This is a genomic window from Desulfosporosinus sp. BICA1-9 (assembly GCF_000802135.1).
The window spans coordinates 1-40,743 of the sequence record NZ_JUEE01000179.1; the positions used below are offsets into that span (position 1 = coordinate 1).

A 40,743-nucleotide genomic window follows, 5' to 3' on the forward strand; every position below is an offset into this window, starting at 1 on the left:
AGAAATGTAGAAATGTAGAAATGTAGAAATGTAGAAATGTAGAAATGTAGAAATGTAGAAATGTAGAAATGTAGAAATGTAGAAATGTAGAAATGTAGAAATGTTAGAGTGAATAATTTGGGTGATTCTGGAATGTTAATAATTTTGGAGGAGAACCAATGAATGATCTTCAGTCCAAAACGGGCATAGGGTCAAAGAAGATATTTTTGGCAATAATCGTATCCATTACGGCTTCGGCTTCGGCCTTCGACAGGCTATTCATAAGCATTGAATGAGCAGATTGAACAGAACTCCTTCATCAATCTGGAACTTGCTGCAAACTGTGTTAAAGTGTATAGTTTGGAGATAAGGGTGAAGGTGATGAGGTCATCCTGGGTGAGGGGGAGTAGCAGAGACATGGAATTGACAAAAGAGCAACGAGAAAGATACGCGAGACACATTATCTTAAAAGAAGTAGGCCCTCAAGGGCAATTAGAATTGTTAAACTCAAAGGTACTTATAATTGGTACGGGGGGGCTCGGTTCACCGGTTGCTTTGTATCTTGCGGCTGCGGGGATAGGAACAATCGGGTTAGTCGATCCAGATATTGTTGAATTATCCAATCTACAGCGTCAAATCATCCACTCTAATAAAGATATTGGAAGACCTAAAGTCAGATCGGGAAAAGAAACCATCGAAGAGTTGAACTTGGACGTGGATGTTGTCACATATCAAGAATGGGTTAGTTCAGCAAATATAACGGATATTATTAGGGATAGAGACTATGATTTCGTGATCGATGCCACGGATAATTTCTCAGCAAAATTTCTAATCAACGATGCCTGTGTACTTTTACAAAAGCCTTTTTCTCATGGGGGAATCATGCAATTTAGCGGACAGACGATGACCTATGTTCCGGGCCGAGGCCCTTGCTACCGATGTGTATTCTTAAATCCCCCCCCAACTAAAGCATTACCTACTAGTGAAGAGAAAGGCGTACTAGGTGTTATTCCAGGGATCATCGGTAGTATTCAGGCAACAGAGGCTATCAAATATCTACTGGGGATCGGAGAACTCTTAACTGGAAAATTGTTAGTATTTGATGCTTTGGATATGGACTTTAGAAAAATAGAGATCACAACTCGGACAAATTGCCAAGTATGTGGGCAGATGCCGATTCTAAAAAATCTAGTCGATTATGAACCCCATGTTTGATGGAGAAAAGATGATTTCATCGATATGAGAATCTAGTTGTTGTAATTCGTTTTTCAAAACTAGGGCAGTATAAAACTCGTAAAAATGTTATAATTAAGTGCAATTGAAAGTAAAGATTCAATTGCACTTTTTTTAAACTAATCAATGGAGAACATAAGCCCCAATATCAAAGGAATATTATAGATTTTAATGGAGAGTACGGGGTAGACTCCCACGAAAAGCAGGAGTCTCATGATGGGCTGAAGATTTGTTAAATGTTAGGTAATGTTAGGTAAATGATAGAACTGCTAGGATGGGGGTAAAGTGTTGTTTAGAGCTTTCAGTGATGTTTGGAAACTGGAAGATGTAATGATTAAACCAGTGACAACGATCGAATCTGCTGCGAAGTGGCAGGAAATATATGTTAAAATGAAACCTAAACCGGTTGCGTTACTTCAATCGGATAATGCTGAAGCCTGGCAGGTGATATTTCCCTTGAAGGCGGGTCAGGGCCTCGAAGGGACGCTGGTGGGTTTTTCGTTCCCACTTTCAGGGACCTTCCAGGAGTTGATGGACGCTATAAAACTCCATCCGGGGGAAACCGCGGTCCTTCTGGATCAAGGCAAAGTTCCCCAAGGGGTTATAGATCCGTCTATGTTGCCCACTGTAATGTGGGAGGAAATCAGGCGATTGAGCAGTTCAATGTCGATTCTTATGGATACGGTCAATGATGCCGTCACGGTCATCGATCAAACCAATACGGTCATCGGTTGGAATAAAAAAGCGGAAGATCTTTATGGGATTGCTGGGAAAACTATTGTTGGGAAAGATATCCAGAATTTCTTTTCCAGTCTGGTCGTTACCCATGTCATTAATACAGATTTGCCGAAAAAGAAAATGATTCGTGAAAATTATCATCAACCACTTCCCGGAACTCATGTTTTGATCAATGCCTCGTCAATTACCAACGGGGATGAGGTTATAGGCAGCGTCTGTGCAGAAAAAGACATTACGGAAATCGTTCTTTTGCACAATGAACTGTCCAAAGCGAGTTCTGAAGTGCGACAGCTTAAGAAGGAGATCACCAAGATACATCGGCCAGATAGCGCCTTTAGAAAGATTGCCGGACATAGCAAAGGACTTCTGAAAACCGTCAGTCTAGCTCGACGGGTGGCTAATACAAATGCCGCCGTGATGATTCGTGGTGAGAGTGGCACCGGAAAAGAGCTGTTTGCAGAGGCTATTCATGAGGAGAGTTCTCGACATAACCATCCCTTTGTGGTTATTAACTGTGGGGCTATTCCGGTATCCCTTTTTGAAAGCGAGTTATTTGGCTACCAGCCTGGCGCCTTTACCGGGGCCGACCGTCAAGGGAGACAAGGTAAATTTGAAGCCGCTCACAAAGGAACGGTCTTTCTGGATGAAATAGGGGAAATGCCGCTTGAGATGCAGGTAAAGCTTCTCCGAGTCCTCCAGAATAAGTGTTTTTATAGGGTTGGGGGCAATGACCTAGTGGAAGTGGATGTGCGTGTCATAGCTGCTACTCATCGGGACTTAGAACAAATGATTCGCGAAGGTACTTTTCGGAAAGACCTCTATTACCGGATAAATGTCGTAGGCATAGAGATTCCCCCCCTACGCCAGCGTAAAGAGGATATCCTAGATCTGGTTTATCTTTTTATTCGCGAATTTTGTTTGCAACAGGGTCGTGAGCTTGTTCAGATTTCTCCGGAGGTGATGCCATCCCTGCTCAATTATCTCTGGCCGGGAAATGTTCGAGAATTGAGAAATGTGGTGGAACGCATGGTCATTCTCGCTGAGGAGGATTTGATCATGGAGGATCATTTACCAGAAACTATTGGCTTTCAGAAATATATCCATGCGATCTCTGATCCGGATTCTACTCTCACCGACATTACGGATCGTGCAGAACGGGAAATTATCCTCCAAGCCCTGGAAGATTGTAGTGGGGACAAATCTAAAACAGCCAGAAAATTAGGAGTACCGCGCAGCACTTTATACTATAAAATCAAGAAACTCAATTTGTACTAACTCCCCTTTTTATTGAATCCTAGGGAGTTTCTTCAACTCGTTTTTTTGTCAACTTTAGCGGTATACACAAATTGCTGTTCTGGTGAGAGTTTTGCCAGTGCCGTTTTTTCCTGTACGTCAATTCTCGCTGGCCCAGCACCTTATATATCAGGAGGTTATCTATTATGAAGTTTCTCAAAAAGGGACTTATGTTGTTATTATTAACAATAATATTTAATGTTGCTTCCGGACTTCTCGGACTCATAACTGATAACAGCCTAATTGAAGTTTTATTTTCTGCCTCTTTCATTTTAGCTTGGTTTTTCTATGGGTGGCATATCAAGTTAGGATTGGTAAATGGAGTTTTAGTAGGTATAATTGGATCGATAGGTGGCATATTCTTTAGTTTTATTTACATGTCAGGACGGTTTGGAATGTTACCACCGACCTTGGCTTTATGGGGGTATCCATTTTTTTATCTCATTAAGTTCAACAGTTTATATTTTGCAAAACTAATTTTCTATTCCTCAGTAATTGTTTCAGTGTTAGCTGTAGCAATAGGAAGTGAAGTTGGAAGGGTTAGATCCATTAAGAATTAACGGGTGAGGTTCTGTTTGGATAGTAAATAATTAACATTGTAATGAAGAAAATAATATAAGTGTCAAGTATTTAGACATGTGTCGGATAATTGAACAGATTAATAGTTGCCTTTTGACTAATACAGTGACTAATATGAAAAAAATTCTAACTCCCTTTGGGGAGTTTTTTTCGTTACTCATTAGATACAGCTTCTAGTTGGCTAAGTTTAATAGCTTTTGTAAAACGAAATTTCATTAATAAATCTTGCGCATACCCTAAATTTTCCCACTTATTCAACAATCAAACAGGAGATCTTTTCTTTTGACAAGGGCTATTGATTTTTTTGTAGTCACAGCAGTCTTAATAGAAAATTTGGAATGGAAATTGCAACGCTAGTTCTTGGATAGGGCTTTATGGATTACCAACTATGCTGGATAAGAGATAAGATACTTACATAACTGGGGAGAGTGAGTTTTTAATGCGAATCACCGAGCATCCAATTTTAGAATTTCAACGTGGGGAAGAGGTTTCCTTTTCCTTCGACGGGCAGGAACTTAAGGGCTATGAAGGAGAGACCATTGCAGCGGCTTTGCATGCTGTAGGGGTTAGAGTTTTGGGCCACAGCCAAACCATGCACCGTCCGCGAGGTCTGTTTTGTGCCATCGGAAATTGTTCTTCCTGCCTAATGGTTGTTGACGGCGAGCCCAATGTCAGAATCTGTGTGGAAAAACTGAAGTCCGGCATGAGGGTAGAAACTCAGCAAGGAAAGGGGTGCCTAAGGTGAAAGAGATAGAGATCCTCATCATAGGTGGCGGACCAGCCGGTCTGAGTGCCGCCTCCGCGGCTGCTGATTTAGGTGCCAGCGTGCTGCTTTTAGAGCGGGACGATAAACCCGGCGGTCAATTGGTCAAGCAGACCCATAAATTCTTCGGTTCAAAAAAGCAGTATGCTGGTGACCGTGGTTACCAGATTGGCAATTTGCTTATTGAGCAATGTGCAAACAACCCTAAGGTTGAAGTCTGGACCGAGACAACCGCTCTGGGGATTTATGAAGACGGTGTGGTCACCGCTGAAGGACAAGGTAAACACCTTAAAATCAATCCGGAGAAAATTATAGTAGCCACAGGCGCTTCCGAAAAAATGATTGCTTTTCCTAATAATGATTTGCCCGGTATTTATGGGGCAGGAGCTGTTCAAACCCTGATGAATGTGCATGGTATTGTCCCCGGACAACGGGTGCTCATGATCGGTGCCGGCAATATTGGCCTAATAGTCTCTTACCAATTAATGCAGGCAGGGGTAGAAGTCGCTGGGATTATTGAAGCTTCGCCAACCATTGGCGGTTATCTGGTGCATGCTGCCAAGATTCGACGGGCTGGAGTCCCTATTTTAACCTCTCATACTATTACCGAAGCTTACGGTCAGGATAGCGTTGAAGGGGCCATTATCTGTAAGCTCGACGAGAAGTGGCAGCCGATTCCTGGGACTGAACAAGATCTTAAAGTGGATGTCATCTGTCTAGCCGTAGGTTTAAGCCCCCTCACCGAGCTCTGTTTCCAAGCGGACTGCCAGATGAAGTATGTTCCGGAGCTTTCCGGACATGTGCCGATTAGAAATAAATATTTGGAAACGACTCGTCTGGGACTTTATGTCGCAGGGGACGTGAGTGGAGTTGAAGAAGCCAGCTCAGCTATGGTAGAAGGTCGTTTAGCAGGTATTTGCGCTGCCTACAGTCTGGGGCATGGCAAGGATGTGGCGCCGAAGCTTCAAGCGGATGCCTTGGCAGAGTTAAGTGAACTTCGCGCCGGGCCTGCAGGACAAAAGACAGTGAAGGGGATTATGAAACTAATGGACAAGGGGGGAGCGGCATGCTAAACAAGACTGGAGTTCCGACAGCTGAGGACATAAAAACTGTTTCTCCTTCCGAAGAACGACTTATAAAAGGTCCCGTAGCCATCATTGAATGCTTCCAGGAGATTCCGTGCAATCCTTGTACGGAAGCCTGCAAGCAAGGGGCAATTCAGCCCATGGAGGATATAAATAACCTGCCAAAACTAGACTTTAATAACTGTAACGGCTGTGGTGTCTGCCTTAGTCGCTGCCCAGGGCTGGCCATCTTCATCGTGGACGCTTCCTACAGCGATAAAGAAGCCATTGTTAGGATTCCTTATGAATATGCTCCAGTTCCTCAAGTTGGTGAAAAAGTGGTTGGTTTAAATAGGGCTGGTGAAGAACTCGGCAGCTTTGAAGTCCATAAAGTTCAGTCGGGTGGTCAGAAAAATAAGACCTATACTATTTGGTTGGTCGTACCCAAAGATTTGGTTATGGATGTACGAGGTATTCGCTTGGGAGGGGTTAGACATGCAGCTAAAGAAACCATCGTCTGCCGATGTGAGGATATCACCCTAGACGAAGTTAAATCACTAATCAGCCAAGGTTACCGTACCATTGATGAGATTAAACGTGTTATCCGTGCAGGAATGGGTCCTTGCCAGGGCCGTACCTGCCGGATGTTGATTGCCCAGGAACTAGCCAAGGTTTACGGAATTCCTGTAGGAGATGTTTTGATGCCTACCTTCCGTGCACCGGTGAAGCCAGTGAAACTGGGAACCTTTGCGGGGGGTGAGTGAATTGCAAAAAGTAGCTAATGTTGTGATTATCGGGGGCGGGATTATAGGCTGCGCAGTGGCCTATGAACTGGCCGTCCGTGGGGTAAAGGATATTGTGGTCATTGAAAAGCAGTATCTTTCTTCTGGAGCAACAGGTCGGTGTGGTGCAGGAGTTCGCCAACAGTGGGGAACCGAAACCAACGCTATTCTTGCCCGGGACAGTGTGAAACGTTTTGAGGGTATGAACGAAGAACTTGAATATGATATGGATATTGAATTTAAGCAAGGCGGCTACCTGATGGTTTCCCATACGCAAGCCGAATGGAACCAGTATAAAAAGAATGTTGCCGTCCAGCATAGTCTAGGAATTCCGACGAAAATGATTACTCCTCAAGAAGCTCAAGAGATTGTGCCCCATCTAAACCTTAATGGACTAATCGGTGCTACGTTCTGTCATTCGGACGGACATGCCAATCCATTTCATGTGGTGGATGCCTACTATAAAGCAGCCAGTCGGCTGGGAGTTAAATTTGAAACCTATACTTCCGTAACTGGCATAAAAAGGGAAAAAGGTATAGTTACCTCAGTTCAGACTTCTAAAGGGGATATCGCTGCCTCCCTCGTGATAAATGCCAGCGGTTATGCGGCGGGTACAATCTGCAATATGGTCGGTTTTGAACTGCCCCTCTATCCCCAACGCCACCAGGCTTTAGTGACCGAACCGGTTGAACCTTGCCAGGGACCCATGGTTATCTCTCTCCATCATCGTTTATACTGTCAGCAGACCCCACACGGCAGTTTTATAATGGGTGTAGGGGATCCCAATGAACCTAAAGATTTTAACATTAATTCCAGCTGGGAGTTTTTAGAGGATGTTGCTCGTCAGGCAACGACTGTTTTGCCTCTCTTAAAGAACCTACGTGTCGTCCGACAGTGGTCTGGTCTTTATGATATGAGCCCGGATGCTAATCCGATTTTGGATGAGGTTCCAGAGGCCAAAGGGATGTGGGTGGCGGCCGGTTTTAGTGGTCATGGTTTCATGGTTGCACCCCAGACGGCAGTTCTTTTGGTTCAGAAGATTCTCGGGCAAGAGTGTTTTATGCCCATTGAACGATTTGGTTTGGACCGCTTCCGAGCGGGAAACTTGGTACTTGAATCTGCAGTGGTCTAATCATTAAATTGAATCACCGAGCGAAGTGAGTTCGCTAGTCATACGGAGGTGGAAAACTTGAAACTTTTAACAAAGAATGAATCCTTATGCATAGGCTGTGGAGAATGCGAGGAAGTCTGTTCTAAAACCTACTTTAAAGAAACGAATCGAGAAAAATCCTGTATTCAAGTCGAGGATAAGAAGATCACGGTGTGTAACCAATGTGGTGAATGTATGGATATTTGTTCCGTAGCGGCAATTTCTCGAGATAAATATGGCGTCGTGCGAATCAATAAAAAAGTCTGTGTCGGTTGCTTTATGTGTGTCGGTTTCTGCCCGGAGCTTGCCATGAAAATGCAAGGGGATCTGTTGGAACCTTTTAAATGTATTGCTTGTGGCCAGTGTGCTAAAATCTGCCCAACCCATGCGATTTATAGTTCGGAAGAAGCTTAGGGGGAAATAATATGGATCTAGAAAACAATCAAGCGGGCCATAAATTACTAAAAGAATATAACTATGATTTAGGTGCTATCGACAAAGGGTATACCGACCGCACTCTTTATATCAATGTCGGTAACCATGAAATCAAAGAAAAGCCCGTTACCCCTTTGATGAAAGACAAGTTCATTGGCGGTAAGGGCTTTGGGCTCTATTACTTGTGGCAGGCAGTGACTGAATCCACGAAGTGGAATGACCCGGAAAACGAAATCATTATTTCAAGTGGACCGATTGGCGGAATTACTCAATATCCTGGTTCCGGAAAATCACTGGTTGTGACATTATCCCCATTGACCAATATGCCCATCGACAGCAATGCTGGTGGATATTTTGGTCCCTTCCTTAAATTTGTCGGTTTCGATGCCCTCGAACTTCAGGGCAAAGCAGACAAGGATGTCATCATTTTCATTGACGGCAAAAAGGGAACGATCACCCTTGAAGAAGCAGCACCAGGTGGGAACTTGGACACCCATATTCTGGGTGAACAGCTGACTGAAAAGTATGCCGAGAACGAAGAAGACAAACGGAATATCGCCGTGATCTCTACCGGGACGGCTGCCGAGCATACGAATATTGGGCTTTTAAACTTTACCTTCTATGATGTGCGCCGGAAAGGTATCCGTTTAAAGCAAGCCGGCAGAGGCGGCATTGGGACAGTTTTTAGAGACAAACATATCAAGGCCGTGGTTATAAAATGCCCAGGGGTAAAGGGCAACCTAAACCATCCCGTTGACCAGCTTACCTTAAATAAAACGGGTATCAAGCTGCATAAAGAAATTCACGATCTGGATAACTCTCAAAACCGCATGCGTAAAATTGGCACAGCGAATATAATTGAAGTCATGGACCAGTATGATCTTTTGCCGACTCACAATTATAAATTTGGTGCTCACAAGGATACCTTCAAAATATCCTCTGATGTTTTCATCTCCAAAGTAACCCAGAATTCCCCGGATGGCTGCTGGCATGGATGCAGTATGGCCTGTGCTAAAGCCGCTGACCAATTTGAACTGAAAACGGGCCCTTATAAAGGTCAAAAGGTTACCATCGACGGTCCTGAATATGAAAACGCTGCTGGTCTGGGTTCAAACTGTGGTATCTTCGATCCGGATGCCATATTGGAGTTGAACTTTTACTGTGACACCTATGGCATTGATACGATCTCCTATGCTACTCTGACGGCCTTTGTTATGGAATGCTACGAAAACGGAATTCTGAATAAAGAACGAACTGGGGGTTTAGAACTTACCTTTGGCAATACAGAGGCATCCTTTGAACTTATTCACCAGATGTCTAAGGGAGTGGGCTTTGGCAAGATTGCTGGCATGGGAATCCGTAAAATGAAGGCCTTCTTTGCCAAGGAATATGGAGCGGATCCGCAGTTCCTCTTTGACATAGGTATGGAACAAAAGGGCCTCGAATTTTCCGAGTATTTGCCCAAGGAATCTTTAGCGCAACAAGGAGGATACGGCCTGACTAACAAAGGCCCACAGCACGATGAAGCCTGGTTGATCTTCATGGATATGGTAAATAACCAGATTCCAACCTTCGAAGATAAGGCAGAAGCCCTCCACTATTACCCCATGTTTAGAACTTGGTTCGGTTTAAACGGTCTCTGCAAACTGCCCTGGAATGATATTGCACCCGCTGATAACAAGTTAACTGACGAGCCCGCAAAGATACCAGAGCATGTTCAAAATTATGTCGACATATATAACGCGGTTACCGGTAATGCTATTGACAAATATGAACTCATCCGTCAATCTGAGAGGGTCTACAATTTCCAGAGAATTTTCAACATCCGGATGGGTTACGGCAAACGGGTTCATGACAAACTTCCTTACAGAGCTATGGGGCCTGTGACTGTGGAGGAATATGAGTCCAGGCATGAGCGTTATGATAAGCAACTCAACGAGCTTCTGAACTACGATACAACAGGCAAATCGACTGCAGAAAAGATTAAGGTCATGAGAGCGTATCGCGAAAGCCAATATGAAAAGCTCACAGACGCAGTCTACAAACGTCGGGGTTGGACAATGGACGGAGTACCGACGGTCGAAAGACTTCGGGATTTAGGAATGGATTTACCAGAACTCCTAGAAGTCGTTAATAAACATGTGTAGGTGATAACTTGATTAAGTTAAATAACAGGGATTGCGAATGGCAGGAAGAGCTTACGGTGCAAGAACTTTTAAAGCTTAAGACTTATACCTATCCACGGATTATTGTCTATATCAATTCCAAGATTATTTCCCCAGAGGATTATGCTTCGACGATTATCCAGGACGGAGACGAAGTGAAGGCCATCCACCTTATGGCAGGTGGATAGGGAAATGCTTACTTCAGGTGGAGCTAGAGTTTTAACTCCATCTGAAGTTTAGCTTAACTATATTCAAGAATTTAGCCATATCTATTGCTCGACGGCCATGACTCGAACAAGGATGTTAGTAGTTTGAGCGCTGGCCAAGGATGGCCGAGTGTCCCTGTAGCCAAGACTCGAACAAGGACGTTCGAGATTAGAGCACCGCCATGGATGGCAAGGTGCCGTGATGGCGAGAAGGGACCATCGCCATGAATGGCGAGAGCCCTGGCAGCCTAGTCTCCTTGTTTGTAGTGATAACTATTGGATTAACACATTTTGACCTCAATGGCTTTGAAGCTTATTGAGGTCTTTTTGATTACATAGATTCTAATTTCTGGTATAATGAACTAAACTATTTTGCTGATCTTCTGCAGTGACAGATTTAAGAAGACTTGGCGATACCATTTTTCCTTGAACTATGAAAAGCGCAAATGTTAAGGTATAGAGGAAGATGATTTAATTCATTGAGAGTTTTGCTAAAGAACGAGAAAGCAGATATATTATAATAAACGATTGATGGGAGGGTTTTGTGGTGTTTCACCAAGAATTAATTGAAATTGGGCGTAGAGCCAAGCATGCGGCTCGCCTATTGGCTTTTGCTAGTACAGAATCTAAAAATAACGCTCTGCTTGCGATGTCAGAAGCCCTTATAGATAATGAACAAGAGATTCTCAAAGCTAACAGCCTAGATGTTCAAGCAGCAGAAGAGAAAGGCCTTAAGAAAAGTCTTGTCAATCGTTTAAGGCTGACCTCGGCGAGCATTGCGCAAATTAGTCAATCCCTTAAAGACGTGGTTGCTTTAAGAGATCCCGTGGGAGAAGGAGAAGTATGGACCCGTCCAAATGGACTTTGTATCCAGCAGACTCGTGTACCTCTAGGGGTTGTGGCGATGATCTATGAAGCAAGACCTAATGTGACAGTCGATGCGGCTGCCTTGTGTTTGAAATCAGGTAATGTTGTGATCCTGAGGGGGGGATCTGAGGCCTTAGAAAGTAATAAAGTCTTGGCTAGAGTAATTGCAGAAGCTGCTGAAAAGAGTGGCTTGCCGTCCGGAAGTATTCAACTTATTACAGAAACAAATCGGGAATGGGTTCAGCAACTAATGCGTATGAACGATTATGTGGATGTCATTATTCCCAGAGGGGGAGCTGGGCTGATTCAAACCGTGGTGCAGAATGCCACCGTGCCGGTGATTGAAACAGGAACAGGAATGTGCCACGCTTTTATTGATCGAGATGCGGATTACGCAAAGGCCATTCCTATCATCATTAATGCCAAGACACAAAATCCTGGGGTCTGTAATGCCTTGGAAACTATGCTCGTCGATGAAGGGATTGCCGAAGACTTTCTTCCATTGATCGGAGAAGAGCTAAGAAAGCACTATGTTGAACTAAAGGGATGCCCAAAAACCTGCGAAATCTTGCCTTATGCCGTTCCTGCCGCCCCGGAAGATTGGGTGTCAGAACATCTTGACCTTATTTTAAGTGTTAAAGTTGTACCTGACCTTGATGGTGCACTAGATCATATATATCAATACAGTACCAAGCATTCCGAAACCATCCTCACCGAAAACTATTCAAGGGCACAACGGTTTTTGAGAGAAATTGATGCAGCCGCGGTTTATGTGAATGCTTCTACTCGTTTCACAGACGGAGGGCGTTTCGGCTTTGGAGCAGAAATTGGGATTAGTACTCAGAAGTTACATGCCCGAGGGCCAATGGGTCTAAAGGAATTGACCACGATTAAGTATATGGTTTATGGAGATGGACAAATAGTAAAATGACAGATTTTAGGCCGCCATTTGACATGAATAAAGATTGGAAAAAGAATATAATCCTGTTTTTGGCTAGCCAGACCATATCGCTCTTTGGATCATCACTGGTTCAGTATGCGATTATGTGGCATATTACGTTAACGACACAGTCGGGTGTCATGATGACCATTGCCATCATTTGCGGTTTTCTTCCTACCTTACTTCTTTCTCCGTTTGCGGGAGTATGGGCTGACCGTTATAATCGAAAAACCCTTATTATTCTTTCTGATTCTATGATTGCATTAGCAACACTAGTCTTAGCCATATTTTTTCTGATGGGATACGGTTCACTATGGTTGCTCTTTGGGGCGTTTGCCATACGAGCGCTTGGGGCAGCAATTCAAATACCGGCGGTAGGAGCCTTCCTTCCGCAAATTGTACCAGAGGATAAACTTACTAAGGTGAACGCAACAAATGGAAGTATTCAAGCTATGGTTATGCTGGTGTCCCCCATGCTTAGCGGTGCACTGCTAACCATGGCTACTATCGAGACGATTTTCTTTATAGATGTTATTACAGCAGCTATAGCGGTTTCAGTACTATTTTTGTTTTTGCATGTTCCTGTTCATGCGAAAGCTCAAACAAAGCAAACAACGAGCTATTTCAGCGATATGCGTGAAGGTTTTAACTACATAAGAAATCATTCGTATATCAAGAGGTTTTTTCTGTTTTGCGCAGTCTTCTTTTTCTTAGCAGCACCTGCTGCCTTTTTAACGCCCCTACAGGTTGCACGTAGTTTTGGTAACGATGTATGGCGTTTAACGGCCATAGAAATTACCTTTTCAATCGGCATGATGGTAGGCGGCGTCATCATGGCTTCTTGGGGCGGTTTTAAAAATAGAATTCACTCGATGACATTGTCTATGCTTGTTATTGGATCATGTACCTTTGCCCTTGGGGGATCCCAGAGGACTTAATATACTCGCGAATGGTAGTGAATGTTGACTGCCACTTCACGATCGTAAAATACTGGAAGGACTTGTATCGCTTGAAAAGTGGTACAGGTCCTTTGTTATTTCCATAAGGGAAGGGTCCAGTCACAGTTACCAATCGATTGTCCAAAGGAATTTCTAATTAAATTTTAAGAATATTTTAAGGTTTGGACCTACTTTATTTTAAGGACTAAACCCTATAATGCAGTTATGACACTTATCTGCTATAGTATTAGGTGGTCTAATTTTTGATCTGGTTTTTTATGTAAACATGGAGGGATTACGCACATGGCTAAAGGAACCATACTTGTGGTTGATGATGAAAAAGAGATCAGAGATCTAATTGATATTTATCTTAAAAACGAAGGATATCAGGTCTTAAAAGCTTCGGATGGTAGAATGGCCCTGGACCTATTGGAGAAGGAGCAGGTCGACCTGATTGTTTTGGACATCATGAAAAATGAACTTATTACAAATTTCTCTCATGATTTAAGGACCCCTTTAACCTCGATTTTGGGTTATCTAGCCCTGATTAAAGACCGGAAATTTGAAACAGACGAGCAATTTAACGATTACGTCAATATAGTTTATAGCAAATCAGAAAAATTGGGAGGGTTAATCGAAGACTTGTTCGAGTACACCAAGCTGACCAATAAAGGAGTTAAGTTTACGAGAGAAACAGTATCCTTGAACGAGTTACTTGAACAGTTGTTGGAAGAGCATACACTCAGCTTTGAGGAAAATAATCTGGTCATTATCAAGGAAATTCCCCAGGAGAAGGTCTTTGTTGAGATCGATATTGATCAAACAGTCCGTGTTTTTGAGAACCTGCTGCTTAATGCCGTAAAGTATAGCTATAAACCCGGTGAAATTATGGTAAAAATCTTAAGAGAAAATGACGATGTCCTCGTGATTATTCAGAATAAGGGTAAACACATTCCCCAGGCTGAGCTAGCACGATTATTTGATAGGTTTTACCGCGTTGAACAATCTCGGACAGCAGATAAAGGAGGTTCTGGCTTGGGATTGGCAATCGCCAAAGGGATCGTAGAATTGCAAGGTGGTCAGATATGGGCTGAATGTAGTGGGGAAGTTATCCGCTTTATCGTTAAGCTGACTTGAATAAGCCAGCTGATGATCAGCAATAGTTGACCGAGGAAATGCGAATTATTCTATCGTCAGAAAAACGCTCTAACTTCCGTCTATATTGAAGTAGGGAATAATAGCATCACTCAATTTAATGTAGAAGGAGAATTTCATGATCAGAACAACTAAAAGTAAGACCTTGAAATGGATGGCAGCTACACTCGCTTTGTCACTTGTTATGGGGTGTTCCCCCTCAAATTCTCAGAGTGCCAACCCTCCCACGCCAACGGATTCAACATCTCAAACAGCTCCATCGTCTACTGAACCTCAAACCACAGATGTGACGAAAGAGTTATTGTTGAATATGAAGCTATTAGCGGAGCAAGGGAAAGTTATTAACAGTACATTCCCCGTGAAGACAACCGTTCTAGAAGATGTGAAGAGTCAATGGGGGGAGCCGGATAAAACCGAATGGGTCGCAGCTGCCAAAGGAAATTATGCAACCTACTCGAAGCAGGTTATGGTATTTGGCTTTAACAAAGGATCTCAAATTTTTGAGGCTCGATCCTTTGATAAGCAATTACAGAAACTTTCTCTTGCTAAAACCAAAGAAGTATATGGCACTCCGGCTTATGATGTAAAAGTCAATGGCGAAGAAATCATTGGTTATACGGCAGGTCAAGAGTTTAAAATCGAGTTTGTATTCCCACTACCGACCAATAGTAATTCCGATCCTATGATGGATCATTATCTCGTTCTATATCCTAGAGGCACAGTTAACAGTATGGCAGATGATCCAGGTCGGCAATGGTAAGTAGCTTATATGGAGGCATTAACTATGAAACTAATTAAACTAGTTGCTATTTCGTTATTTGGGTTATTAGTGGTTTCCGGATGCAGTCCAGGTAAACCTCAAAATCCAGTGGATACTCAAAATACCAAGCAAGCAGACATTCATGGAACTATCATTAAATTGACGAAGAACGGAGTAGGAGAGATACTTGGAAGTATTTTAGTCGAAGGGGAAAAAGGTTCTAAGCCTTATGACCAGGCATCAATTAAAGTAACCCAAAAGACTAAAATCAGTGAAAAATCGGCTGGCAAGATTGTAAATTCCAACTTTGATGCTTTGCAGGAAAACCTGAGAGTAGAAGTGCGTTTTATTGGACCAGTTGCTGAATCATATCCGGTCCAGGCAACTGCCGATGAGATAACCGTGTTGAAAGATGAACAGGTGGATGTTCGTCCGAGCATAGGAGGAATCCATCTGGGTGACAGTCAAAGTCAGGTAGACGAGATAATGGGGAGAGTCTTTAAAGAGGAACCTTTTGATGAACCTGGTCATTTTCCAGAGCCTTGGAATAGAAGAACCTATGATAAAGGGATTACTGTGATAATCGGAAAAGACTCCGGTCAGGTTCTCGAACTTGAAACCAGCTCGGCACAATTTCATACAAATAGGGGAGTTAAGACGGGTGATATTGCCAAAGAAGTGTTTGATAACTACGGTTCAAGCTATAAACAGTTTGAAAGTCGACACGAAGATGGCAGCCTAATAGGCTTTTACGAACTGGGAGATGGGCAGATCATTATTTTTGACTTGGACAAAGATGATAATTCACTGTTAAACGAAGATGTAAAAATAGATTCCAAAATAGAACTGATTCGAATAACAAAGGCCAGCTTTTTAGACTAGGAAACAGCCTCATCTCACTTCTGAAGTGAGATGAGGCTGTTTATTCCTAAGTAAACCGTTTATCTAACGGTTAACTCCACTAAAACCCCCACTTTTTAGGTGGGAGATAAGTGGATAAGTTCAACTAGACTTCAGAAGGAGTTAAAACTCCACCTGAAGTAAGTTTCCAATCTGCTTAGATACCTTTACCTCGGGTCATACCCGATCACTGTCCAAATTCCGCTTTGGTCCTGACGGATTAACCGCTTAACGTAAACAGTTTTGACTGGACCCTCGGAGATTTGAATTATGGCGTCTGTTCCTGTGTTAGCCGAGACGGTGAGCGAGCCGTAATCAATCGGTGGGTCACCAGTGATCCCATTAGGTGAGATTTGCAGTATGGCAAAGGTAAAGGCCACTTGCATGGGGTCGATTTGCCAGGGACTACTTCCAGCGTCAACCTGTTGTTGGTTTCGCTTGACTATATCCATGTCAATCTCGACTTTAACAGAAGGTTGATCAGGTAGATCTTGGTTACCCTGAGGGATAACCAGATTATTCACCAATTGTTTTGCAAATTCCTCAGATCTTTGTCCCTGCACTTGGATTTCCAAACCATTTTGCTGCCACCGGAGGCTATTCGGTAAAACTTCTAACGGACCTCCCGCTGCCTGTCCAAGGGCAGCCAGAGGAGAGCGGACGAAGGGGGCGGTTTGTTTGGATTCAGTTACAATCGTATCCTCAAAATCAAAGATGATTCGGTTAGGGGAGGCAAAGAGTCGCTGAGGTTTTTCGCTGAGTTCGAGCGGAGTAAAGCCACTTAGCGCAATTGCTTCAGATAGGGTATCTACAGGTTTGTCTGGATTTTGATCGACTATCCGATACTCTTTAGGCGGGGTGTAGCTGAAGGTTGTGTCTGGAATTTTGACGTTCGTTTCAAGAGTCACAAACGTATAGGTCGTTTGGATTGACTTTTGCATTGCGGTCTGAAGCTGGACCGGCATATGAGTTTCTGGATCGATCCATAGATAATAGGGTAAACCGCCAGGGGGAGTAATCTCTAGGCGAGTAGCAGTGCGACCTACGATGGAGTCTTGCCCAACAATTCTATGGGAGTACTGCTGGGCTTTTGTTGCTTCTTTCTGTAAGTCGAAATCACGCGGATCTAGGTAAATGGGGAGTAAAGTGATTTCCTTACTTTTCGAATCGCTCCTCCAACGGAGTTCACCGTTATTAACCGTTACCATTCCCTCTTCGCTGCTGGTAGCGTATTTATTATTTTCAGACCAAATCTCGATTCGTTGGATGATTTGATTTTCACCCAAGGCATTTGTACTGACCTTTTCTAGGATTCCGTGATAATTCTGAAGTTGTTTGACCGACTGTTCCATGGCTAAGACAAGATCTTTATTCCTATTAGACCAAGGAGAAATCAAGAAAACAATGACTAAGATACTTGCGACGAGTGCACTCCATGGTAAAAATCCCCTCCGAGGATTAGACCTTTGTTGAAGATTTTGGTGTAATTCATGGGAGAATTCTTCGCGGAGTTCTGGAACTGGACGAAGGCTTTTGATTTTTCTAGTCAGGGATTGAAGTTCGGCTACATCTTGATGGGTGCTTTCGTTAGGCTGCTGTTCTAGATTTAGAGTATTGATAAAATCGTCTAACTCTTGCTCCGGAGACTTTTGAGCAAAGTTGTCATTTGTTTTCATTATCAATTTATCCTCCGTTCTTTTCTGTGACATGAAATAAATCTCTTAAAGCTTGGAGAGCTCTATACTGTAAACCACGAATGGCATCTTCACTACGTTCCATTCGTTCCGCGGTTTCCTTGCGCGAATACCCTTCAATAATGCGGAGTTCTAAAACCTGTTTATACTGTTCAGGGAGTTGGTTCATTAGCTCTTGTACCAAGGATCGAGTGACCCAATCTTCTTCGCTGGCAGAAACATCTTCGGATAGGGTGTGATCCTCCATCTGGCTACCGGATTTTTGCCAGTGGCGATATCGATCGTAAATAAGATTACGAGCGACCTTTTTAAGATAGGGATAGGGTGGAAAACTCTTTGAGTCTTTCCTCAGACAACGGAAATAAGTTTCTTGAGTAATGTCTTCGGCCTCTTCTCGATTCTGGAGAAGCGCGTATGTGAAACTGTACAGTTTCGAAACCGTTTGTTGGTACCACTTTTCCATGTATTGCTCATTAGATGGGCTTATCTTCGTGGCCACTTCTTCACCTCCTCATGAACTAAAAACGAAAAAGAAACTAAAACGTCACGCTTAAAGAAATTCTTTCTAGAGGATTTACTTTAATAAGGAAAAAATGTATACTATAAAACATTGACCGCTAAATAGTTTAGAACTAAACTATTTAAGCATAAAGGAGTAGGACATGGCAGATCGTCGAGAGTTGTTGGAGTTATTCTATAATATCTTGAGAAGAATGAAGAAAGAGTGGAATAAAGAACTCCAGCATGGAATTAACCATTCCCAATATCTGATTTTAAAAACCCTTAAACATTCTGGTCCTCAAAAAGCCAACGAACTGGCTGAGGCGATTCAAATGACACCAGGTGCGATTACGGGAGCCTCAGATAAACTGGTCTCTGAAGGCTATGCCGAGCGCAAAGGAGCAATGAAAGACCGCCGAGTCGTTTATTTGGAAATCACTGATCAAGGTGAACATATCTTGGAATCTATGATTGAGAATCAAAAGAAAGCAACGGAGAGGTTTTTTGAAGGGTTATCGGATGAAGATATCAGTCATCTCATTCGGATTTACCATCAAATTTCGAATAACCTGGATCAGCAAGCTCCCTGAGTCAACAGGCTAGCTGTTATAAGAACCTAGAAAAAGATAAGATTTAAGGGATAGAAAGAGGCAAAAATTACGGAGGAGAAGAATTCAATGGAAGAGTTATCTTATCAGCGCAAAGTCACGATTATGATTGCAATTGTGGTAGCAATGTTCTTTTCTTCGATTAATCAAACAATCGTTGGCGTGGCCTTGCCTCGCATTATCGCCAAACTCGGTGGCATGGATTATTACACTTGGATTATCTCGATCTACCTATTAACCTCGACGATCTCTACGATACTGGTCGGAAAACTCTCAGACATCTATGGTCGAAAGCCATTTATTTTATCAGGAATAGTAATTTTCATGATCGGAGCTTTTTTCTCCGGCACCTCTACTGATATTATTCAACTGATTATTTACCGCGGAATTCAAGGGGTAGGGGCTGGAATTATCATGGCTACAGCCTTTACTGCCATCGGAGATTTATTCTCCCCCCGGGAAAGAGGACGATGGTCAGGACTTATGAGTGCTGTTTTCGGAATATCCAGTATCCTTGGACCAGTCTTGGCGGCTATATCGTCGATCATATGGACTGGCACTGGGTATTTTGGTTTTTCCTTCCCCTCGGGTTTCTTGCCTTTTTCATGATACTATTTCTGTTTCCTAAAGTGCAGCGACGAGAAACAGAGTCAATCGATTATCTAGGTTCCTTATTTCTAACCCTGACCATAGTCCCCCTGCTTCTCGCATTCTCCTGGGCAGGAACAAAGTATGCTTGGGGATCGTCTCAAATCTTAGGATTATTTCTATTCACAGTTATATCTTTAGCTCTTTTTATCTATACAGAGACCAAGGTGAAAACTCCAGTCCTTCCTCTATACTTATTTAAGAATAGAGTGGTAGTTCTATCTAATAGTATTGGTTTTCTTATGTTTGCAGGAATGATGGGTGCTCTAATGTATATGCCGTTTTATATACAAGGAGTTATGGGCGTTTCGGCAACCTATGCTGGCTATGTCGCAATGCCGATGTCTTTAAGTATGTTTACAGTGAGTGCCTATGCAGGACGTCGGATGACTAAGACGGGTAAATACAAAAATATGGCTCTCCTCGGAACCGCCATTATGGTCTTGGGCATGCTGCTCATGACTGTCATGAACAGCATCCCAGTGGCTGCGCTCAGTATGTTTATATTCGGTTTTGGTCTCGGACTGGGGATGCCTGTCTTCATGATCGCAGTCCAAAATTCGGTCGATTCAAAGGATCTGGGAGTGGGTACAGCTTCCGTGCAATTATTCCGTAACCTTGGCGGAACGATTGGTATTGCTGTGATGGGAACCATTCTATCCTCAAGCATTGCACGCAAAATGACAGGAGTTGCCGCTATTGGTGATAGTATCAATTCGTCAGCTTTAGATCCAGCGATGGCTGATAAGCTAGCCCAATTCCAAAATCCCCAGATTCTTCTTGACGGCCCAAACTTCTTGAGATTCAAAATATCTTGCCAGCTCCGATACAGTCAGTATTTACACAACTCATTGAAGGGTTACGGGAGGCTTTAGCTGCTTCCTTAGCTAATGTCTTTTTAGCCGGAGCCATCGTCTTGGTTGTGGCGTTCATACTGACCTTCTTCCTTAAGGAAGTGCCGCTTCGCACCTCGGTTAATTACGTAAGGAATGAGAGCGAGAGAGAGCGGAAAGATCATGCTATACCAATGAAATCCCTTAACATCAAAGCAAAGTCAGAGCTTTAATTCTCTGCATTTTCAGAGTGAGATTATAGCCTCAGCTCTAGGAATATTTACGAAAGTAAGAAGAATTAAAAAGAGGTATAATACTAAAAGAAAAGTTGTATGGGGGAAGTGTGATGGATAGATTCATACTCATTCTACTTGGAATCGTGGTACTCTTTTCATTTATAACATACCTACTATCGCGGGTATCAATAGGTGGTAAGCCAGTCAAATATTCACCAGCTTTACTTTGCTTCTTGGCTGGGTTATATTATCTTTACCTAGCGAAGACGGTGCAGGTTGGATTTGCGGATCTAGCTAATGCGATTTTCTCAATGATGTTTTTCACAGGCTTTGTAGCAGGATTAGGGATGGCTTTAATCTTAGATTTTGTAGTGCCTCGATTTAAATCTTAGTATACGCGAAATTGTAGTTAAGACACTTAGCAGGGTCCGTTACCGGGTGGTGACGGACTTTTCTGTATCTCTTGAGATTAATCACAGACATCCTTAAATTGTGCTCATTATGATCAACCCCACAGTATTGACCTACAAATGATAGTTGAGGTAGTTACCTCTTCTAGTATTTGCTTTTTCAGGGCACGATAAATCTTGAGAGATATTGTCAAGGTGAGGCACAGTTAAAGGAGTATATGCTAAATGAAAAATCAAAACAGTAAGCTTTCTATCGGAATAGCTGTCTTGTTTGAGATAATTCTAATACTTACAGCTATCGTTAGTATTGCAACAAGTCAATGGAAGAATGTAGCTTTGACATTACTTGCTATGGCATGTCTCATTCTTCCTTTTCTAATTACTCGTATTGCAAATATAAAAAATCTAGTACTTCCTTCAAGCTTTCAAACCATAATGTTAATATTTATCTTTCTTGCTCAATACTTGGGCGAAATTAAGAAATTCTATTTATACCTTTGGTGGTGGGATTTATTTCTTCACGCAATATTCGGGAGCTTTGCGGTTATCATTGCCTTATATTTAATTAAAGGGACTATCCGAAAGGAACCAGAAACTAGTGAACAGAGGTTTATACTTTTTAATCTAGTATTTGCATTTAGCTTTTCAGTTTCCTTAGGTACTTTATGGGAGATGTTCGAGTTTATAGGGGATTACTTCTTTAAAGCAAATATGGTTAAGGGTGGACTTGAAGACACCTCCAGCGATCTTCTTATAAAGATTTTGGCAGCCTTTATTACTTCGGTAATATGCTATTATCGCAGTTTGAAAAAACATTAAAAAAATACCTATTTACATTGACGTAGCGTAAAGGTGTATAGTTATTTTTGTCAGGAGGTGAAACACATGGAATACACAGTGCAAAAGTTAGCTCAGATGGCAGGGGTCAGCAGCCGAACTCTGAGATATTATGATGAAATAGGAATTCTTAAGCCGGCAAGAATTAACTCGTCAGGGTATCGAATTTATGGGCAAGCTGAGGTTGATCGGTTGCAACAGATTCTTTTTTATCGAGAGCTTGATGTGAGCTTAGAAAGCATTAAAGATATTGTAACCGCGCCATCGTTTAACGGAGTACAGGCACTGAGAGAACACCGTGAGAAGCTTCTTGATAAACGAGAGCAATTGGAGACGTTGATTTCCAATGTAGAAAAGACCATTGTGCTTACCGAAGGGAGAATTAATATGAAGGATAAAGAAAAGTTTGAAGGCTTTAAACAAAAGCTTGTAGATGACAATGAGGCTAAGTACGGCAAAGAGATCCGTGAAAAATATGGGAATGAGACGGTTAATAAGTCGAATCAAAAAGTTAAAGGAATGTCGCAAGAGCAATATGATGAGGTGACGAAGCTTGCTGCAGAGGTTATCGAAACCCTTCATGCTGCGTTTAAAACAGGGGATCCTGCTGGTGAATTAGCCCAAAAAACAGCTGAACTCCATCGCCAGTGGTTGTGTTTTTATTGGGATAGCTACTCGAAAGAAGCACACGCTGGACTAGCTCAGATGTATGTCGACGATCCGAGATTTACGGCATATTATGATGAAAAACAACCAGGTGCCGCAGAATTTTTAAGAGATGCCGTCCACATTTATACGGGATTTAATAAATAGGTTGTAGGTAAGAGGCCGCGAACGCGGCCTCTTTTTACTTTTAGAATAGAGTCTTCCTACTCCTTGACTAAGGTCCGATATAGTTCAATTGTCTGATTTGCTACACATACATTATGCTATGCCTGACAGTGGCACGGAATTCGTATCGTTAAACAAAGGGCAGGTCGTTCATTTTCTAGGCAAAATAGTTGCATAAAGTATGCTGTTAGGATTATGATTCTTTTGTTGATAAATGAGCCATCATCAGAGGAGGCTGGGAGAAAATGAGAACGAGTGGATTTACAATAACAGAAGGAAAGAATGCCGATTTGTCAAAAATAATAAGTCTTTATAATGAACTCAATACTACCCTTGAAAAAGGTGTAAATTATCCCTCGTGGAAAAAGCATGTTTACCCTAATGAGGAAACAGCTATTGAAGGAATTACCACTAATACGCTCTATGTCATTAAGGATAATGACCGTGTTATCGGTTCAATTATCCTTAATCACTGCCAATACGAGGCCTACAAAAAGCTGCAGTGGACTGTAAATGCTGAGAATAATGAGATAATTGTCGTACATACCCTCGCTGTACATCCGGACTATTTCGGGTGTGGGATTGCAATGATGCTTATGAAGTTTGCGGTAGATTTGACATACAAGAAAAGAATGAAAGCTATTCGGCTTGATGTATCGGTGAACAATCACCCTGCTATTAAACTATATGAAAAGTGCGGATTTACTTTAGTAGGTGAAGTAGACCTCGGGCTGAATATTCCAGGGTTGGAGCTCTTTAAATGTTATGAGAAGGCGATACTGCCATTCGAATTTGAGGTGGAGTCTGATTGATTAAAAGATTAGAATCGATGATACCTCGTATGGAAGTATTAAAACAGCGGCAAGGGAAGAATCATTTTAATGGGACGTTATTGTCCTTGATGCAGAAGGCCCATCGACGATTGAGAAGATCGTCAATGGGCCAGTAGATTATGGCTTTCTGGACAGAAAGCAGACCACGGGGATAGGTGTATTGTCTTTGAAATTACATAATTAAGCAGCTTTATTAACATACTTATTATATTAAGGTCAAAGAGGTTCTAGGTAGAAACTGAGTTTTGCCATAGCGTTTATATTCTAAGAGCAGAAAAGGAGGAAGAACTTTGAACCATAAGCAGAATAAAATATCTAAACAAGTCGCTGAAACGAACTCGACTCATGCTCGTAAAGATTCTCCCATCTCCAATACAACAGAGAAAGAACGAGACTCAATAATTCCAACCAAGGATAAAAGTCCAGATGATCTAGAAATTCTCGATTAATGGCTGATTTGAGGTTATTACGAATGATAAAGCCTAATATAATCCGACTATAAGGTACAAGACAAGGCTAGAAGCGTATTATCGCTTCTAGCCTTGTCTTGTACATGTATTATTTAATTAGGATTGGCATTTCCTTTGAACAAATTATGGGTTTATCTTTAGAAGATTTGTAATTAGTTTCCTAAAGAATACAGGTAAGTTATAATAAATACAGTATCAACTGCTCGCTGGGCTTAGAAGACAACTAAAATAAGGTGGTATGAAAAATACAATGAAAATAGTTGCGATTGGAGATTCAATTACTGAAGGGTATCCCTTTAGTAAGCAGGAGTCTTGGGTGGAACATTTAGCTCAAGAACTGAAATGCCATGTGATAAACCAAGGGATTTGCGGGGATTTCACAAGCGGCATGTGTGCGCGTTTCCGCCGGGATGTACTTGAGTATGCTCCGACCCATGTTATTATTCTTGGTGGTGCTAATGATGCTTACGAAAGGATCCCCCTGGAAAGTGTAAGCTCGAATTTTAAGGTAATGGAGAAATATTGTAGGCACAACGGGATGATCCCTATTTTAGGGTTACCTACTCCGTCCTTATTACCAGAAGAAGAACAATTCCTGACTGAATACCGGAATTGGTTGAACAGCTATGCGGTTGAAAAAGGCATTAGTTTAATAGATTTTTATTCTCCATTTCTAAACAGGATAAAGGTCGGTCAGAGTGCGCAACTATTCGTTGATGACGTCCATCCTAGTATCGAGGGTTATGCTTTGATGGGAGAAATAGCGGTCCGAAGGTTGAAAGGCTTATGATTGTTTAGTCCAGGGCGTTTACTCTTTCGAGTCCTTAAATGCTCGCCAAGATGTCGCGTATTCTTCAAAGGTTTTTTGAACAGTTTCACCGATTTGTCGATAAGCTTCGTCATTTAAGTTGGCAAGAGAAGTCCTGATGGACCACTTTGGCCCGCCAAATCCGCTGCCGTTAAGAAGCACAATCGAAGATTCCTCTGCTAAACGAAAAAGGAAATCAGTAGGCTCATAGTTAGCTTCTAAATAGTCACAGAACTCATTGCCGTACTTAATTTTGGCCCACACCAATAAATCGATTTGACTGTAATACGCCGCGTCAAACCGATCTGTGCGCAACTCTAGTCCAAAGCCCTCGTATAATAATTTTTGTCGGTGTTGACAAATCCCCTGAGTTAATTTCTTGTAACGATTCTCCCGATCCAGTAAGGCAAAGAGGGCAAATAGTCCCATTTGAACTTGCTGAGGCGTAGATAGACCCGCTGTATGATTCAGGGCAACCTGGCGACTGTCCGCCACCATTCGGTCGATAAATCGAAGTCGTTCCGGGTATAAAGTTATTATTCCATAACGCTCAGCTAAGGCATCCGCTTTGTCACGTGGCAGATCCCTTACCAATTGGTCAAAGATATTGTCTTGATGAACGGCGATGACTCCCAGTCGCCAACCTGTAGCCCCAAAATACTTGGAGAAGGAGTAAACTCCAAGTGTATTATATGGTAATTCAGCCATTAGAGAACGGAAATTATCAACAAAGGTACCATAGACATCATCCGTAATAATCATTAGGTTTGGATTTTGCTTCTTAACCACCTCTATGATACGGTTTTTTGATTCGTTTCGTATGGCTACTGAGGGTGGATTGCTTGGGTTAACAACATATAAAGCTTTTATACTGGAATTAGCAAGTTTATCGAGCTCGGAATTGGTATATTGCCAAGTGTGAACCCCTCTCTCGTCCATTTCCAGAGCATTAATTCGAAGAATTTCAAAATTATAACGCGTTAAATGGGGAATCTCAAGATAGGGGGTAAAAGTAGGGACCATTAGTGCAATTTTGTCACCCATCGAAAGTAACTTATTGGCAATTAGCGAGTCAAAAATATAACACATGGCGGCGGTCCCGCCTTCAACAGCGAACAGGTCGTATTTGCCGGGTGGAGATTGGTTATTACACATTTCTTGAATAAGATAATCATGCACAACCTGTTCAAGGTGAACCAGCATGCGATCTGGTACCGGGTAGTTATCGCCGAGAATGCCATCCACGAGCTCATGTATCCAGGCATTTGGGTTAAATCCCCAAGTGATTGAGCCATAATCAAGGACGTCTTTGAGAAAATCGACTCCTGGTGCATCGTGATGCTCTTCTAGATATTCTTTCAAACGTTCCGCAAGGCCTTCGGTTTTAGGCATGCCAGCAAGGTCTTTATCTTGCCAAACGTTACGAGTTTCATCTATAGCAAATTGCCCTAAAGTAAAGAACCCTTCTCGGGGTGTTGCTGCTGTCCAGTTCGGATTGCCTCTGCCAGCATTGAGCATTGACCAGATGCTTGTATCTCCATGTTTATTGGCGAGGCTAATTAATTTGTCCTTCAGTTCAAAAGGGCTAAGTTGCTCATAACGACGTACCGTTTCTCTGGGTAGGGTATGGTTGCTTTTAATAATTATCAATCCTTTCAGCCAGGAATTTGGTGTTAAAATATTATGGTCTAGAAACCAAACGTATTCAGTGTCTATAGACTGACAAATCTAAAGATATTTAAAGGTATCAATAGTACTCTGTACTTTACTCGGCTCATTTATACCCGATGAGGGCAATGCTGCGACCCGTTGAAGATTATTTAACTCAAAATGATACACTCTGGAAAGGAAGCAGATTATGGATATGGATGTTGTAACAAAAACCTTGAAATACACGCTTGAGGTATAGGGCGATGTATATTTCGTGCAGTGCAATACAAAAAATCTTAGAGATTCCTGATGAGGGAGAAGCAGTCGTCGCAGGGTATTGGAGCCAGGAACTAGGTTTATGCTCACAGCCCACTATTTTAACATGGAAGGAAGGCAAGGTTAACTCAATTGAGCCATTGAATCTTTTAGAGAGTTATCCTAATAGTATACTGCGTTGGGATTCCTATTTTCTCTTGCCTGGATGGATAGATGCCCATGTGCATTTAGCGTTAGACAGCCTTGATTTTTATCAGTGCTTGGAGAATTGGGCACAGCCTTGCTTGATCGAGGAAAATATGCAAGGATTTTTGAGGCACTATCTAGAAAGGGGAATTGTGGCTATTCGAGATGGCGGCGATTTACCTGGCTTTTCATGGCTCGCCAAAAACAGGGTCAATGAAGGAGTTTGGCCAGGACCTAAGGTCATTTCAGTGCATGAGGCTGTGAACCGAGTAGGAATGTATGGTCGTTTTCTTGGTCGTGGCTTTAAGGATATTTTAGAGTGGCAGGCAAAGGAGAGGGACTTCTTCGACCAAGGCCTAGACCAACTTAAAGTAGTTGTGACTGGACTGATCCGCTTTGATGATTATCAGAAGGTGGGTCCAACTCAGTGGTCGGTTGCGGATTTAAAAGAGTTGGTAAATGCAGCACATAGACTTGGAACACCTGTCATGGCACATGCCAGTGGGGATGAGGGAATTTCGATGGCTATCACAGCTGGGGTCGATTCCATCGAACACGGATATTATATGACGACCAGACAACTTGAGCGGATGAGAGAAAAAGGAATTGCTTGGGTCCCAACGGTTGCACCGATCGGAAATCTCTTAAAATATCCAAATGATCGTTACTCTGCCCATGAAATCAACACTTTGAAAAGGATTCAGGAGGCACAACTTACTAAAATTCAAGAGGCCTATCATTTAAACGTCCGATTAGGTGTTGGCACAGATGCCGGTGCTTATAAAGTACCTCACGCTGAGAGCCTGTATGATGAGATAGACTGGATGATTCAAGCAGGAATCCCGAAGCTCGAAGTCTACCGTATGGCGACTCATGAAAATGCCCGGATTCTCGGCAGTCCTGAATTAGGGAGGTTAGACGTTGGAACCCCCATGAGTCTACTTCAACTTGCGAATGACTTAGGGTAGCGAACCAAGGGGTCAATTTCACTGTTTCATGTGTTTTACCGCTTATTTCTTCTTTTTGAAGCGCGTGTTATGATTGTGGAGTATAAATGCTAAATGCTAAAAGATTAAAGATTAAAGATTAAGAGCAATAGGAGAGAGGGGAATTTATGGAGACTTTTACCGCTGGGCTAGGGTTACAAGAAATACTGATGCTAGGTTTAGGAATCGCTGCTGTGGGCTTTATTCTAAAAAAGTTATTTAAATTGGCGATTACTATAGCGATTATTATTGCCCTTGTTTATTATGGATTACCGATACTTCAGACAATAATGACTATGTAATAGGATTAGTCTGTAGGGCAAGCAACGCTCCGGTTCTAACGTTGTGACCACGTAATAATCTATAACTAGAATGGAAGACTACCAATTATTGAACCAAGTAATTGGAGAGTGTGAAGGAGGGTCTAATTTATATGCATTCTATGATAGTGCCAATGGGGCAACATCAGTTACCTAAGCTTGCTTATGCGTATAATGCTCTTGAGCCTGTGATCAGTTCTAGATTATTACAAATTCACCATGACCTACATCATAAGGCTTATGTGGAAGGTTTGAACAAAGCTGAACTTAAACTGAGCGAGGCAAGGCGAAAACGGGATTTTTCCTTAATCAAACATTGGGAAAGGGAACTCGCTTTTCACGGGTCAGGGCATATTTTACATAGTATTTATTGGACTTCAATGGCTCCCTTGGGAAACAGGTGGGAGACCCCCGGGGCGCAAACGATCAAACATATCATGAGCTATTTTGATAGTCTGGCTATTTTTGGGGAACAGTTTACAGAAGCCGCAATCAATGTTGAAGCATCCGGATGGGCCTTGCTTGTATGGCAACCGGCCTGGGGAAGATTAGAAATTCTAACCATTGAAAAGCATCAGGATTTATTTCAAGCGGGTGGTATTCCCATACTTGTCCTGGATGTCTGGGAGCATGCTTATTACCTAGATTACCAGAACAAACGCAAAGATTACGTAACAGCTTGGTGGCAATTAGTGAACTGGCAAGACGTTGAAAGGCGGCTAATGCTGGCCATGCAGGCCCAGATGCCTTTGAGCTAGGCCCTTAATCAATCATAACAAAGAAGCCCTGGAAGCCAGTAATCTACTGTTGGCTTCTAGGGCTTCTTGAGGTTAGACAAAATGGCGATGATTTTGCATAATCAGATTTACTGCTTCATTCAAGAAGAGTTTAGCGGCCGTACAGGCTTTGTAGGGCTCGGAGAAGGTGGATAACCGGGGCTCAAGAGAGTCAGGATTGCCCATTCATAACGACTTTAACCTCTTTCAAAGTAGATGGTTTGAGCATAGCATTTAGGCAAGGAACTTGTCCGAGGTTAGATTAAATATTCTGGTTAAAGTACTTAAGAAGATTGAAATAAGTTCTATCAAGAAAGGAAAAAGAGAGTTAATAGAGAATCTAGATTAAGGAAGAATTATGTGCGAGGTCCAACTCTCTAGTTTATTACTTTTGAATTAATATCCTACAGGAAGGGGAAATGTATATGTCACAACTAGATAATCCACTGGAAATCTACAAGTTACTCCCAAAATCAAATTGCAAAGAGTGTGAGGTGGCAACCTGCCTGGCGTTTGCTGCTGCGGTGATAAAGGGGCAAAAACGTCTCGCTGAGTGCCCTCATCTGGAAAGCAGGATCATTGAGGAACTTGATGGGAAAATTATTAAACAAATGACTCCAGAAGAGCAACTGAAGCAAGTACTCGAACCGTTGAAAAGAGAGATTGTCACAGTAGATTTCTCTGCATCTGTAGAACGATTGGGGGCTAGGCTTTCTGGAGATGATTTGACCATTAAGTGCCTTGGAAAGGACTTCACGGTCAGTTCGGAGGGAACTATTATAACGGAATGCCATAACAATGTCTGGGTAATGGTTCCCCTACTCAATTATATTATTGATAGTGCAGGAAAAGAGCTTTCCGGAAAATGGGTTTCTTTCAGGGAACTTAGTAATGAGACCGTATGGGATGCCTTTTTTGAACAAAGGTTTGAAAAACCTTTAAAACAACTTACAGATACCCATCCGGATCTTATTGAGGACATGATTTATATTTTTAACGGCAAGCCTGTGGAAACAACTTTCACCTCTGATATTTCCCTTGTATTGCACCCTCTGCCAAAGCTACCAATTCTTATTTGTTATACCAAGCCAGAAGAGGATCTAGAATCCAAACTCAATGTTTTTTTTGATACGACAGCGGAAGATAATCTTAATATTGATTCAATCTATAGACTTTGCGTTGGGCTCTTGGTGATGTTTCAAAAGATCACCTCCAGACATTAAGCTCCGAAGTGAGTAATTATGGCACTTATTTAAACACCATAGATTATCATTTATCACTACCATACTGGGTAAGGGTAAGGGTAAGGGTATGAGGTAAGAAGAATGAACTTTGCACTATAAACCAGAATAGAAAGTATAGAGTATATAGTAGAGTATAAGGAAATGGAGGAAGACCATGAATCTCATTGGGAATCTCATTTGGCTATTATTTGGAGGGATCATTGCCTCGATTATTTGGCTTTTAGCAGGGTTAATCCTGTGTGTAACAATAATTGGCATACCTTTTGGTGTTCAATGTTTTAAGATTTCGAAGTTTGTCTTGTGGCCTTTTGGAAAAGAAATAGAACTCGGACATTTCGGGGCAGGAGGATTAATTTTTAACATTATCTGGCTCGTTGTATTCGGGTGGGAGTTTGCTATTGCTCATCTCGTTATCGGTGCTATTTTTTGTCTAACAATTATAGGTATACCCTTTGGACTTCAGCATTTTAAATTTGCTACACTTGGGCTCATCCCTTTTGGAGCGAAAATACGCTAGATCACCTTAGCAGTGTTTATATATGCAGGAAAAAACAGAAAAATTAAAGTAGGCAATGAACTCGTCACTGGGCAATTTCCCTAACGCAAAATTATTAAGTATAGAGTACACCTTGAATATGACATGCTATAATGAAGAACAATAGAGATGATCCGCAGTAAGGGGGGAAATAGATGATTAAACTCCTAAGTTGGGTACTGGTTTTCTGTATAGCTTTGTACTTTTTTGGAATAATGGGTATGGCTTTTATTTCTCCTTCATTGATTCCAATTATTGTAATTGTAGCTATCGTTCTAGGTGTGATAAGCGCTGGACTGTTGTTAATACTACTAATCAAGGAGAGAATTAAAGATAAGGAGGGCGAAAAAAATGATCTTAATAAATATTGACTATCTACCGGGTTATGAAATAACTGAGTCCTTGGGATTAGTTAAAGGAAGTACCATCAGAGCGAAGCATGTGGGAAAAGACATATTAGCTGCTTTTAGACAAATTGTCGGTGGAGAATTAAAAGAATACAGTAAAATGCTCGACGAATCCCGACAAATATCTACCGGCAAAATGGTATCGGAGGCCGAAAATCTGGGAGCTCATGCCATTATTAATATTCGCTTTGCAACCTCAAATGTAATGCAGGGGGCAGCAGAAATACTTGTTTACGGGACTGCCGTTAAGGTAAAGAAAAATTTGTAGGCTTAAAATTTCAAGAAGATTGATGTCAAGGCGAAATATGAAGTCATCCAATCCAATAAGAGTCTACAGGTACAAATCTGCCTGAGGGATCTTATTTTTGGTATCTAATTTGGTGTAAACCAATTGCTGCAGTGAAGTAAATTAGAACAAACTTAGCTATGGTCTTTTTCACACTAGAAGATATACTAAATACGAGGAGGGATATAATGATGATTCGTGAACTTATTGCTAAAAACCGAACCTATCGTCGATTTTATCAGGACGTAGAGGTAAGCCAGGAGACCTTAAGAGAACTCATTGATCTAGCAAGACTTTCTTCAACGGGTGGGAACCTCCAGTCTCTAAAGTTCGTTTTATCCCAGACACTCGAAACAAATAAGCGGATTTTCAAAACACTAAAATGGGCTGGTTACTATAAAGATTGGGATGGACCAGAAGAAGGAGAGAGGCCAAGTGCCTATGTGGTCGTGCTTCATGATCAGAGTATTAGCAAAGGTTTCTTTTGGGATCATGGGATTGCCGTTCAGAGCATCTTGTTAGGTGCCACAGAAAAAGGGTTAGGAGGATGCCAATTCAATTCCATTGATCGTGTCGCCCTAGCCCAAGAACTACACTTACCTGAGCATTTTGCCATCGCGACGGTGATTGCTTTAGGGAAACCTAAAGAAGTGGTGGTCATAGAGGAAGTGAATGAATCTGGAGACATTAAGTATTGGAGAGATCAGCAAGGAATTCATCATGTGCCGAAGCGTGCTCTGGACGACTTAATTTTTAAGGTAGAAGCATAACATATGCTTAAGCGCCCCGAAAGCTTTTGCCAATGGGGGTGCTTACGCTAAATAATTGACTACATCAACCACATCCGACCATAAGTGTGGTTCTTCGAATAAACGCCAACAGTTAACCCACAGAAGGAGGAAAAATGCTGACATTTTATTGTTTTCCCCAGTGAACGACTTGCCGTAAAGCAGAAGCGGGTCTTCTGCAACAGAATGTGGAGTTTGAATATCGGAACATTGTGAAAAGCCCTCTCTCGGTTGAAGAACTTACTGACTTAGCTAATCTTGGGGGGATTCCCGTTCAGAGTCTGCTCAACAAAAAGAGCAAAACATATAAGGAACTTGGAAAAGAACTTGAGGAGTATAACGAATCGGCTGTAGCAAGTTTTCTCTCGTCAAATCCAAAAGCAATTATCCGTCCCCTAGTTGTAAGGAACAGCGAGCTAATTATCGGTTTCAAAGCAGAAGTAAAGTAATACTATAGTTTCTCGTATCCGCCCTTTAAATTTCGCGATCTAGAATAACTTGTAGCAGGCTACAAGAATTAAGATGAATTAATAACGATATAATTACCCAAGAGCCCTGAAGGGCTCTATTGTTGTTTTCTATATGAATTTAGTGGTTCTCTAGACAAGAAGATAAGATAAATTAAACACAAAAGCAGGTTAATCTGGAAAAGTGTAGAAATACCGAAAGGGATAGAACTTGACCATAAAACGAAAGGAATGGCGTTAATCCATGCATCAAGGACACAGAAACAGATTGAAAAATAGATTTCTTGAAGAAGGATTAGATGGTTTCGAAGATCATCAAATTTTAGAACTTCTGTTGTTTTATGCCATACCAAGAAAGGATACTAACGAACTCGCTCATTCTTTGATTAATAAATATGGTTCTTTGTCTGGAGTTTTGGAAGCTGACCCTAAGGATCTGGCTAAGACTCCGGGTTTGGGAGAAAACTCTGCTATTTTGTTAGCTTTTATGCCTTCTTTGGCTCGAATTTATCTGAAAGATCGTTGGGGAACAAGACCTACCCTCAATAGCACCGCCAAAGCAGGGGAGTATGTCTTAACACTCTGTGCGGGAAGAACCTATGAAGTTTTTTATGTGATCTGTCTGGATGCCCGACATAACGTGATATATCCGGCGCTTGTCCATGAGGGGACAATTGACCAAGCATCAGTTTACCCAAGGGTCATTGTGGAAACGGCCTTGCGACATAAAGCTCACAGTGTCATTCTTGCACATAACCATCCTGGAGGGAATCCAACTCCTTCGCCGCAAGATATTGAAGTGACGAAAAGAATTCAAGTTGCTTTAGAACAAATTTCTATATCCGTGCTGGACCACATTATTGCTGCAGGAGAAGCCTATGTTAGTTGTGCGGAAAAGGGATTACTATAGTGGAGCATTGCCGTCTTGCCCATAAACTAGAGCGATATTCGTGCTAAGCGAAGTTTTAGGCTTGTTATAGTAGGAGGCGCACTTTTGGATAAATTAGCCCTAAAAAATTATGCCGTCAATGCGCAAAAGAAGCTGACCGAGCAAGTCAGGCAAAAGGCATTTCAAATAGGCATTACAGCACAGAGTTTTACAGAATTCAAGCAAGAAATGAGTCATATCATCCTTAGCGATATTCCTCAAGAAAAAGCCCTTAAGCTACAACGGGATAAGCTGATCAAGGAAATTGAGCAAAAAGGCTATGACCAGGTCATCGCTGAGATTGCCTACACATGGTTTAACCGTTTTATTGCCTTGCGTTTCATGGAGGTCAACGACTACCTGCCCAAAGGAGGGCGGGTCTTGCCCTCTATCGATCCAAATAGTGTGGAACCGGATGTTATTATTCACCAATGCAATGAGTTAAATGAGTTTTTGCCCTTTATGTTTGAGACGATATCAGATTATACCGAACTGATCTTTCCCAACAATCTATTAAAGGATGGGTCTGTCATCCGAGAGTTAGTGACTGCCATCCCTGAGGAAGATTGGAAAGAAGTCGAGGTAATCAGTTGGCTACATCAGTATTACATTTCTGAGAAGAAGGATAAAGTCTTTGCCGATCTGAAGAATAATAAGAAAATTACCAAGGAAAATATCCCGGCAGCTACTCAACTGTTTACGCCGAAATGGATTGTCCAATACATGGTGGAGAACTCCTTGGGCAGACTGTGGCTGGAATCCCACCCCAATCAGGATCTGAAAGGTCAGTGGAAGTATTACATTGAGGAAGCTGCCCAAGAACCCGAGGTGCAACGAGAACTCGAAACACTAATAAATCCTGACCTTAATCCATTAGATATTAAAGTCTTAGACCCTTGCTGTGGATCAGGGCATATTCTTGTCTATGCCTTTGAGTTACTGTATGAAATCTATACGAGTTACGGATATATGGAAGCGGATGTTCCCAAGTTGATTCTGGAAAATAACCTTTATGGTTTAGATATCGATGACCGTGCCGCTCAATTGGCATCCTTTGCCGTCATGATGAAGGCAAGGAGTAAGAACCGAGGGATATTTAAAGAAAATATTAAGCTGAATATCTGTGCCATTCAAGAGAGTAACTGGATGGGAGATGAGGTAAGAAAGATTCTGGTAGATAGGGAGGCAATGAAACTTGAGCAGAATCGTCAGCAAGATCTTATTTCCTATTTAGTTAATACTTTTAGGGATGCTAAGGAATTTGGCTCAATTTTAGATGTACGGGAACTAGAGTTGGAGTTTCTGGATCAAAGATTGGATAAAATAAAAAACAGTGTGGCAAGGGATTCATTGGAGGTAGCCTATCGGGACATTATCCTGGAAAAGCTGCCTGGGATTCTGCTCCAGGTGAAGATCATGGGTTCTAAGTATCACGTGGTATGTACTAATCCGCCTTATATGGGAAGAAAGGGAATGAACCCCAGGCTGTCGGATTATATAGATAAGAACTTTGCTAATAGTAAAAGCGATTTGTTCGCGGTATTTATTGAAAAGTGTCTTGAGGATTGCATGAAAAATGGCTATATCTCAATGGTTACTCAACATTCTTGGATGTTTCTATCCAGTATGGAGAAGTTGCGAGAAAAAATTTTTTCTAATCTTTTAATAAGTTCAATGAATCATCTTGGTCCCAGAGCGTTTGAAGAGATTGGTGGACAAGTAGTTCAAGCTACGGCCTTTGTGTTAAGAAATTGCTTAGTCCAAAATGCGATAGGGACCTATGTGCGCCTTGTTGACTACAATTCAGCAGAAGCCAAGGAAAATAAGTTTCATGATCGTGCAAATTGGTTTAGGGCAGATAAGAGGGTCTTTAAAAAAATACCTGGTTCTCCAATTGCTTATTGGGCAAGCCCTAGAATCCTAGCAATATTTGAGCACGGAATACCACTTGACCATTTTGCTGAAGTGAAAAGAGGTATGACAACATCTGATAATAATCGGTTTCTCAGATATTGGCATGAAGTAGCGATTACCACAATATTTAAACAGGCTCATAATGAATTAGAAGCTTTAGAATCTAGAGCTAAGTGGTTTCCATATAGCAAAGGTGGTGGTTACAGAAAATGGTATGGATATCTTGACCATGTAATAAACTGGGAGGATTCTGGTAAGGAAGTTATTGCGTATGCCAAAACAATCAATAAATCATATACGAGAACTATAGTAAATATGAGTTACTATTATCTGCCGTCTGTAGGTTTTTCATATATTACGAGCGGACCATTTAGCATGAGATGGATTCCAGAAGGTTGTTTGTACGACTCAGGTGGTCCAGGGGTTTTCGCAGATGAAGATAAACGATTATTTATCTTAGGATGTCTGAATTCAAAACCTGCCAGAACTATCTTTAAGTTATTAAACCCAACAATCAACCTTCAGATAGCAGATGTTGTTCGTCTTCCACTTCCGAACTCCATAGAAAATATTTATAAGGACCCTAACTATAATAGAAGTGTGAGAGAATTGATTCGGCTTGCAAAGAATGACTGGGATTCTTTCGAAACTTCTTGGGACTTTATTAGTCATCCCTTTGTAAGGCACAAATTTAACACTCTTGAAGAAAGTTATAATCAATGGTCAGCATTCTCGGAAGAAAATTTCAATTCATTAAAAACCAAAGAAGAAGAGATCAACAATATATTCATTCAGGCATATGGCTTACAAGACGAACTTACTCCTGAAATTGAAGAAACTGAGGTAACCATTAACAAAGCCGACCAAGAGCGGGACATTAAATCCTATATCTCCTATGCCGTAGGTTGTATACTGGGCAGATATTCTCTCGATGAGGAAGGGTTAGTCTTCGCCGGTGGAAAGTTCGATCCACAAAGATACAAAGTCTTTAAGGCAGAAGACGATGGTATTCTTCCTGTCTTAGGTGATCCCTATTTTGAGGATGATATTGTGACTCGATTTGTGAAGTTCGTAGAAGTCACCTTTGGCAGGAATACCATGGCTGCAAATCTCGACTACATTGCCGAATCTATAGGCAGAAAGGTCAATGAGACTAGCAAAGATTGTATACGCCGCTATTTTCTCAAGGAATTCTACAAGAATCATGTTCAAATCTATAAGAAAAGGCCGATTTACTGGTTATTCACATCTGGCAAGGAACAAGGCTTTAACGCCCTAGTTTATATGCACCGCTATGACAGAAATACGGTATCTCGGGTACGTACGGATTATCTACACCCCCTGCAAAATAAACTTGAAGCAGAGTGTCTGCGCTTAAAACAAGTGCTGGTGTCTGAAGACTCTCCACCTGAAAAGGCCAAAACGACAAAACGCTTGAAAGCCCTAACCAAACAGATGGATGAGCTAAAGAAATATGATGAAGTGATTCATAATCTCGCCGACCAGCAGATTGAAATTGATCTGGATGATGGAGTTGTCGTCAATTACGCCAAGTTGGCAAAAGTGCTCACGAAGATCTAATCTCAATAAATAAGTATGGAAACAGTAAGTGTTATAATGAATCTAGATCATATAACTGCTCGTATAGAAAAATTTCAAGCGCAATGCCCAGAATGGGGCCAAAACTAAACTAAGGAGATAAGTTGAATGAACGATAAAACACTCAAATTTGAAAATCACATAAGGATAGTAGAGCTTAATCCGAAGAATTCATTAATCAAAGCAGGATTTAAAGAAAACATGATACTGTGTGACATTGGAGCTGGGACGGGGGTATTTACTTTTCCAGCTACAGAAATAAGCAAGAATGATATCTATGCACTTGAAATATCTGATAGTATGATAGAATTACTTAAGAGTAGAATGGCTGAGCGCAATATTAAAAACCTGAAAATCAAGAAGGTCGAGTCTACTATACTATACTTCCCTTAGATGATCATAGCTGTGATATGGCGATCATGATAACCGTACTTCATGAAATCGAAAATAAAGAATTAATGCTTGATGAGATAAAACGAATTCTAAAACCAAAGGGTAAGCTTATGATAATTGAGTTTCATAAGAGAAAAACACCCATGGGGCCACCCGTTGACCATAGGATTTCTGAAGAGTATGTAGAAGAAATAGGAAATAGCAAAGGATTAATAACCTTCGATAAATTTTCGTTAGGGGAGAATTACTATAGCGTAGTTTTTGAGCTTGCCCCGAATTAAACCACGCTTAGGCTTGATCAAGGATACTATCTTTTGCTTAGATCCTGAGCTTTGACCTCGCAAAAGGTTATAAAACTAAAATCATAAGGATGAGTGATGTATGAGCCAGACCATTAAGGTTCCGACTACTCATGACCTATTGAGCGGGCGAACTCTAAAAATCCTCATCCCCATCTTGTTTGCAGTCCTCTTCTTTATTATTCCAGTTCCAAATGGCTTAGAGGTGCAGGCTTGGAAGTTATTCGGGATCTTTGCAGGGACAATTCTCATGCTGATGTTGCAAGGACTTCCGGAGGCAAGTGCTATTTTTGTCGGAGTAACGGCTGCAGGTCTTTTCGTCGTTCCAATAAAAGATGTTTTAGTGGGCTATACAGATACTACTGTATGGCTGATTGTGGTGGCTATTATGATGAGTCTGGGGTTTAAAAAAAGTGGCTTGGCAAAACGCGTTGGACTCATTCTTATCAAAGCATTTGGTAAAAGCAGTCTCGGACTAGGGTATGTTCTTGGGGTCACCGATCTCATGCTGGCAACGACGATTCCGGGAGCCCCGGCTCGTGTGGGAGGCTTGGTTTATCCCTTGGCCCAAGGAGTATTTGAGGTCGTCGGTTCCAAACCTTACGAGAATCCCCGTCGGCTAGGCGCTTATCTTACGGTCTTGCTCTATATGATGGATATGGTTGCAGGAAGTTTGTTTCTGACGGGAATGGGTCCGAATCTCCTTTCAATGAAACTCGCTGCGCAGATTTTAGGAGTTAATGTGAGCTGGAGCTTGTGGACACTGGCAGCAGTTCCTGGGTTCCTCGTCTTTGTCCTCATTCCAATTATTGTCTATATTATGTATCCCCCTGAATTAACTTCTGTTGAAGAGGTTCGGGGAATGGCCCGTGAACAACTTAAAGCCTTGGGTTCAGTCACAAAAAGGGAAATAATCGTTGGAGTGACTTTTATGCTATGTTTGGTTTTATGGGCCACTAGTAGCATGACACAAATTGATACGACGCTTGTGGCATTCCTCGGGGTCACGATCATGATTCTAACCGATGTGATCCAATGGCAGGATATAGCTGACTCGAAGGAGACCTGGGGAATTCTGATCTGGTTCGGAGGAATTATTGGTTTATCGTCAGCACTTGGTAATCTTGGTTTTTTTAAGTGGTTGACCAGTGTGATGGAAGGTACCCTACCCCAGGGAATAGGAACGTTTAGCACGTTTGTGATTATCGCGCTGTTAGCGATCATTCCTCACTATTTTTTCCCGTCACTCGTCGGTTATGTCGCCACCTTTGCACCGGTTATCTTCAGCTTTGTAGCAGTCACTGGGGCTCCAAAGTATCCAGCTGTGTTCCTAGTTGCTTTTCTCATGGTGATTTCTTCGACTTTAACACATTATGGGAATGGATTAGGCCCTTTACTGATGGGTACAGGTTATGTGGAAAAAACAACTTGGTGGAAGATCGGTTTTGTAGTGACCTTATTAGCAACTGTGGTCTATCTTACGATTGGTTTAGCGTATTGGAAAGTTATTGGCTTGTGGTAACGTAGTATATACTTATCTTTACCAAGGGAAACAGAGGGACAGGTTGCTTGTTTCAACCGAAACAAGCAACCTGTCCTCTGTTTTCCTCTAACTGCCAACGTGGCAACGTATAGGCTAAGTTACATTTTCTCCAACCAGGAACATCATAATCTCCCAGCCGTATTTTTTAAATGAATTGGGTAGCTTAGTTCAGTGTAGCTGCACTGCCCATTCCACCGCCGAAGCCGCCTCCGTTACGTTGGCCATAGCCATTGCCCATCCCTTGCCCTCGTTTTTGACCTTGCCCCAGACCCATTCCTTGCCCTTGACCAAATCCAGCTCCCATGCTTCTTCCTAATCTGGCAGTACTGGTTCCGTCGCAGGTGGCTTGATTCGTCGCTATGGAGTTGAGCATAGCATCTGCTTGTGCCTGAGTGAGGTTGCCATCTTTGACTCTTTGGTCAAGGATGGCTTTCTTTTGTTCAAGAGTCTGAGCTTTGAACTCGTCTAACTTTCCGGCTTCGCTAGCGATGGTACCATAGGTTTTTCCTGTAGCTCTTTCCGAGGTAACTTGATCTACGGTTTTTCCAGTCAAGCCAGCTGTGATTTCTGCTGGAGTCTGACCAGTTATGGCAGCGAAGGCTGTTCCGGTTACCCCTAAGAGTCCCACGATCGTGGCTGCAGCAATGTAAGATTTGAACTTTTTCATGGTTTATGCACTCCTTTTGTTATTTGATTTAACTTATGATTGAATTATAGTAAGAATATTTGTCAAAAGTATGTCAAAAGATTGAAACAACTATGTCATTAGGTTCTAATTCAAATTAGTTAAAGGCTACCACATATGAAGTGGTAGCCCTCTTAGATTATATCAGAATCATTAGTATCTCCATTTATTAGATATCTCAGACGTCATTTTAGAAAATGACGCCTAATGCGATAAGAATCAAAATAGCGATTGCGATAATGCCTACTCCTACACCTGCGCCTACGCCAACACCATAGCCGCCACAAGCTGCAGCAACTGGTGCAACAGGTTGAGGACAACATGCTCCGGTCATTCCACCATAACCCATTCCGTACATAAGAAGTTCCACCTTTCTAAATTAAAATACAATTCCCATTGCGATTAGAAGAAGAATTATGACTACAACTGCGGCGATCCCTGCGCCTAAGCCTTTTCCGCCACCATAAGCTGCTCCACCAACGTTATCAAATGCCATTTGAATTTCCTCCCTTCCAGTGATACCACATAATATGCACTACTTTAAAAATGTGGAACAAAATGGTAAAATAGTACAGGTCTTTTCGATCATATAGAGAGGTGCTCAGACCAAATTGTGGCCTTCTTATCCTACTTACTGAGTACAGTTTGTTGCTTGATTATAGGATTTGTGTAAGGACGAGTAATCATTGTTCAACTAGGGGCTAATGCCAAGCTAATACAGAAATACAAGTAGTGGAGGAATGCGTAAGATGCTTAATTTTGATACGCTTTATAATCCTTATGCCTCACGTCGAATGACCGCCTA

39 protein-coding genes and 4 pseudogenes are annotated in these 40,743 nt (G+C 41.9%); 38 read left to right on the forward strand and 5 right to left on the reverse strand.

Annotated elements, in window-relative coordinates; translation table 11 throughout:
• Positions 1-396: 396 nt before the first annotated feature.
• The 16 genes and pseudogenes from JL57_RS22495 to JL57_RS35240 all read left to right on the forward strand — a co-directional run bounded on the left by JL57_RS22495 (position 397) and on the right by JL57_RS35240 (position 15,929).
• Positions 397-1,194, forward strand: a complete 798-nt coding sequence (locus tag JL57_RS22495; protein WP_034144171.1) for a ThiF family adenylyltransferase — start codon at positions 397-399, stop codon at positions 1,192-1,194.
• Positions 1,195-1,497: 303 nt separating this feature from the next.
• Positions 1,498-3,225: a sigma-54-dependent Fis family transcriptional regulator gene (locus JL57_RS22500; protein WP_291300430.1), complete on the forward strand. Its 1,728-nt coding sequence runs from the start codon at positions 1,498-1,500 to the stop codon at positions 3,223-3,225.
• Positions 3,226-3,389: 164 nt separating this feature from the next.
• Positions 3,390-3,803, forward strand: a complete 414-nt coding sequence (locus tag JL57_RS22505) for a hypothetical protein (protein ID WP_034144172.1) — start codon at positions 3,390-3,392, stop codon at positions 3,801-3,803.
• 458 nt (positions 3,804-4,261) lie between these two features.
• The gene (locus JL57_RS22510; protein WP_034144173.1) at positions 4,262-4,567 is read left to right on the forward strand and encodes a (2Fe-2S)-binding protein; all 306 of its coding nucleotides are present in this window, start codon (positions 4,262-4,264) and stop codon (positions 4,565-4,567) included.
• Positions 4,564-5,658: an NAD(P)/FAD-dependent oxidoreductase gene (locus JL57_RS22515; protein ID WP_034144174.1), complete on the forward strand. Its 1,095-nt coding sequence runs from the start codon at positions 4,564-4,566 to the stop codon at positions 5,656-5,658. The genes JL57_RS22510 and JL57_RS22515 overlap by 4 nt, the downstream gene beginning before the upstream one ends.
• Positions 5,652-6,149: pseudogene (locus tag JL57_RS22520) on the forward strand (4Fe-4S binding protein); the annotation flags it as partial. The gene JL57_RS22515 and the pseudogene JL57_RS22520, both read left to right, overlap by 7 nt.
• Positions 6,129-6,413 carry a (2Fe-2S)-binding protein gene (locus JL57_RS35235; RefSeq protein WP_291300439.1) on the forward strand — a complete coding sequence of 95 codons (285 nt, stop codon included), beginning with the start codon at positions 6,129-6,131 and terminating at the stop codon, positions 6,411-6,413. The pseudogene JL57_RS22520 and the gene JL57_RS35235, both read left to right, overlap by 21 nt.
• 1 nt (position 6,414) lies before the next feature.
• The gene (locus tag JL57_RS22525) at positions 6,415-7,563 is read left to right on the forward strand and encodes an FAD-binding oxidoreductase (protein WP_034144176.1); all 1,149 of its coding nucleotides are present in this window, start codon (positions 6,415-6,417) and stop codon (positions 7,561-7,563) included.
• Positions 7,564-7,620: 57 nt separating this feature from the next.
• A complete protein-coding gene (locus JL57_RS22530) occupies positions 7,621-7,995 on the forward strand; it encodes a 4Fe-4S binding protein (protein WP_034144177.1) in 375 nt (124 codons plus the stop codon).
• Between the two features lie 11 nt (positions 7,996-8,006).
• A complete protein-coding gene (locus tag JL57_RS22535; RefSeq protein WP_034144178.1) occupies positions 8,007-10,163 on the forward strand; it encodes an aldehyde ferredoxin oxidoreductase family protein in 2,157 nt (718 codons plus the stop codon).
• 8 nt (positions 10,164-10,171) lie between these two features.
• A complete protein-coding gene (gene thiS / locus JL57_RS22540) occupies positions 10,172-10,369 on the forward strand; it encodes a sulfur carrier protein ThiS (protein ID WP_034144179.1) in 198 nt (65 codons plus the stop codon).
• Positions 10,370-10,931: 562 nt separating this feature from the next.
• Complete coding sequence (locus JL57_RS22545) at positions 10,932-12,185, forward strand: glutamate-5-semialdehyde dehydrogenase (RefSeq protein WP_034144180.1); 1,254 nt, start codon at positions 10,932-10,934, stop codon at positions 12,183-12,185.
• Between the two features lie 23 nt (positions 12,186-12,208).
• A pseudogene (locus JL57_RS22550) lies at positions 12,209-13,114 on the forward strand (MFS transporter); the annotation flags it as partial.
• Between the two features lie 321 nt (positions 13,115-13,435).
• The gene (locus JL57_RS22555) at positions 13,436-14,269 is read left to right on the forward strand and encodes a cell wall metabolism sensor histidine kinase WalK (protein WP_291300432.1); all 834 of its coding nucleotides are present in this window, start codon (positions 13,436-13,438) and stop codon (positions 14,267-14,269) included.
• 136 nt (positions 14,270-14,405) lie between these two features.
• Entirely contained in the window at positions 14,406-15,047 is a 642-nt protein-coding gene (locus JL57_RS22560) for a YjgB family protein (protein WP_045691078.1), read from the forward strand.
• 24 nt (positions 15,048-15,071) lie between these two features.
• The gene (locus JL57_RS35240) at positions 15,072-15,929 is read left to right on the forward strand and encodes a DUF3221 domain-containing protein (RefSeq protein ID WP_291300433.1); all 858 of its coding nucleotides are present in this window, start codon (positions 15,072-15,074) and stop codon (positions 15,927-15,929) included.
• 185 nt (positions 15,930-16,114) lie between these two features.
• Here JL57_RS35240 and JL57_RS22570 read toward each other — a convergent pair whose 3' ends face one another.
• Together JL57_RS22570 and JL57_RS22575 are read right to left on the reverse strand one after the other, a co-directional pair.
• Positions 16,115-17,623 carry a sigma-E factor regulatory protein RseB domain-containing protein gene (locus JL57_RS22570; protein ID WP_034144207.1) on the reverse strand — a complete coding sequence of 503 codons (1,509 nt, stop codon included), beginning with the start codon at positions 17,621-17,623 and terminating at the stop codon, positions 16,115-16,117.
• 7 nt (positions 17,624-17,630) lie between these two features.
• Positions 17,631-18,140 carry an RNA polymerase sigma factor gene (locus tag JL57_RS22575; protein ID WP_291300434.1) on the reverse strand — a complete coding sequence of 170 codons (510 nt, stop codon included), beginning with the start codon at positions 18,138-18,140 and terminating at the stop codon, positions 17,631-17,633.
• A 163-nt stretch (positions 18,141-18,303) separates the two neighbouring features.
• Here JL57_RS22575 and JL57_RS22580 point away from each other — a divergent pair, with 163 nt between their 5' ends.
• The 8 genes and pseudogenes from JL57_RS22580 to JL57_RS22610 all read left to right on the forward strand — a co-directional run bounded on the left by JL57_RS22580 (position 18,304) and on the right by JL57_RS22610 (position 24,638).
• Positions 18,304-18,732 carry a MarR family winged helix-turn-helix transcriptional regulator gene (locus tag JL57_RS22580; protein WP_034144181.1) on the forward strand — a complete coding sequence of 143 codons (429 nt, stop codon included), beginning with the start codon at positions 18,304-18,306 and terminating at the stop codon, positions 18,730-18,732.
• A gap of 144 nt (positions 18,733-18,876) precedes the next feature.
• Positions 18,877-20,273 (forward strand): annotated as a pseudogene (locus tag JL57_RS35250) (MDR family MFS transporter).
• A 304-nt stretch (positions 20,274-20,577) separates the two neighbouring features.
• On the forward strand, positions 20,578-20,859 hold the full coding sequence (locus JL57_RS22590) for a hypothetical protein (RefSeq protein ID WP_034144182.1): 282 nt from the start codon (positions 20,578-20,580) through the stop codon (positions 20,857-20,859).
• 243 nt (positions 20,860-21,102) lie between these two features.
• Positions 21,103-21,696, forward strand: a complete 594-nt coding sequence (locus tag JL57_RS22595) for a hypothetical protein (protein WP_034144183.1) — start codon at positions 21,103-21,105, stop codon at positions 21,694-21,696.
• A gap of 66 nt (positions 21,697-21,762) precedes the next feature.
• Positions 21,763-22,527, forward strand: coding sequence for a MerR family transcriptional regulator (locus JL57_RS22600; RefSeq protein ID WP_034144184.1), 765 nt, complete (start codon positions 21,763-21,765; stop codon positions 22,525-22,527).
• 263 nt (positions 22,528-22,790) lie between these two features.
• The gene (locus JL57_RS22605) at positions 22,791-23,357 is read left to right on the forward strand and encodes a GNAT family N-acetyltransferase (protein WP_034144185.1); all 567 of its coding nucleotides are present in this window, start codon (positions 22,791-22,793) and stop codon (positions 23,355-23,357) included.
• A 311-nt stretch (positions 23,358-23,668) separates the two neighbouring features.
• Positions 23,669-23,827, forward strand: coding sequence for a hypothetical protein (locus tag JL57_RS35255; RefSeq protein WP_291300436.1), 159 nt, complete (start codon positions 23,669-23,671; stop codon positions 23,825-23,827).
• A gap of 259 nt (positions 23,828-24,086) precedes the next feature.
• Positions 24,087-24,638, forward strand: a complete 552-nt coding sequence (locus tag JL57_RS22610; RefSeq protein WP_034144186.1) for an SGNH/GDSL hydrolase family protein — start codon at positions 24,087-24,089, stop codon at positions 24,636-24,638.
• A gap of 18 nt (positions 24,639-24,656) precedes the next feature.
• Here the strand turns inward: JL57_RS22610 and aspD are convergent, their stop codons facing one another.
• Positions 24,657-26,306, reverse strand: a complete 1,650-nt coding sequence (gene aspD / locus JL57_RS22615) for an aspartate 4-decarboxylase (RefSeq protein ID WP_034144187.1) — start codon at positions 26,304-26,306, stop codon at positions 24,657-24,659.
• Positions 26,307-26,569: 263 nt separating this feature from the next.
• On the opposite strand from aspD, the gene JL57_RS22620 reads away from it, so the two are divergent.
• From JL57_RS22620 to JL57_RS22685, 14 genes and pseudogenes are all read left to right on the forward strand, one after another.
• Positions 26,570-27,736, forward strand: coding sequence for an amidohydrolase family protein (locus JL57_RS22620; protein ID WP_034144188.1), 1,167 nt, complete (start codon positions 26,570-26,572; stop codon positions 27,734-27,736).
• A 146-nt stretch (positions 27,737-27,882) separates the two neighbouring features.
• A complete protein-coding gene (locus JL57_RS22625; RefSeq protein WP_034144189.1) occupies positions 27,883-28,056 on the forward strand; it encodes a hypothetical protein in 174 nt (57 codons plus the stop codon).
• Positions 28,057-28,187: 131 nt separating this feature from the next.
• On the forward strand, positions 28,188-28,832 hold the full coding sequence (locus tag JL57_RS22630; RefSeq protein ID WP_034144190.1) for a superoxide dismutase: 645 nt from the start codon (positions 28,188-28,190) through the stop codon (positions 28,830-28,832).
• 443 nt (positions 28,833-29,275) lie between these two features.
• On the forward strand, positions 29,276-30,073 hold the full coding sequence (locus tag JL57_RS22635) for a DUF3786 domain-containing protein (protein WP_034144191.1): 798 nt from the start codon (positions 29,276-29,278) through the stop codon (positions 30,071-30,073).
• 175 nt (positions 30,074-30,248) lie between these two features.
• Complete coding sequence (locus tag JL57_RS22640) at positions 30,249-30,611, forward strand: YccF domain-containing protein (RefSeq protein ID WP_034144192.1); 363 nt, start codon at positions 30,249-30,251, stop codon at positions 30,609-30,611.
• A 173-nt stretch (positions 30,612-30,784) separates the two neighbouring features.
• On the forward strand, positions 30,785-31,000 hold the full coding sequence (locus JL57_RS22645; RefSeq protein ID WP_034144193.1) for a hypothetical protein: 216 nt from the start codon (positions 30,785-30,787) through the stop codon (positions 30,998-31,000).
• Complete coding sequence (locus JL57_RS22650) at positions 30,981-31,304, forward strand: YbjQ family protein (RefSeq protein WP_034144194.1); 324 nt, start codon at positions 30,981-30,983, stop codon at positions 31,302-31,304. The genes JL57_RS22645 and JL57_RS22650 overlap by 20 nt, the downstream gene beginning before the upstream one ends.
• 209 nt (positions 31,305-31,513) lie before the next feature.
• Positions 31,514-32,092 carry a nitroreductase family protein gene (locus JL57_RS22655; RefSeq protein ID WP_034144209.1) on the forward strand — a complete coding sequence of 193 codons (579 nt, stop codon included), beginning with the start codon at positions 31,514-31,516 and terminating at the stop codon, positions 32,090-32,092.
• Positions 32,093-32,268: 176 nt separating this feature from the next.
• Positions 32,269-32,559, forward strand: a pseudogene (locus tag JL57_RS22660) (ArsC/Spx/MgsR family protein); the annotation flags it as partial.
• A 262-nt stretch (positions 32,560-32,821) separates the two neighbouring features.
• Positions 32,822-33,487 carry a DNA repair protein RadC gene (radC, locus tag JL57_RS22665; protein WP_034144196.1) on the forward strand — a complete coding sequence of 222 codons (666 nt, stop codon included), beginning with the start codon at positions 32,822-32,824 and terminating at the stop codon, positions 33,485-33,487.
• An 84-nt stretch (positions 33,488-33,571) separates the two neighbouring features.
• Positions 33,572-37,000 carry a BREX-1 system adenine-specific DNA-methyltransferase PglX gene (pglX, locus tag JL57_RS22670; RefSeq protein WP_034144197.1) on the forward strand — a complete coding sequence of 1,143 codons (3,429 nt, stop codon included), beginning with the start codon at positions 33,572-33,574 and terminating at the stop codon, positions 36,998-37,000.
• Between the two features lie 126 nt (positions 37,001-37,126).
• Complete coding sequence (locus JL57_RS22675) at positions 37,127-37,411, forward strand: class I SAM-dependent methyltransferase (protein WP_034144198.1); 285 nt, start codon at positions 37,127-37,129, stop codon at positions 37,409-37,411.
• 26 nt (positions 37,412-37,437) lie between these two features.
• Positions 37,438-37,692, forward strand: a complete 255-nt coding sequence (locus tag JL57_RS22680; RefSeq protein ID WP_291300437.1) for a class I SAM-dependent methyltransferase — start codon at positions 37,438-37,440, stop codon at positions 37,690-37,692.
• Positions 37,693-37,792: 100 nt separating this feature from the next.
• Complete coding sequence (locus JL57_RS22685; RefSeq protein WP_034144199.1) at positions 37,793-39,232, forward strand: DASS family sodium-coupled anion symporter; 1,440 nt, start codon at positions 37,793-37,795, stop codon at positions 39,230-39,232.
• Positions 39,233-39,416: 184 nt separating this feature from the next.
• Here JL57_RS22685 and JL57_RS22690 read toward each other — a convergent pair whose 3' ends face one another.
• Entirely contained in the window at positions 39,417-39,920 is a 504-nt protein-coding gene (locus tag JL57_RS22690) for a DUF2680 domain-containing protein (RefSeq protein ID WP_034144200.1), read from the reverse strand.
• 208 nt (positions 39,921-40,128) lie between these two features.
• Positions 40,129-40,296 carry a hypothetical protein gene (locus tag JL57_RS35260; protein ID WP_291300438.1) on the reverse strand — a complete coding sequence of 56 codons (168 nt, stop codon included), beginning with the start codon at positions 40,294-40,296 and terminating at the stop codon, positions 40,129-40,131.
• Positions 40,297-40,743 lie beyond the last annotated feature (447 nt).

Bases quoted from the DNA above. Each gene is read 5' to 3' on its own strand.
- JL57_RS22495 (WP_034144171.1), top strand. From the start codon at position 397: ATGGAATTGACAAAAGAGCAACGAGAAAGATACGCGAGACACATTATC.
- JL57_RS22505 (WP_034144172.1), top strand. From the start codon at position 3,390: ATGAAGTTTCTCAAAAAGGGACTTATGTTGTTATTATTAACAATAATA.
- JL57_RS22510 (WP_034144173.1), top strand. From the start codon at position 4,262: ATGCGAATCACCGAGCATCCAATTTTAGAATTTCAACGTGGGGAAGAG.
- JL57_RS22535 (WP_034144178.1), top strand. From the start codon at position 8,007: ATGGATCTAGAAAACAATCAAGCGGGCCATAAATTACTAAAAGAATAT.
- JL57_RS22555 (WP_291300432.1), top strand. From the start codon at position 13,436: ATGGCTAAAGGAACCATACTTGTGGTTGATGATGAAAAAGAGATCAGA.
- JL57_RS22560 (WP_045691078.1), top strand. From the start codon at position 14,406: ATGATCAGAACAACTAAAAGTAAGACCTTGAAATGGATGGCAGCTACA.
- JL57_RS35240 (WP_291300433.1), top strand. From the start codon at position 15,072: ATGAAACTAATTAAACTAGTTGCTATTTCGTTATTTGGGTTATTAGTG.
- JL57_RS22570 (WP_034144207.1), bottom strand. From the start codon at position 17,623: ATGAAAACAAATGACAACTTTGCTCAAAAGTCTCCGGAGCAAGAGTTA.
- JL57_RS22580 (WP_034144181.1), top strand. From the start codon at position 18,304: ATGGCAGATCGTCGAGAGTTGTTGGAGTTATTCTATAATATCTTGAGA.
- JL57_RS22590 (WP_034144182.1), top strand. From the start codon at position 20,578: ATGGATAGATTCATACTCATTCTACTTGGAATCGTGGTACTCTTTTCA.
- JL57_RS22595 (WP_034144183.1), top strand. From the start codon at position 21,103: ATGAAAAATCAAAACAGTAAGCTTTCTATCGGAATAGCTGTCTTGTTT.
- JL57_RS22600 (WP_034144184.1), top strand. From the start codon at position 21,763: ATGGAATACACAGTGCAAAAGTTAGCTCAGATGGCAGGGGTCAGCAGC.
- JL57_RS22605 (WP_034144185.1), top strand. From the start codon at position 22,791: ATGAGAACGAGTGGATTTACAATAACAGAAGGAAAGAATGCCGATTTG.
- JL57_RS22610 (WP_034144186.1), top strand. From the start codon at position 24,087: ATGAAAAATACAATGAAAATAGTTGCGATTGGAGATTCAATTACTGAA.
- JL57_RS22620 (WP_034144188.1), top strand. From the start codon at position 26,570: ATGTATATTTCGTGCAGTGCAATACAAAAAATCTTAGAGATTCCTGAT.
- JL57_RS22625 (WP_034144189.1), top strand. From the start codon at position 27,883: ATGGAGACTTTTACCGCTGGGCTAGGGTTACAAGAAATACTGATGCTA.
- JL57_RS22630 (WP_034144190.1), top strand. From the start codon at position 28,188: ATGCATTCTATGATAGTGCCAATGGGGCAACATCAGTTACCTAAGCTT.
- JL57_RS22635 (WP_034144191.1), top strand. From the start codon at position 29,276: ATGTCACAACTAGATAATCCACTGGAAATCTACAAGTTACTCCCAAAA.
- JL57_RS22640 (WP_034144192.1), top strand. From the start codon at position 30,249: ATGAATCTCATTGGGAATCTCATTTGGCTATTATTTGGAGGGATCATT.
- JL57_RS22645 (WP_034144193.1), top strand. From the start codon at position 30,785: ATGATTAAACTCCTAAGTTGGGTACTGGTTTTCTGTATAGCTTTGTAC.
- JL57_RS22650 (WP_034144194.1), top strand. From the start codon at position 30,981: ATGATCTTAATAAATATTGACTATCTACCGGGTTATGAAATAACTGAG.
- JL57_RS22655 (WP_034144209.1), top strand. From the start codon at position 31,514: ATGATTCGTGAACTTATTGCTAAAAACCGAACCTATCGTCGATTTTAT.
- radC (WP_034144196.1), top strand. From the start codon at position 32,822: ATGCATCAAGGACACAGAAACAGATTGAAAAATAGATTTCTTGAAGAA.
- JL57_RS22675 (WP_034144198.1), top strand. From the start codon at position 37,127: ATGAACGATAAAACACTCAAATTTGAAAATCACATAAGGATAGTAGAG.
- JL57_RS22680 (WP_291300437.1), top strand. From the start codon at position 37,438: ATGATAACCGTACTTCATGAAATCGAAAATAAAGAATTAATGCTTGAT.
- JL57_RS22685 (WP_034144199.1), top strand. From the start codon at position 37,793: ATGAGCCAGACCATTAAGGTTCCGACTACTCATGACCTATTGAGCGGG.
- JL57_RS22690 (WP_034144200.1), bottom strand. From the start codon at position 39,920: ATGAAAAAGTTCAAATCTTACATTGCTGCAGCCACGATCGTGGGACTC.
- JL57_RS35260 (WP_291300438.1), bottom strand. From the start codon at position 40,296: ATGTACGGAATGGGTTATGGTGGAATGACCGGAGCATGTTGTCCTCAA.